At 38.4% G+C, this 57,671-nt stretch carries 56 protein-coding genes and 1 tRNA gene (2 of these 57 cut by a window edge); 27 read left to right on the plus strand and 30 right to left on the minus strand.

What is annotated here, in order from left to right; genetic code table 11:
• Together pyk and PQG52_RS04875 are read right to left on the minus strand one after the other, a co-directional pair.
• Nucleotides 1–370 carry the beginning of a pyruvate kinase gene (gene pyk / locus PQG52_RS04870; RefSeq protein ID WP_271828241.1) on the minus strand. It extends 1,076 nt beyond the left edge of the window, so 370 of the gene's 1,446 nt are visible here — the first part of the coding sequence; it begins with the start codon at nt 368–370; the stop codon falls past the left edge of the window.
• A gap of 90 nt (nt 371–460) precedes the next feature.
• Nucleotides 461–1,288, minus strand: a complete 828-nt coding sequence (locus PQG52_RS04875) for an SH3 domain-containing protein (protein WP_271828242.1) — start codon at nt 1,286–1,288, stop codon at nt 461–463.
• Between the two features lie 227 nt (nt 1,289–1,515).
• Between PQG52_RS04875 and PQG52_RS04880 the strand changes: the two genes are divergently transcribed.
• Complete coding sequence (locus tag PQG52_RS04880; RefSeq protein WP_271828244.1) at nt 1,516–2,079, plus strand: DUF2939 domain-containing protein; 564 nt, start codon at nt 1,516–1,518, stop codon at nt 2,077–2,079.
• Between the two features lie 3 nt (nt 2,080–2,082).
• Here PQG52_RS04880 and PQG52_RS04885 read toward each other — a convergent pair whose 3' ends face one another.
• The 6 genes from PQG52_RS04885 to zapE all read right to left on the minus strand — a co-directional run bounded on the left by PQG52_RS04885 (nt 2,083) and on the right by zapE (nt 10,742).
• The gene (locus PQG52_RS04885) at nt 2,083–2,310 is read right to left on the minus strand and encodes a DUF3126 family protein (protein WP_271789598.1); all 228 of its coding nucleotides are present in this window, start codon (nt 2,308–2,310) and stop codon (nt 2,083–2,085) included.
• A gap of 286 nt (nt 2,311–2,596) precedes the next feature.
• Nucleotides 2,597–3,589: a L,D-transpeptidase gene (locus PQG52_RS04890; protein ID WP_271828245.1), complete on the minus strand. Its 993-nt coding sequence runs from the start codon at nt 3,587–3,589 to the stop codon at nt 2,597–2,599.
• 88 nt (nt 3,590–3,677) lie between these two features.
• The gene (gene lpdA, locus PQG52_RS04895) at nt 3,678–5,375 is read right to left on the minus strand and encodes a dihydrolipoyl dehydrogenase (protein ID WP_271828246.1); all 1,698 of its coding nucleotides are present in this window, start codon (nt 5,373–5,375) and stop codon (nt 3,678–3,680) included.
• Between the two features lie 52 nt (nt 5,376–5,427).
• Nucleotides 5,428–6,630, minus strand: a complete 1,203-nt coding sequence (gene odhB / locus PQG52_RS04900; protein WP_271828247.1) for a 2-oxoglutarate dehydrogenase complex dihydrolipoyllysine-residue succinyltransferase — start codon at nt 6,628–6,630, stop codon at nt 5,428–5,430.
• 48 nt (nt 6,631–6,678) lie between these two features.
• Nucleotides 6,679–9,555 carry a 2-oxoglutarate dehydrogenase E1 component gene (locus tag PQG52_RS04905; protein ID WP_271828248.1) on the minus strand — a complete coding sequence of 959 codons (2,877 nt, stop codon included), beginning with the start codon at nt 9,553–9,555 and terminating at the stop codon, nt 6,679–6,681.
• A gap of 68 nt (nt 9,556–9,623) precedes the next feature.
• Complete coding sequence (gene zapE, locus PQG52_RS04910) at nt 9,624–10,742, minus strand: cell division protein ZapE (protein ID WP_271828249.1); 1,119 nt, start codon at nt 10,740–10,742, stop codon at nt 9,624–9,626.
• 210 nt (nt 10,743–10,952) lie between these two features.
• On the opposite strand from zapE, the gene PQG52_RS04915 reads away from it, so the two are divergent.
• Nucleotides 10,953–11,975, plus strand: coding sequence for an aspartate-semialdehyde dehydrogenase (locus PQG52_RS04915; protein ID WP_271828250.1), 1,023 nt, complete (start codon nt 10,953–10,955; stop codon nt 11,973–11,975).
• A gap of 62 nt (nt 11,976–12,037) precedes the next feature.
• Here PQG52_RS04915 and PQG52_RS04920 read toward each other — a convergent pair whose 3' ends face one another.
• Together PQG52_RS04920 and PQG52_RS04925 are read right to left on the minus strand one after the other, a co-directional pair.
• Nucleotides 12,038–12,349, minus strand: coding sequence for a hypothetical protein (locus PQG52_RS04920; protein WP_271828251.1), 312 nt, complete (start codon nt 12,347–12,349; stop codon nt 12,038–12,040).
• Nucleotides 12,350–12,388: 39 nt separating this feature from the next.
• Nucleotides 12,389–12,973 (minus strand): hypothetical protein, encoded by a 585-nt coding sequence (locus PQG52_RS04925; protein WP_271828252.1) that lies wholly within the window; start codon nt 12,971–12,973, stop codon nt 12,389–12,391.
• A gap of 266 nt (nt 12,974–13,239) precedes the next feature.
• Here PQG52_RS04925 and sdhC point away from each other — a divergent pair, with 266 nt between their 5' ends.
• The 5 genes from sdhC to PQG52_RS04950 all read left to right on the plus strand — a co-directional run bounded on the left by sdhC (nt 13,240) and on the right by PQG52_RS04950 (nt 17,523).
• Nucleotides 13,240–13,692, plus strand: a complete 453-nt coding sequence (gene sdhC, locus PQG52_RS04930; RefSeq protein WP_271789607.1) for a succinate dehydrogenase, cytochrome b556 subunit — start codon at nt 13,240–13,242, stop codon at nt 13,690–13,692.
• A 75-nt stretch (nt 13,693–13,767) separates the two neighbouring features.
• Complete coding sequence (sdhD, locus tag PQG52_RS04935; protein ID WP_271828253.1) at nt 13,768–14,178, plus strand: succinate dehydrogenase, hydrophobic membrane anchor protein; 411 nt, start codon at nt 13,768–13,770, stop codon at nt 14,176–14,178.
• 33 nt (nt 14,179–14,211) lie between these two features.
• A complete protein-coding gene (gene sdhA, locus PQG52_RS04940) occupies nt 14,212–16,023 on the plus strand; it encodes a succinate dehydrogenase flavoprotein subunit (protein WP_271828254.1) in 1,812 nt (603 codons plus the stop codon).
• A 21-nt stretch (nt 16,024–16,044) separates the two neighbouring features.
• Complete coding sequence (locus tag PQG52_RS04945) at nt 16,045–16,827, plus strand: succinate dehydrogenase iron-sulfur subunit (RefSeq protein ID WP_271789609.1); 783 nt, start codon at nt 16,045–16,047, stop codon at nt 16,825–16,827.
• A gap of 18 nt (nt 16,828–16,845) precedes the next feature.
• Nucleotides 16,846–17,523, plus strand: a complete 678-nt coding sequence (locus PQG52_RS04950; protein ID WP_271828255.1) for a fused DSP-PTPase phosphatase/NAD kinase-like protein — start codon at nt 16,846–16,848, stop codon at nt 17,521–17,523.
• Nucleotides 17,524–17,537: 14 nt separating this feature from the next.
• On the opposite strand, the gene PQG52_RS04955 is transcribed toward PQG52_RS04950, so the two are convergent.
• Nucleotides 17,538–18,065, minus strand: a complete 528-nt coding sequence (locus PQG52_RS04955) for a helix-turn-helix domain-containing protein (RefSeq protein ID WP_271828256.1) — start codon at nt 18,063–18,065, stop codon at nt 17,538–17,540.
• 483 nt (nt 18,066–18,548) lie between these two features.
• Here PQG52_RS04955 and PQG52_RS04960 point away from each other — a divergent pair, with 483 nt between their 5' ends.
• The gene (locus PQG52_RS04960) at nt 18,549–19,337 is read left to right on the plus strand and encodes an NAD kinase (protein WP_271789612.1); all 789 of its coding nucleotides are present in this window, start codon (nt 18,549–18,551) and stop codon (nt 19,335–19,337) included.
• Nucleotides 19,338–19,342: 5 nt separating this feature from the next.
• Here the strand turns inward: PQG52_RS04960 and PQG52_RS04965 are convergent, their stop codons facing one another.
• From PQG52_RS04965 to PQG52_RS04975, 3 genes are all read right to left on the minus strand, one after another.
• Nucleotides 19,343–20,053, minus strand: a complete 711-nt coding sequence (locus tag PQG52_RS04965) for a response regulator transcription factor (protein ID WP_271828257.1) — start codon at nt 20,051–20,053, stop codon at nt 19,343–19,345.
• A gap of 142 nt (nt 20,054–20,195) precedes the next feature.
• Nucleotides 20,196–20,627, minus strand: a complete 432-nt coding sequence (locus PQG52_RS04970; protein ID WP_271789614.1) for a hypothetical protein — start codon at nt 20,625–20,627, stop codon at nt 20,196–20,198.
• Nucleotides 20,628–20,661: 34 nt separating this feature from the next.
• Nucleotides 20,662–20,943, minus strand: coding sequence for a hypothetical protein (locus PQG52_RS04975; protein ID WP_271828258.1), 282 nt, complete (start codon nt 20,941–20,943; stop codon nt 20,662–20,664).
• A 364-nt stretch (nt 20,944–21,307) separates the two neighbouring features.
• Here PQG52_RS04975 and PQG52_RS04980 point away from each other — a divergent pair, with 364 nt between their 5' ends.
• The 4 genes from PQG52_RS04980 to PQG52_RS04995 all read left to right on the plus strand — a co-directional run bounded on the left by PQG52_RS04980 (nt 21,308) and on the right by PQG52_RS04995 (nt 25,160).
• Entirely contained in the window at nt 21,308–22,144 is an 837-nt protein-coding gene (locus tag PQG52_RS04980) for an extracellular solute-binding protein (RefSeq protein ID WP_271828259.1), read from the plus strand.
• A gap of 353 nt (nt 22,145–22,497) precedes the next feature.
• Nucleotides 22,498–22,692 (plus strand): DUF1656 domain-containing protein, encoded by a 195-nt coding sequence (locus PQG52_RS04985; protein ID WP_271789617.1) that lies wholly within the window; start codon nt 22,498–22,500, stop codon nt 22,690–22,692.
• Between the two features lie 36 nt (nt 22,693–22,728).
• On the plus strand, nt 22,729–23,640 hold the full coding sequence (locus PQG52_RS04990) for an efflux RND transporter periplasmic adaptor subunit (protein ID WP_271789618.1): 912 nt from the start codon (nt 22,729–22,731) through the stop codon (nt 23,638–23,640).
• An 11-nt stretch (nt 23,641–23,651) separates the two neighbouring features.
• Nucleotides 23,652–25,160 (plus strand): efflux transporter outer membrane subunit, encoded by a 1,509-nt coding sequence (locus tag PQG52_RS04995; RefSeq protein ID WP_271828260.1) that lies wholly within the window; start codon nt 23,652–23,654, stop codon nt 25,158–25,160.
• A gap of 14 nt (nt 25,161–25,174) precedes the next feature.
• On the opposite strand, the gene PQG52_RS05000 is transcribed toward PQG52_RS04995, so the two are convergent.
• Complete coding sequence (locus tag PQG52_RS05000) at nt 25,175–25,390, minus strand: hypothetical protein (RefSeq protein ID WP_271828261.1); 216 nt, start codon at nt 25,388–25,390, stop codon at nt 25,175–25,177.
• 156 nt (nt 25,391–25,546) lie between these two features.
• Here PQG52_RS05000 and PQG52_RS05005 point away from each other — a divergent pair, with 156 nt between their 5' ends.
• From PQG52_RS05005 to PQG52_RS05030, 6 genes are all read left to right on the plus strand, one after another.
• Nucleotides 25,547–26,065 carry a TerD family protein gene (locus PQG52_RS05005; protein ID WP_271828262.1) on the plus strand — a complete coding sequence of 173 codons (519 nt, stop codon included), beginning with the start codon at nt 25,547–25,549 and terminating at the stop codon, nt 26,063–26,065.
• 76 nt (nt 26,066–26,141) lie between these two features.
• A complete protein-coding gene (locus tag PQG52_RS05010) occupies nt 26,142–26,585 on the plus strand; it encodes a tellurite resistance TerB family protein (protein ID WP_271828263.1) in 444 nt (147 codons plus the stop codon).
• A gap of 15 nt (nt 26,586–26,600) precedes the next feature.
• Entirely contained in the window at nt 26,601–27,767 is a 1,167-nt protein-coding gene (locus PQG52_RS05015; protein ID WP_271828264.1) for a TerD family protein, read from the plus strand.
• A gap of 36 nt (nt 27,768–27,803) precedes the next feature.
• Complete coding sequence (locus PQG52_RS05020) at nt 27,804–28,841, plus strand: DUF475 domain-containing protein (RefSeq protein ID WP_271828265.1); 1,038 nt, start codon at nt 27,804–27,806, stop codon at nt 28,839–28,841.
• A 31-nt stretch (nt 28,842–28,872) separates the two neighbouring features.
• The gene (locus PQG52_RS05025; RefSeq protein WP_271828266.1) at nt 28,873–29,448 is read left to right on the plus strand and encodes a TerD family protein; all 576 of its coding nucleotides are present in this window, start codon (nt 28,873–28,875) and stop codon (nt 29,446–29,448) included.
• A gap of 78 nt (nt 29,449–29,526) precedes the next feature.
• Nucleotides 29,527–30,102, plus strand: a complete 576-nt coding sequence (locus PQG52_RS05030; protein ID WP_271828267.1) for a TerD family protein — start codon at nt 29,527–29,529, stop codon at nt 30,100–30,102.
• A gap of 209 nt (nt 30,103–30,311) precedes the next feature.
• On the opposite strand, the gene PQG52_RS05035 is transcribed toward PQG52_RS05030, so the two are convergent.
• The 4 genes from PQG52_RS05035 to xseA all read right to left on the minus strand — a co-directional run bounded on the left by PQG52_RS05035 (nt 30,312) and on the right by xseA (nt 33,905).
• A complete protein-coding gene (locus tag PQG52_RS05035; RefSeq protein ID WP_271828269.1) occupies nt 30,312–31,625 on the minus strand; it encodes a GTP pyrophosphokinase in 1,314 nt (437 codons plus the stop codon).
• 132 nt (nt 31,626–31,757) lie between these two features.
• A tRNA-Leu gene (locus tag PQG52_RS05040) sits at nt 31,758–31,843 on the minus strand.
• 145 nt (nt 31,844–31,988) lie between these two features.
• On the minus strand, nt 31,989–32,450 hold the full coding sequence (locus tag PQG52_RS05045; protein ID WP_271828270.1) for a YcgN family cysteine cluster protein: 462 nt from the start codon (nt 32,448–32,450) through the stop codon (nt 31,989–31,991).
• A 9-nt stretch (nt 32,451–32,459) separates the two neighbouring features.
• A complete protein-coding gene (gene xseA / locus PQG52_RS05050) occupies nt 32,460–33,905 on the minus strand; it encodes an exodeoxyribonuclease VII large subunit (protein ID WP_408869541.1) in 1,446 nt (481 codons plus the stop codon).
• A gap of 62 nt (nt 33,906–33,967) precedes the next feature.
• Between xseA and purD the strand changes: the two genes are divergently transcribed.
• Together purD and PQG52_RS05060 are read left to right on the plus strand one after the other, a co-directional pair.
• A complete protein-coding gene (gene purD, locus PQG52_RS05055) occupies nt 33,968–35,242 on the plus strand; it encodes a phosphoribosylamine--glycine ligase (RefSeq protein WP_271828272.1) in 1,275 nt (424 codons plus the stop codon).
• 156 nt (nt 35,243–35,398) lie between these two features.
• Nucleotides 35,399–35,644 (plus strand): hypothetical protein, encoded by a 246-nt coding sequence (locus tag PQG52_RS05060; protein ID WP_271828273.1) that lies wholly within the window; start codon nt 35,399–35,401, stop codon nt 35,642–35,644.
• Nucleotides 35,645–36,012: 368 nt separating this feature from the next.
• Here PQG52_RS05060 and PQG52_RS05065 read toward each other — a convergent pair whose 3' ends face one another.
• The 4 genes from PQG52_RS05065 to truB all read right to left on the minus strand — a co-directional run bounded on the left by PQG52_RS05065 (nt 36,013) and on the right by truB (nt 41,186).
• Nucleotides 36,013–37,431 (minus strand): NAD(P)H-dependent flavin oxidoreductase, encoded by a 1,419-nt coding sequence (locus tag PQG52_RS05065; RefSeq protein WP_271828274.1) that lies wholly within the window; start codon nt 37,429–37,431, stop codon nt 36,013–36,015.
• A 127-nt stretch (nt 37,432–37,558) separates the two neighbouring features.
• Nucleotides 37,559–39,727 carry a polyribonucleotide nucleotidyltransferase gene (pnp, locus tag PQG52_RS05070; RefSeq protein ID WP_271828275.1) on the minus strand — a complete coding sequence of 723 codons (2,169 nt, stop codon included), beginning with the start codon at nt 39,725–39,727 and terminating at the stop codon, nt 37,559–37,561.
• Nucleotides 39,728–39,972: 245 nt separating this feature from the next.
• Nucleotides 39,973–40,242, minus strand: a complete 270-nt coding sequence (gene rpsO, locus PQG52_RS05075; RefSeq protein WP_034339510.1) for a 30S ribosomal protein S15 — start codon at nt 40,240–40,242, stop codon at nt 39,973–39,975.
• 23 nt (nt 40,243–40,265) lie between these two features.
• Nucleotides 40,266–41,186, minus strand: coding sequence for a tRNA pseudouridine(55) synthase TruB (gene truB, locus PQG52_RS05080; RefSeq protein ID WP_271828276.1), 921 nt, complete (start codon nt 41,184–41,186; stop codon nt 40,266–40,268).
• Nucleotides 41,187–41,407: 221 nt separating this feature from the next.
• Here truB and PQG52_RS05085 point away from each other — a divergent pair, with 221 nt between their 5' ends.
• From PQG52_RS05085 to PQG52_RS05100, 4 genes are read left to right on the plus strand one after another with little or no spacing between them, the layout of a single operon-like run.
• Entirely contained in the window at nt 41,408–42,559 is a 1,152-nt protein-coding gene (locus tag PQG52_RS05085; protein WP_271828277.1) for an MlaE family ABC transporter permease, read from the plus strand.
• Nucleotides 42,560–42,561: 2 nt separating this feature from the next.
• Nucleotides 42,562–43,338, plus strand: a complete 777-nt coding sequence (locus PQG52_RS05090) for an ABC transporter ATP-binding protein (protein ID WP_271828279.1) — start codon at nt 42,562–42,564, stop codon at nt 43,336–43,338.
• A gap of 14 nt (nt 43,339–43,352) precedes the next feature.
• Nucleotides 43,353–44,303, plus strand: a complete 951-nt coding sequence (locus PQG52_RS05095; RefSeq protein ID WP_271828281.1) for an MlaD family protein — start codon at nt 43,353–43,355, stop codon at nt 44,301–44,303.
• Nucleotides 44,300–44,896: a PqiC family protein gene (locus PQG52_RS05100; protein ID WP_271828282.1), complete on the plus strand. Its 597-nt coding sequence runs from the start codon at nt 44,300–44,302 to the stop codon at nt 44,894–44,896. Before PQG52_RS05095 ends, PQG52_RS05100 begins: the two co-directional genes overlap by 4 nt.
• Before the next feature lies 1 nt (nt 44,897).
• Here PQG52_RS05100 and rbfA read toward each other — a convergent pair whose 3' ends face one another.
• From rbfA to PQG52_RS05130, 6 genes are all read right to left on the minus strand, one after another.
• The gene (gene rbfA, locus PQG52_RS05105) at nt 44,898–45,323 is read right to left on the minus strand and encodes a 30S ribosome-binding factor RbfA (protein ID WP_271828283.1); all 426 of its coding nucleotides are present in this window, start codon (nt 45,321–45,323) and stop codon (nt 44,898–44,900) included.
• The gene (gene infB / locus PQG52_RS05110; RefSeq protein ID WP_271828285.1) at nt 45,323–48,193 is read right to left on the minus strand and encodes a translation initiation factor IF-2; all 2,871 of its coding nucleotides are present in this window, start codon (nt 48,191–48,193) and stop codon (nt 45,323–45,325) included. Before infB ends, rbfA begins: the two co-directional genes overlap by 1 nt.
• A gap of 54 nt (nt 48,194–48,247) precedes the next feature.
• Entirely contained in the window at nt 48,248–48,829 is a 582-nt protein-coding gene (locus tag PQG52_RS05115) for an RNA-binding protein (protein WP_271789640.1), read from the minus strand.
• Between the two features lie 70 nt (nt 48,830–48,899).
• A complete protein-coding gene (gene nusA, locus PQG52_RS05120; RefSeq protein WP_271828286.1) occupies nt 48,900–50,432 on the minus strand; it encodes a transcription termination factor NusA in 1,533 nt (510 codons plus the stop codon).
• Nucleotides 50,433–50,441: 9 nt separating this feature from the next.
• A complete protein-coding gene (rimP, locus tag PQG52_RS05125; RefSeq protein WP_271828614.1) occupies nt 50,442–50,984 on the minus strand; it encodes a ribosome maturation factor RimP in 543 nt (180 codons plus the stop codon).
• 216 nt (nt 50,985–51,200) lie between these two features.
• The gene (locus tag PQG52_RS05130) at nt 51,201–52,301 is read right to left on the minus strand and encodes a glycerol dehydrogenase (RefSeq protein WP_271828287.1); all 1,101 of its coding nucleotides are present in this window, start codon (nt 52,299–52,301) and stop codon (nt 51,201–51,203) included.
• A 441-nt stretch (nt 52,302–52,742) separates the two neighbouring features.
• Between PQG52_RS05130 and pflB the strand changes: the two genes are divergently transcribed.
• From pflB to PQG52_RS05145, 3 genes are all read left to right on the plus strand, one after another.
• Nucleotides 52,743–55,025, plus strand: a complete 2,283-nt coding sequence (gene pflB / locus PQG52_RS05135) for a formate C-acetyltransferase (protein ID WP_271828288.1) — start codon at nt 52,743–52,745, stop codon at nt 55,023–55,025.
• Between the two features lie 92 nt (nt 55,026–55,117).
• On the plus strand, nt 55,118–55,867 hold the full coding sequence (gene pflA, locus PQG52_RS05140) for a pyruvate formate lyase 1-activating protein (protein WP_271828289.1): 750 nt from the start codon (nt 55,118–55,120) through the stop codon (nt 55,865–55,867).
• 151 nt (nt 55,868–56,018) lie between these two features.
• Entirely contained in the window at nt 56,019–56,495 is a 477-nt protein-coding gene (locus PQG52_RS05145) for a hypothetical protein (protein WP_271789645.1), read from the plus strand.
• Between the two features lie 63 nt (nt 56,496–56,558).
• Here the strand turns inward: PQG52_RS05145 and acnA are convergent, their stop codons facing one another.
• Nucleotides 56,559–57,671, minus strand: partial view of an aconitate hydratase AcnA gene (gene acnA, locus PQG52_RS05150; protein WP_271828290.1) — the end only. 1,575 nt of this gene lie beyond the right edge of the window; the window shows 1,113 of its 2,688 coding nt (coding positions 1,576–2,688); the start codon falls outside the window, past its right edge; its stop codon occupies nt 56,559–56,561.

Genomic DNA, 57,671 nt, shown 5'->3' on the forward strand with positions numbered 1-57,671 from the left:
CACTGTTAATAATCTCTGGGTGAGGTAAGCAAACACGCTCTTCATTACCTAAAGTTTTATCTAAATCCATGCGAAATGATGCACCAGTTTTTAAGATAACTTTACCGTCTGCAAAATTACCAACGCGTAATTTTGGCCCTTGGATATCGGCAAGAACACCGATCACTTTACCTGTTTCTTTTTCAAGTTCACGAATAATATGATATCGTGCTGCTTGTTCTTCGTGGGTTCCATGGGAAAAATTCAAGCGAAAAACATCAACGCCAGCAAAAAATAATGTCTGAATCATTTCTTTGGTAGAGGATGCTGGCCCCAAAGTAGAAACAATTTTGGTACGACGACCTCTTAATAAACTAGCTTTGTCTTCCATAATATGTAATTCCTTTATATTCTAAATGAATAAATCAAAGTTATTTCGTTTGTAACAATAAACATCGATAAAAATTGATTCTAAAATGCCTTAATGGCCTTCAATGACTTCTTGAGGTGTTGTTCCCCAAAAGCTATTTCGTGGTATCCAACCATTATATCCCTTAATTGCAATATTACACCATTCTGATCCTGCAGGACATGATTTAATACTGCCCACAACGCCTGGCTTTAAGACGGCAATCGCTGTAGCACTATCTTTTGGTTCCGATCTCACAATAATACTATTTTTACCTGGCTGGACTGATTGCGCATCCGCAATATAACCAACAATACGGCTGTCCATATGCTCACTTTTCTTTTTATCTTTATCCTTGCTTTGATCGGCCACTTCTTGGCCTACAGACAAAGGCTCGCCAGTTATGATAAAAGAACGACCGCCAGATAAAATAGCTTGTTGAATCCAACCTTTTTGACCATCAGCATCTTCTACTAAACGCCAAATGTCGAATTCTCGTGTGACTTTGACGGGCATATTGCGACGATGATATGTCCAACTAATTGGATAACGTGCCCCTGGTCCAGCGCGCATGTTGACTTCATCAGCCCTTAACGACAAAAAATAAGGCAAAGGTTTACCAGATACAGCCCCTTTTTCCCCATTATCAGTAGCAGAAGGGAGAATTTGTCCCGTTCCACTGACAGCAGGTAAAGCGCCATTCTGCGGTGCTAATGGTTGTGTAGGGATAGGAGCAGGAGCAGTTGCACTGGGCGGATATTGTTTTTCTTGTGACCCTTGTGCATATCCAGAAATAGGAAAAAAGACACCACCAGCCAACAAAGTTAATATAAAAGCGGTAGTCGTTTTGTATTTTGTCCAACGATAAGGTATAGACAATTCAGAAAAACAATAGTTCATATGATCCTATCTTTCAAAGATATACATTTTTATTTTAAAATTTAAATAAATAATTTATAGCTCCTTATATTAGTAATATAAAATGCAGCTAATGTTAATATGACTTCTAAAGATTCTTTATAGCAATTATATTCCCCACTATCTATTGAAAATATATGCTATTCAGATTGTTATATATTCATATAACCAAATCGCCATCTGATTATTTTATCGCAAAGGAATATTAAATGTTTGTTTCATTTTTGAGAAAATGGAAGTTAATTTTTATACTTCTTTTTTTAGGCGGCCTTTATATTATATACCCATACACGACATTATGGTCCATTTACAAAGCAATTCAGACCCATAATACGCCACAATTAATAACATATTTGGACTGGCAATCCATTAAAACAAATTTACAATCAGATTTAACAAAATCGATTCAAAATGCTCCTACATCCCAAGACGATCTGCCAGATTTTGGAAATTCATTTGCGACAACGGCTATTTCAAATGCGGTCGATTTAAATCTAACACCAGATAATCTTGCTAAATTTATCAATCATATCAAACAGGATAATTCAATCGAAAACTCTTCTACCATTAGAACATTATTACGCTCTTTTATGTCCACTCATATTCATTTTATATCCCCATTTTCATTACAAGCTGACATTTTAATTCCAGGGCAAGAAAAAAATTATATTAAAATGACATTGCATTTGCAAAATTGGAAATGGAAAGTAACTTCTTTTAAATTTTCAGAAGAACTTACTTTCCAACTTTTCCAACAATCTGACTTGAAATAAATTTTATTCCAAATCTTCTTCTAAAATCGTTAACGAAATTGCATAAGAAACCTCGCCTTCATCTTCATCACGGTAAATCGTCCCAATAGATTCTGATGTTTTACCCTTTTGAACACATAATTCAACGGGTTGTCCAACACGTTTAGGTAGAACAATCTTCAGGCAAGAGCTTTCCAATTTTTTTTGTAAATATTTCTCTAATGCTTCAGCTTCTTTCGTTTGTATAGGCATATTATATTCTCCTCTAAATCATTGCTACTGATAAATGTAGCTTATACAAAACAATCTTTTGCCAAGTCTATACCATTAAATTGTTATTTATTAACCAAACAATTTTGAAAAAGACCTATTATTTCTAATCTCATTACAATAGATTAATAATTATTTTATTTAGATCTGTATTGTTTATTTTCAATACTATTATTTAATAATTTTGAAATAGAATTTAGATAATGATTGTTTGTTAAATATAACCATCCGTATTAACAATCCTCTTTATCACCCTATTCCAGTAATATTAACTTCGTTGAGAATCTTCAAAATGAGAAGAATCAACGACAACTAGTTTATCCCCAGCCAATGGCGTAAATCGGATTTTTTTAGATAAAACGGAACTGAACCTTTTATCTTTTTGAGCAGCTTGGGTGTATAAAGCATCGATAATACCATTATGATCGATAAACTCGTTCATTTTTGTTGCAAGCCTTACACATCCTTCTGATGCTGGTTTACCCAGACGTTGCTCTAAATAGTCAGGATCTGTCGCATGCATTTCCAAGCGAATTTGTCCTTTTTCTCGGTTTGGCAACCAACCTTTCTCTGCCCATTGCCATCCAAAATCCCAAACGCGCATTCCTTTAATACCATTCCCGCGAATGCCATTTTTATTTTTGGTTCCTAATGCTCGATAACCAATACGTTCGACAGTATTATAAAAAACACCTGTTGGGGTAATATAGTATAATTTACGCCCAGTATTCCCCGTTGAAACCTTTCCTCCCCCCAATGCCTTCCACTCCCCTTGCCCTTTCGGGAATGCCAGTATAAAGCATAATTCTTGAACTTTGGGATTACGATCAACAACAATTAATAACTGTGCTCTTTTCACAGGGGGACCTTTGCGATCCATTTCATCTTGAGCCAGTTGAACCCATTTTTTATTTCGTTCCGCAGAATAAGTCAGTGCATTTGGAACCGTTTTCTTTAACAATACTGTCAATCTTGCTGCCTCTTGATATGCTTCTTCTTGTGTCAAAGAAGGCAGAGGCGGCAAACCATGTAACTCATGCTCTTTTTTAAATAAAGACGTCTCTGCCAAATTATAAAAATGCACGTAAGAACGATCTGCATGAGGGTCAGGAATCGGGGTATATGATGGTAAACCACTCGTATCCTCTAACCCCTTAATATCGTCTCTTATATCAAATGAAGTAGGAACTGCTTGAGATTGTATTTGTGTCAATACGGCCAGAACGCCAATCACACTGACAGCAATACGGTTGAGCTTCATTCCTACTACTCCTCATTACACAGGGTTAATTAATGTAAAATCACACTGTAATCGAATGCCTAAACAAAGGAAACAAGATTCATGTTGATTACATGTGAATTGATCTTTTCTGTGTTCCCAAAGCCGCCTCTTTGATCGATTCTGTCAGAGTCGGATGGGCATGGCAAGTCAATGCAATATCTTCGGCAGAAGCCCCAAAATTCATTGCTAATACAGCTTCAGCAATCATTTCACTACAATGAGGCCCTATTAAATGCACCCCTAAAACTTTGTTAGTTCTTTTATCCGCTAGAATCTTCACAAAACCCTCGGTTTGATTCATAGCTCTTGCCCGACCATTGGCACTAAATGGGAATTTGCCAACTGTATATTCGATCGATTCAGCCTTTAGCGTTTCTTCTGTTTTACCAACCATTGCAATTTCTGGCTTTGTATAAACCACTCCAGGAATTAACCCGTAATCAATATGAGGCTTTTGTCCTGCTAGATACTCGGCAACAGCAACCCCTTCTTCTTCAGCTTTATGGGCTAACATAGGACCTGCAATCACATCTCCAATCGCATAAATGCCAGGGATACTGGTTTGGAATTGTTCGTTTGTTTTAATTCGCCCTTTTTCATTTAAAACAACGCCAATATTTTCTAAACCCAACCCTTGTGTAACAGGACGACGACCCACAGAAACCAATACAACATCCGCAGATAAGATCTCTGTGTGGTCTCCAGCAACATTGCTAATTGTTACTTGAGATTCTGAACTGTTTTTCTCTAATTTTTCAACTTTATGCGCAAGTTTTAGCTGAATACCTTGTTTTTCCAGTATTTTAGCAAAATTCAAAGAGACCTCTTTATCAAAGCCCGGTAGTAAGCGATCAAAATATTCAACAATAGTGACTTTGGCTCCTAAACGATGCCAAACACTCCCTAATTCAACACCGATCACCCCACCACCAATGACAACCATATGCTCTGGCACCTTTTCAAGAGACAAAGCACCAGTAGAGGTCACCACTTGCTTTTCATCAATCTCTACATTAGGCAAAGAAACACTCTCACTACCTGTTGCAATCACGATAGAACGTGTTGTAACAACTTCACCATCGATTGAAACTTGACCTGGCGCAGGAATGGTTGCCGTCCCTTTTAACCAAGTGATTTTATTTTTCTTTAAAAGAAACTCGATTCCCGAGACATTGGCATTAATCACAGAGTCTTTATGTGCCTGCATTGCAGCCAAGTCTAATTGCACATCTTTAACCAATACCCCCAAGCTCTTAAATCTTTTTTGAGCAGCTTCATATTGCTCTGAAGCATATAATAATGCTTTGGACGGGATACAGCCGACATTAAGGCAAGTCCCCCCTAATGTTTTTCTTTTTTCAACACACGCAACTTTCATGCCCAGCTGAGCCGCACGAATAGCCGCAACATATCCACCTGGACCCGCACCAATAACAACCAAATCATATTCAGCATCATTAGACACAGATGTATCTTTTTTCTCTTCAACAACAGGTGGCTGAACATTATTATTTGATGTGCCACTCTCAGCAGCACCAATAGTAACTAACAAAGCACCAACCGAAACCTCGTCCCCAACAGAAACTTGATGCTGTCCAACAACTCCTGAAATAGGGGCTGGAACTTCAACATTGACCTTATCTGTTTCCAGTTCAATAATTGCCTCATCAGCACTTACCGCCTCTCCTGGTTGTTTTAACCATTTAGAAACAACAGCAGAAGTAATACTTTCGCCTAGAACAGGAACTACGATTTCCACAGCCATAAGGATAATCCTTCTTTATTTATAACAAGAGCAGCATCAAGTCAGTTAAAAATTAAACGCCTAATAATAAGCGTTCTGGATGTTCAATTCTATCTTTAATATGAACCAAGAAGCTAACTGCTTCTTTGCCATCAACAATACGATGATCGTAAGATAATGCCAGATACATCATTGGACGAATAACAACCTGACCATTTTCGGCGATGGGGCGTTCTTTGATAGCATGCATCCCCAAAATACCCGATTGCGGCATATTTAAAATTGGTGTAGACATCAAAGAACCATAAATTCCACCGTTGGTAATAGAAAAAGTTCCACCTGACAAATCATCTATCTTTAATTGATTATTCTTAGCTTTTTTAGCAAAACCAATAATACTTCCCTCAATCTCAGCAAAGCTCATTTGATCCGCATCGCGTAAAACTGGAACGACCAATCCATTTGGACCACCCACGGCAATCCCCATATTCACAAAATGACGATAAATAACGTCTTCGCCATCAATTTGCGCATTAATTGCTGGAAATTCTTGTAAAGCAGAAACAGTTGCTTTGACGAAAAAAGACATAAACCCTAAGCGTGCATCTTCGTATTTTTTATTAAATGCATCTTTATATTCACTACGCAATTTCATCACTGCCGACATATCAACTTCATTAAAAGTGGTTAGCATGGCAGCAGTTTCTTGGGCATCTTTTAAACGTCGTGCAATCGTACGACGCAAGCGAGTCATTTTGACACGTTCTTCACGAGGATCATCTTGACGTGCTGGCACAGAAGCTGTTGGTTTAGAGCTTACACCCGTCACAAAATTCACAACATCTTCACGTGTAATACGACCCTCTTTTCCTGAGCCTTGACCGATTTGAGACGCAGAAATTTGTTTTTCATCCATCATTTTACGCGCTGCTGGCATAGGTTGATGAGGTTCAGGAGTTGAAGAAACAGGTGCAGCAGCTTTAATCGCTTCTTCTGCCTTTGGTGCTTTTGCAACGGGTGCTGATGCAGCCTTTGCGCCACCTTCTTCAATTGTTGCCAATATCGCACCGACCTCAACCTCGTCCCCTTCATTGACGAAATGATTTCCCAAAGCACCTGCTTGAGAAGCTGCGACTTCGACACTGACCTTATCAGTTTCCAGCTCAACAATCGCTTCATCCATTTCTACATATTCACCAGGTTGCTTTAACCATTTTGCAATCGTTGCAACGGAAATACTTTCTCCAAGTTGTGGTACTTTTATTTCTACTGACATAATGACTACTTTCTTACTCTTTCTCTCTCTATTTTTATCGTAACAAATTTAAGCTTTTTTATGACCTAGCGCCTGATCCACCAAATCTTCTTGCTCTGATTTATATACAGAAGATAAGCCTGAGGCTGGGCTGGCAGCAGCCAAACGCCCTGCATATTGCACAAATGGGTTTGAATGTTTTATTTCTCGCAAACATTTTTCAATTTTACGATCAACAAAATTCCACGCCCCCATATTCTCTGGCTCCTCTTGACACCAAATGATCTCTACGTTTGGATATTGTGATAATATCGTTGATAATTCTTGCGCTGGAAATGGATAAAGTTGCTCCATACGAACCAAAGCGACTTGCTCTGATTGTAATTCACACCGCAACTCAAGACGACGTGCCCATAAATCATAATAAACTTTACCCGAGCATAATACGATACGTTTGATTTTCTCTTTGATAACAGCAGAATCAACCTCATCAATCACAGGAAGGAATTTTGTTCCATCAATAAATGCAGATAAAGGAGACTGTGCCAATTTATGTCTCAATAAAGATTTAGGAGACATAATAACCAAAGGCTGGCGATAATTACGCTTTAACTGACGGCGTAACGCATGAAAATAATTGGCTGGTGTTGTTAAGTTACAAACCTGCATATTCTCATCAGCACAAAGTTGTAAAAAACGTTCCAATCTTGCTGAAGAATGTTCTGCGCCTTGTCCTTCCTGAGAATGAGGTAACAACATAACCAGACCAGACATTTGCAACCATTTACTTTCGCCTGCGCTGATAAATTGATCGATAATAATCTGAGCCCCATTTGCAAAATCACCAAACTGAGCTTCCCATAAAACTAAAGCGTTTGGATTTGTGCAACTATACCCATATTCAAATCCAAGCACTGCAAACTCAGATAAAAATGAATTATAAATATCAATTTTTGCCTGTTCTGGCTGAATATGATTTAACAAAACATAAGGTTGTTGTGTTTTTTGATCAAATAAAACAGCATTACGATGACTGAATGTGCCTCTTTGACAATCTTGACCTGACAAGCGAACAGGATGATTTTCTAATAATAAACTGCCAAAAGCCAAAGCCTCACCCGTTGCCCAATCAATATTCTCACCTGATGAAAACATTTGTGCCTTTGCTTCCAATTGGCGGGTTAGCTTAGGATGACAATTAAACCCATCAGCATAAGACGATAATGCTTTGCCAACTTTCTGAGCTACATCCATCGAAATAGCTGTCATTGCTTCTTGGCGCCCTTGTCCTCTGAGCTTCATTTGATGCCAATCCGCATTAACCCACTCCATCGTATTCATACGATAATCTTGAGAAGCATTATAGCTAGCTTGCAAATATTCTTGGAATGTATTCCAATGAGCTTCACTCTCACCAGAAGTAATTACACCCTTATTAGCAAGTTTATCAGCGTAAATTTTGTAGATCGTATCATGCTTACGAATCACATTATACATTAGGGGTTGCGTAAATGCAGGTTCATCCGTCTCATTATGACCATTACGGCGATAACAAACCAAATCAACCACAATATCCGTTGCAAACTGTTCTCTAAATTCTACAGCAAGCTGCATCACTTTAACAACAGCCTCTGGGTCATCCCCATTCACATGAACAATCGGTGCCCGTGCAACTTTGGCGACATCGGTGCCATAATATCCAGAAAACGCTAAATCTGGTGATGTTGTAAAACCAATTTGATTATTGGTGACAATATGAATGGTTCCGCCCGTTTCATACGCAGGCAATTGTGACATTGCTAGAATTTCATAAACCACACCTTGTCCAGCAAACGCTGCATCCCCATGCAAAAGAACAGCCAAATGTTTCTGACCATCCCGATCTTGCTCTGCACGAACCTGTCCTTCGACAACAGCACCCACCGCTTCTAAGTGAGAAGGATTAAAAGCCATCGACAGTTCAACAGGTTTCCCTTCAACTTCGACTTGCTTGCGATATCCAAGGTGATATTTCACATCCGCAGCACCAGGAATTCCATCTGGTTTATAAGAGCCACCCGCAAATTCGTGAAATAAAGCAACAAAGGGCTTACCAACAACATTTGTTAAAACATTTAATCGCCCACGATGCGCCATTCCCATGCTGATCGATTTTACGTCATATTGTGTCACAGCATGTCTAATCACAGCATGTAGTGCTGGAATAGTGACTTCGCCCCCATCAAGACCAAAACGTTTTACACCAACATATCGTTTTGAACAAAACGCTTCGAACCCAACGGCTTCTGTTAATTGTTGTAAAAGTCGTTTTTTATCATCATTTTGCAAACTGACAGTGTTTAAATTTTCTATTTTTTGCATCAGCCATTGGCGTTGCTTATTGTCTTGTAGATACATATATTCCCAAGCAATAGAACGACAATAGACTTTATGAAGCCCTGCAATGATCTCTCGTATTGAATGTATTTCTTGTGGCAAAAACGAAGCGACATTTTTTCCAATAAAAATAGGACGGTCGATATCTTGCGCCGTAAATCCATAGGTTTCTGGATCCAGCTCTGCAACCAAAATTCTGTGGCTCAGTTGTAAAGGGTCAAGTTGCGCATATTGATGACCCAAAGTTCGATAAGCATTAATTAACTGTATAGCCCGAATACTGTCATTTGCAGCACTATAAAGTTGTTCTTTGGAAATCTTATCTCCTTTAGAAGGGGACGGTGTTTTTTCGTCCGTCTCGATAACAATATCTGTTAAAGGGCGCGGAGCCCAAGATGCTCCTCTAGCATCTTTAACAACAATATGTTGTGCATCATTTAATGCTGTAAATAATTCTGAAAATGAAGAGTCAACACTCTCTGGGTTTTCGACCCATTGTGCATATAAATCAGCAAGATAGGCACTATTTGATCCGCTGAACACACTTGCAATATGATCATTTATCGCCATCTTATATTTCTTCCTTACCTTTTGTTTTAAGTAATTGCTGTATCTCTTAAATATTAAAACATCATTATTTATATAATGCGCTTTGCATTGCCCCAGTTTTGCCCTTGCATTTCATTTAAACGTGAAATTGTACGTTCAAAGAAAGCTCTTCTATCTTCTTTACGATAGATTTCCTCAAACTCTGCTGCTGCCGAAGCATATAACTTGACGTTTTGTTCATATAATACATCTATTAACATCGTAAAACGTTCGATTACATTCACATTATCAGGATTAAATCGTGGAATATCGTCTAAAATGATTGTTTTAAACCTTTGTGCTAATGCCAAATAATCCCCGACACCTAAATTAACATCACAAAGGTCTGCAAATGAAAAACGCGTAACATCGCCTGCTGCACAAGGAATACGCAAGGATCTTCCCATAACTGTTAATGCTTCTTCTTTAATAGGCTGTCCTTCAGATTCACGTAAAAAGATATGATCTAAACGCTCTTTACTTTCTGCATTACAAGGAACCAACCAGCGTTTTTCATCCTCTGGACGGCCCAAACGATAATCCTGAGCAGCATTTAACTCAACCTCTTGCATTTGCTGCGATAATATCTTGATGAACGGTTTAAATGCATCCGCCCCAGGTCTATTCTGAAAAAGACTTGAGATATTAACATTTGAAGTCGCCACAACCACAACACCCAATGCAAAGAGCTGTTCAAATAAACGCCCTAATAAAACTGCATCCGCAATATCGTTCACTTGAAATTCATCAAAACAAAGTAGCCATGCTTTTTGAGCCAACTCTTTGGCTAAATCAGGAATAGGGTCTCCTCCTTTACCTGATTGCTGTTTTAAAACATGAAATCTTTTATACGTTTCTTGCATAAAAATATGAAAATGCGTTCTGATTTTATGTTGCACGGGAACCTGTTCATAAAACAGATCCATCAACATTGACTTTCCCCGTCCAACGGAACCCACTAAGTACAATCCACGTGGAGGCTGTTCTGGTTTTTTCCATAAACTTTTTAAAGTGCCAAACATACCACCAGTAGAATGCACAACAGGTTGATAGTTTTCTAATGATCTACATAGTTGGTCCAATAACAAAACGATCTTTTGTTGCGCATCATCTTGTTTTAAGGTTCCCGCCTTTACTCTTGCCTGATAAACATTACTGGGCAAATTCATATTTAACTCTTCTAACCAATCCTAAAAGATTACTATAATTTTATATCTTCTTTTTTAAAGACATAAATTAAAATTCATAGTTATTTTTGTCCATCTCGTGCAATCGTGATCTCTTTTAATAGTTTTTTATTTTCGTGCGTTTACATCCAAAAATAAACAGGTAAACTATAGTTTTTAAGATTTACGAACCTATTCAAGGATATAAGAACTATGGGCTATCGCGTAGCAGTTATGGGCGCAACAGGGGCTGTTGGCAGAGAAATTTTAAAAATTCTTGCTGAACGGGATTTTCCAATTAAAGATATCGCAGCATTAGCATCTCCACGCTCTGCTGGTAAAGAAATTTCTTTTGGTGAAAAAAAAGTTCTGAAAATTCAAAATCTTGAAACATTTGACTTTAACGGATGGGATTTTGTATTGGCCTCTGCCGGAGCATCTGTTTCTGCAATTTATGCACCCAAAGCCGCTGAAGCAGGATGTATCGTGGTGGATAATACCTCTTATTTCCGTATGGAACCCGATGTTCCATTGGTCGTACCAGAGGTTAATCCAGACGCTCTTAAAAAAGCAAAACGTAACATCATTGCGAATCCTAATTGTTCCACCATTCAAATGGTTGTCGCCTTAAAGCCATTGCATGAACTTTTTAAAATTAAAAGAGTCGTTGTTTCAACGTATCAAGCAACGGGTGGGGCTGGTAAAAAAGGCATGGACGAACTCTTTACCCAAACCAAATCTTCTTTAATTGGCGAAAGCATTACACGGGGCAATTTTACTAAACAAATTGCTTTTAACTGTATTCCTCATATTGATAAATTTATGGATGACGGATTTACCAAAGAAGAATGGAAAATGACTGTTGAAACCAGAAAAATCCTAGATCCAGATATTGCTGTGGTTGCGACTTGTGTTCGGGTTCCCGTTTTCATTGGGCATGGTGAAGCCATCACAATTGAATGCGAACGTCCTGTTGATTTAGAAAAAGCTCGTAAAGCATTACGTAACGCAGATGGTGTAATTTTATATGATGAACGCCAAGATGAAGGCTATGTTACCCAAATCGAAGCTGCTGGTGAAGATGCTTCTTATGTTTCCAGATTACGTATTGATCCAACGGTTCCAAATGGATTGGCATTTTGGTGCGTATCCGACAATTTACGCAAAGGTGCTGCATTAAACACTGTGCAAATTGCTGAGTCTATGGTTGAACAGAATTTGGTTTCCCAGAAGTAATTCTGATTACCAAACGAGATATAAAATATAAGGCGAGAGAATTCTCTCGCTTTTTTTATTAGTTACCATACATCTTGATAAGCACCATAACTGGCAAATATTTTTGTAATAATGCAATAGCTTCCCTGTATAGGAATATGCACCATAGATACATTCATATCATAGATAACATTCGTATTGGATTGCTTTTCTAAGACCAGCTTTTCAATGGCCAATAAAGCATCTTCATCAGATTGCTGTTTAGCATCAGTCTCGTACTTAAACACATTTGTAATTGCCTTCATCAAACCAACTGCCTGAGATGTTTCATAGGTATAGTGAATAATCCCATAATGATTAATAGCCCTATCTGGTTTCCCTGTATAAAAATCCACTCTTCTGTTTCCAAATTATTAAAAGATTCTTTTATATATTTAATGATATTTCTGCTTTAAATATTTCTTTACATCTGCCGCAGTTTTATACTTGTATTTCATATAACAATCATCATCACCATCGGGATTAATATCGCTTTTACAATTATTTCCACCCTCAAACCCTGATAAATTACCATCATCTGAAATAATCCGATCAAGTGACAATATTCCTTCCTTATTTCTGGTATAAGCATGTGTTTGATAGAAATCACCATCCATACCAACCCCAGGATGTTTAGAATCCCAAATAACCATAACAAAAATATATTTTTTATTTTGAATATTGCCAAAAAAGACAGATTTTATTTCTGGACATCCTCCATCCTCTTCATACAGATCAATCTTTTCTTTCTGTTGTAAGCTATTTTGATTTTTTTCTAAAAAGAAAGAAATTGGATGACATGTTTGAACAACCGCGTTCTCGTCGTCATCCTCTCTGGTAAAATATATTTTTCCATTCGGATATAAAGCTGTTTTAAAAGGCCCTTGTATTATTTTCTCTGGCATAGCTTTCGCAAAACCAATGGTGTTATACACTACGCCGATTAAAACAATAAACCCTGTCAATATTTTTTGTTTCATTTAACCCACCATCATTTTTTATACAATCAATACGCTTCATCATAAGCCATTTAAACCGATTTACATCGCTATACAACTAATTCATTTACAAAAATCATGAGTAACATGTTATAGATGCGTTAAATACACAAAAACTATTATATTTTTTACTCAAATAACCCATTTCTCCTAATAAATTGACTAGACCTATTGAATAACGGGGTATAGGTTATGACCTAAGTAATTTACTTGGCACTATGCCGAAAATGATACATTAGGAAATAATTATGTCGGATATACGCGAAACTTTTTATGTCGGCCATACCAGTGATGGTTCTCTTAAAAAACGACCTATGTCACCACATTTGCAAGTTTATAAACCTATCCCTTCGATGTCCTTATCTATTTTAAATCGTATTACTGGGGCGGCGTTATCTTTTGGATCAGCCATCATGGTTGCTTGGCTTGCATCAGCAGCAAAAGGTCCAAAATCGTTTAAAAAAGTTCAAAAAGTAACAGGCAGTTTCCCTGGACAGCTTGTTTTATTTGGTTTTTCTGCTTCATTCTTTCTTCATTTTATTCGCGGGATACGTCATTTAGTTTGGGATAGCACCGCAAAACGCTTGGAAAAAGAAGAAATAAATCAAGATAGTAAGATCGATATGATCAGTATCTCTGCCCTAACCCTTGGTTTATGGACAATTATTATTGGCAAAAAACTAGGTAAAAAGAAAAAATAATAAATTCTGAATTATATAATGAATAATCACCGATAATTTTGTAATTTATCATCAAGCTCTCAGGAGAAACTACAAGTGACAACCCCTTTAGATCACCCTACTATTTTACGTTCTAACCTTGGTCGTATGCGTCAATTAGGTGCTGGTCATCATATCGTTGAACATTGGAAAGCCGAACGACTAACCGCTATTGGCACTGCACCTTTATCTATTTGGTTTATCGTTCAAATGCTGAGACTGGGTGACGCAGACCACAAAGATATCGTGCAATGGGCTGGAAAACCAGTCAATACCGTCTTATTACTCTCTTTGATGATTCTAACCTTTCATCATATGCAAATGGGATTACAAGTCATTACCAGCGATTATTCTCGTGGTAAAAACAAAACAATCCTTGATTTAATCATCAAAGGCGGAACATTCTTTTTAGGGCTGCTATCTGTTATTTCCATTTTAAAAATTGCTCTCGCTCCAGCTAAAAAATAATCAAGAAATAAAAGAAACAGGATATATTAAATAATGAATACCATAACCTTACCTTCACAACGCAGTTATCGCATTGTCGATCATGCATATGATGTTATTGTTGTTGGCGCTGGTGGCTCTGGACTTCGTGCAACATTGGGTATGGGTGCCGCTGGCTTAAAAACGGCTTGTATCACCAAAGTCTTTCCAACACGCAGCCACACAACTGCAGCCCAAGGCGGTATTGCTGCATCTTTGGGAAATATGGCCGAAGATAAATGGCAATGGCATATGTATGATACCATTAAAGGTTCAGATTGGTTAGGCGACCAAGACGCTATTGAATATCTATGCCGTGAAGCCGTCCCTGCTGTTTATGAATTAGAACATATGGGCGTGCCATTTACTCGTACCGAAGATGGAAAAATCTATCAACGTCCATTTGGTGGACATATGAGTGATTTTGGTAAAGAACCTGTTCAACGTGCTTGTGCTGCTGCTGACAGAACGGGTCATGCTATTTTACATACTTTATATCAACAAAGCCTTAAGCATGACGTGGAATTCTTTATCGAATATTTTGCACTCGATTTGATTATGGATGACAAAGGTGCATGTAAAGGTGTTATGGCTTGGTGTCTTGATGATGGCACAATGCACCGCTTCCGTGCGAACTTAGTGGTTCTTGCAACTGGCGGATATGGTAGAGCATTCCAATCTTGTACTTCAGCCCACACATGTACGGGTGATGGCAATGCAATGGCCATGCGTGCTGGCATTCCAACCCAAGATATGGAATTCGTTCAATTCCATCCAACAGGTATTTTCCCAGCAGGGTGCTTGCTAACCGAAGGCTGTCGTGGTGAAGGTGGTTATTTAACTAACTCTGAAGGCGAACGGTTCATGGAACGTTATGCGCCTCATGCCAAAGACCTTGCTTCTCGTGACGTTGTTTCTCGTGCAATGATTGTTGAAATCAATGAAGGGCGCGGTTGTGGTCCAAACAAAGACCATATTATGTTACATCTAGAACATTTGGGTGCTGACATCTTACATGAACGCCTCCCTAGTATTGTTGAAACCTCCAGAGTCTTTGCTGGTGTTGATGTCACCAAAGACCCTGTTCCTGTATTACCAACCGTTCATTATAATATGGGTGGTATTCCAACCAATATTCATGCCGAAGTGATTCGTCCAACTAAAGAAAATCCTGATGCAACCGTTCCTGGCCTAATGGCTGTGGGTGAAGCAGCTTGTGTTTCTGTTCATGGTGCAAACCGTCTTGGAACCAACTCTTTGCTTGATTTGATCGTCTTTGGTCGTGCGGCTGCATTACGTGCGCAAGAAATCTTAAAACCACATGATGCCATTGCTCCATTACCAGCAGGTGCTGGCGAAGATGCCATTGCTCGTCTAGACAAATTAAGATACGCCAAAGGCAATATCAGAGTGGCACAAATGCGTGATTCATTACAACGCACAATGCAACGTCATGCTGCTGTTTTCCGTAATAATCAAAACCTTAAAGATGGTGTTACCAAGATCGAAAAACTTTGGCCAGAACTTGCTGATATTTCTGTTGCTGATGAATCTTTGATTTGGAATACAGATTTGATGGAAGCATTAGAATTCGAAAACCTTCTTGCAAATGCAACGGTTTCTATGGTCAGTGCTGAGGCACGCAAGGAAAGCCGTGGCGCACATGCGCATGATGATTATCCAGAACGTGATGATAAAGATTGGTTAAAACATACAGTTTCTTTCCTTAATGACAAAGGTGAAGTGTCTTTGGATTATCGTCCAGTGCACATGAATACATTGACAGATGAAATTCAAACTTTCCCACCAAAAAAACGCGTATATTAAGAGAAAGAAAAGGTTAAAATTATGGTTGAATTTAGATTACCTCAAAATAGCCGCGTCGGAGTTGGGAAAACATTTCATGCCGCTCCTGATGCAAAAAATGTAAAACGGTTTAAAATCTATCGTTGGAGTCCCGATGATAACCGTAACCCTGTCATTGATACTTATGAAATTGATTTAGATAAAATTGGTCCAATGGTTTTGGATGCTTTGATCTATATCAAGAATGAAATTGACCCTACCCTTTCTTTCCGTCGTTCTTGTCGTGAAGGGGTGTGCGGTTCATGTGCGATGAATATTGATGGACATAATACGCTGGCATGTTTGAAATATATTAAAGATATTAATTCAGATGTGCCGATTTATCCATTACCGCATATGCCTGTCGTCAAAGATTTGATTCCTGACCTCAGCGGGCCATATGCGCAACTACGTGAAGTAGAACCTTGGTTAAAATCAGATACGCCCCCTCCTCCTGACAAAGAACGCTTACAAAGTGTCGAAGAGCGTAAAAAGCTAGACGGTCTTTACGAATGTATCCTTTGTTTTTGCTGTTCAACCTCCTGCCCATCTTATTGGTGGAATGGAGATAAATATCTTGGTCCAGCAGTTTTACTTGCTGCAATGCGTTGGGTTTCAGATAGTCGTGACGAGTCTGCGGGAGAACGTTTGGGCGAACTTGAAGATTCAATGCGTTTATATGCATGTCGTACGATTATGAACTGTACTCAAACATGTCCAAAAGGATTAAATCCTGCCAAAGCAATTGCTGAGCTAAAACATTTACAGGTTGAACGTAAAATGTAAATCAGGTAGTGATGGATCATGAGCAAGAAAATATCTTTTGATCCATCACTCTCCCGTCCATCTGACCGTTATAAGGCATGGATAGATAGCCTATTTATTGACCACTCCATATTTAGATTAGTGTGGACTAATTTTCACATCGTTATTCACCACAAAGTTTATCGCTGTAATCATCCTACACCAGGACGTTTGCGTAAAATTGTTCAAAAATATCAGATTAAAACAATTATCAATTTGCGTGGAAAACGCGATTGTGGATCTGATGCTCTTTCTCGACATGCAGCAAAAGAATTAGGGATTACCTTATACGACTTACCATTTGAAAGTCGTGGAGCCCCTCATAAAGATCGTATTTTAAACCTTGCACAATTATATCCTACCTTTGATTTTCCAATCTTAATTCATTGTAAATCAGGTGCCGATCGGGCAGGACTTGTTTCTGCATTGATTAAATTATTCGAAAATCACACCCTAGAAGATGCTATGGGAGAGCTATCTTGGAAGTTTGGGCATTTCAAGCAAGCTAAAACAGGCATACTTGACCAATTCTTTATCTATTACTTTCAGCAAACAAAAGGAAAAGTAGATTTCTTGAAATGGGTACAGCAAGAGTATCATGAAGATATTTTAAGAAAAGAGTTCCGACATAAAAAACTATTCTCTTTTATAACCGACAAAATCTTACATCGGGAATAAATAATATTTCTGTTTTATTTGCTGCTTTCACTCATTGCGCAAATTAAATGCAGCAATTTTTGGCGAACTTCCGGATCTAGAATTGCGTAATAAGCTTTTAACAAGTTCGTCGTTTCTTTACTGGTCATCAAATCAAAAATATCATCACTTATAGTCGCTAAGGACGCCTGTGCTATGTTATCTTCATCCAACACTGCATGAACATCTCGTGCTTGAACTGCAGAAGTGGTTTTTGAATTTGCTAAAGATACATTTTCCTCTATGTAAAAAGGGTTTAAATGTTCGTCAAAAAAGAAATTAATAGGTACTTGTAAAATTTCTGCAATATCAAAAAGTCTAGATGCGCCAACACGGTTACTTCCTTTTTCATATTTTTGCACTTGTTGAAAAGAAAGTCCCAACGCCAATGCAAGCTTCTCTTGAGAGTATCCTAATAACCTTCTTCTTAAACGAATACGGCTTCCTACTCTTTGATCTATACCAACTGATTCAGAATTATTCTCTTTTGAATCTATTTCCAAAGGTTTTTGATTGGTCGTCATAAAATACTTACTCTGTAAATGAAAAATATTACTAAAAAAATATTTTTTTATTAAAATTAAATATCAACCGCAACAATACCTAGCAGCATAAAAAAATAAATTCAAGTATAGGAATTGTTATTTAATGTAATAAATCGAAAAAAGATAAAATTCATACTTGTGTAAGTTTTACTTACTTCTCAATACTAGAAAATTAAAACTATAAGTTGCATTTCTATTTAAAACGATACATATATATACTTATCACATATTATCAATTATACAATAGAGCGCAGTATAAAATAATGATTAAATATAAACTTTATCCAACAACAATCATATCATTTGTATTCTATTCTTTCAAAAAAAGGACTAAATTAGTCTAATCATCTATGATTATTTTTAAATTCAAGTAAGATGAAATATATATATTTCGCAGAATCGTTTTTTCAATCTGCTCTTATATATAAATATTTAAGTATACTCTAAATTATTGGGAATATTATGTGGCCACCAACGAATCCTCCACAAAAATTACATTTTGTTTCTATACCAAGCTCGAAAGCTACCCAATATAAAAAGAACCTTATTGATAAATATGGTAATTCTGACATCAATGAAGCTGAGGTTATCATCTGTATTGGTGGTGATGGTTTTATGTTGGAAACATTACATAACTATTTGAACTATCATATTCCAATTTACAGCATTAATTTTGGCTCTGTTGGTTTTCTAACGAATCCGAAGGTAACATTGGAAAAAGATCTCCCTTCTATTTTACATCAAGCACAACCCACATACCTTCATCCTTTATCAATGACTGCATATACTGCAGATGGTAAAACGCACACCGCCTTGGCGTTTAATGATATTTTTCTATATCGACAAACAAGACAAGCTGCAAAAATCCAAATTATCACGAATGATGAAATCAGACTATCAGAGCTGATCTGTGACGGCATTATTGTTTCAACACCAGCAGGATCAACAGCTTATAATCTATCAGCTCACGGCCCCATTGTTCCGCTTAATTCTGGATTGTTACCATTAACACCCATTTGCCCATTTCGCCCACGCAGATGGAAAGGCGCCCTATTACCCTCTAGCACTTCTATTCAATTCTTAACGATTGAAGAGCAAAAGCGCCCGATCGCAGCAGTAGCTGATTTTACTGAAATAAGAGATGTAACCAAAGTTTTTGTAAAAGAAAATAAAACAATCAAATCTGAAATTCTATTTAACCCAGGACATGAGTTATCAGAAAGAATCGTAACGGAGCAGTTTACAGCCTAACGCAATTACATTGCATGCTCGCGCTCTGTCGCAAGGGGGCTCGGTTGACGAAAAATATAACCTTGTCCCCACATCGTTGAAATCAAATCCCCAGCGCCAGCTTTTTGCAATTTTTTTCTTAACTTACATACAAAAACATCGATAATTTTCATGTCTGGCTCATCACTACTACCGGCATATAAATCATTTAAGATTGTGATTTTACTGATTAAAACGTCTCGCCTTAATACTAACATCTCTAAGATAGCATATTCTTTACCTGTTAGATTTACAGGTTTTCCATTTACAAACACCTCGCGTGTTTCTAAATTAATTTTTAATTGCCCAACTTGAATAACGCGATCTGCAATAACCTTATTAGATCGTCTCAAAACAGCCTTACACCGTGCTAATAATTCTGGCATTGCAAAAGGGATCATCACGTAATCATCTATACCAGCTTGGAATGCTTGTATTTTCATATCAACGTCATCTTTTTTTGAAACGATAATAATTGGCAACTGCTCGTTAATTGACCTTAATAATTTGATCGTGGAGAAGAATTGTTTATCTAGCTGATCCAATTCAACAATAATCATATCATAATCATAGAACTGAGACGCTGATAATATTTGTGGATCATAGCCAACACGATCAATTGAGAATCCTGTCGCTTTCAACTCCTGATAAAACTCATGTTCAGAAAAAAACGTTTCACCCATAAGAAGAACATGCATAATATCTACTCCAGATAGTTCATAGTTATATAACTACCATAAGTTGAAAATAAAAAAAATTATAACTTAATATCAATAACAATAAAATATTATTGATGGTTAACTTAAAATCACAGTCAACCATCAATATTGTATGTAGTAATCAATTTCTTTTAAATATTTTTTTTATAAACTGCCAAAAAAAACCACGCAAATAGCTACCCAAAGGTCCACTTAGCGTACCAATTAACGCAGTAATAGCCAATGAATTTCGTAATTCCTTTAGATTGTAATTACGAATGATTTTTGCTTCGATTTCCTCTGTGCTGACCCTTTGTTTAAATGCACATAAAAATAACAACAGCATACAAACAATATCAAACACCAGAATAATCAATGCTGTTCCCAAAGCCCCTGTCTGCAAAATATTCCAGCACAACGCAGCTAAAACAGCATGAATTGAAATCAAAGTAAATAAACCAAAAAGAGCACCAACCAAGCATAAAACAACTTGTTTGGTAATCCTGACTGATTTTTTCTTAAGAAGCATAACCTCAGCATCAACTGCGGCCTTACCATACTCAGCAATCTTCATGAGTTTTTAAATCACTTTCTATATTATGATAAAATTAACGAATAACTCTACCTAATAAATACCCAATGACGACAGATAGAACAATAGCAATTAAAGGTTTAGATTGCACTTTATCAGAAACCTGTTTCATTTGATGATCGGTTATTTCTTTTGTATTATGAACAACCTGATCTGCTTTATCCGCAGCTTGCACGATTGCTGGCGTTACACGATCGTTTAACAAATCTTCGACTTGTTTTTTTAAAGATACGATTTCATCTTGGGCATTTTTTTGAAGTTCTGCAGCCTTTTTCTTATCTTTTTTTCTAAAAAACATTTCCGTTTTCCTTAATAAAATTGTTTCCAGCCAAAGTTAATCACTCAATTTACAATATGTTAACCCTCTAATATAAAATATCATATATTTAAAATACAATTATTTATACATAAAAAATAAATGTTTTTTTTATTTTTAATAACTATTATTTTACCCAGAGAATAATTATGTTGCTTTTTAACATATAAACCATTTTACATCTTAAACTAAACAATTTATAGTAAAATAAGTTACTTTAATGCAATGTTTAATAATTTATATGTATTCACCTAAATTTATCTTCTTATTTTTTTTATTTTTAATAATTTTTATTCCGTCCTTCTGCTTTGCCCATCCTAAAGAGAACAAAATAAATATTGGTATATTGAACGGCTATCAACTTTATTTAAAGAAATATTCACAAAAATACCGTATAATAACATGGGATGGCCATCTTTCTACGCTACAAAAAGCCCTATCTCAAAATAAAAGCCCCGTTGATATTTTATTATTAAACGAAAAAATAGCTGAACAAGCATGCAATCTTGGCTTACTGATTGCGTTTCCTGAGGATTTACTGTCATCAAATGACAAACAATGTAATTTTCAAACGATTACAGATCACATTACATTGGTATGGGACACTGACAAAGTTCATTTTAACCCCACTTGGAAAGATTTCTGGAATATTACACAATACCCAGGAAAGAGAGGATTACAAAAAGATGCATTTAGCGCATTATCAATTGCATTACTTGCTGACGATGTTCCTTTTGATGAAGTAACAGAGGTTTTATCTACACCCGCTGGAATCTTACGGGCTTTTAAAAAGCTAAACCAACTTCGGCCTTATATTGTTTGGTGGACAACACCTAATGAAGCCAATTTTTTATTACATAAAAATCAAGTGTTAATGACAAGTGGCTCGATCCTCAGTATCAGTGCATTTCAAAAACAATATCCATTATCACATTTCCAATACCAATATAAAAATACAATTGAAAACCCAATTGTGTTTAGTATTCCTGCAACCATTCCCACACAACGAATCAAATTAATTAACTCTTTGCTACAACATCCCTTTCTTCTTTCTTTTCCATCCGCTGATCCCAAACAAATAATGCAAGAAACAATCGTCAAAGAAGAAACCAATTCTTTTCAACAACCAACTGTCTCCTTAGATGACATTTTTGATGAGTGGCTAGTTTTAACCAAACAATAAACAAATTATGAACAAAATATTGAAAACTTCTTGACTGCAATCACACAAAGACTTATTCGCATTAAGTATATTTAAATAACGGAACATATATCTGTTACCAAAAATTTCGAAAATAGATATATATTAAAATGACTCGATGATGCTTCTTTTTGATCTTATATACATAATAAAACAAAGTTTTTTTTATCTTTACTGAAAAAGATGAAAATAATATATAAATTATTGTGTATATTTTCTTTTAATATACACTTATTTTACTTTCTCCTCGTATTTAGCATAAATAGATTGTCTCTATTTTTTCTGTCTATTTACACTTTGAAAACTGATAACAATACCCTGTTAGTTACAATAAAATGATCGCGGAATTTAATTTTTTTGGCATCTTTATTGCCCCCTTTGTTGTATATACATTACTTGCCTTGATCGTTACGACGATTATACGTTCTATTTTATGGCGAACAGGATTAATAAAAATGTTTTGGCACCTTGCTTTGTTTGAAGTAGCCTTATATTTTTGTGTTTTATGTTTACTTATTCTTTACCTATAACCCCCTTTATTTCCACATAAGTTTTGACCCTGCACCATGTTCTCTCTTAGCAATATTATTCGTATTAGTTTAACACTCATTGTTGTTATCGTTGCCATTATTCTGGGGGTAACGTTATGGGATACCTATATGATCGCGCCGTGGACGCGCGATGGTAGAGTTCGCGTTTACGTCGTTAAAATTGCCCCCGAAGTTTCCGGAACTGTGGTGCAAATTCCTGTCAAAGACAATCAATATGTTCGTAAGGGCGAACCTTTATTTATTATTGATCCTGCAAGGTTCAGAATTGCTATTCAACAAGCCCAAGCAAGTTTAGAAAATGCTGAAGCCAATTTGACACTACAGCGTCGTAATGCCCTGCGCCGAAAGGGATTAGAGGGCATTGTATCTACAGAAGAAAAAGAAGATTATAACACCAAAGTTGCCACCGCTCAGGCCAGCGTCGATAGTGCCAAAGCAGCACTAGACGAAGCTAAATTGAATATGCAACGATCCATTTTATATTCTCCTGTTAATGGTTATGTAACTAACCTGAACTTACGTGTTGGGGATTATGTCAGCACGGGGCAATCTTATTTATCCGTTATCGATGCTGACTCCTTTTGGGTGTATGGATATTTCGAAGAAACAAAAATGTGGGGTATTCATGTTGGCGATGTCGCGCGCATTAAATTAATGGGATACAAACAAATATTACCTGGACACGTCGTGAGTATTGCACGGGGTATTAATGATGCCAATGCGGACGCGGATGCATTTGGGTTACAAAATGTCAATCCTATCTTTACTTGGGTCAGACTAGCCCAACGTATCCCCGTTCGAATCCATATTGACCACGTTCCTGACACCATCCATCTATCTGCTGGGATGACAGCAACTGTCAGTATTGGCCCAGAAACCAAAGGGCGCAGAGGTCTCTTAGCTTCATGGCTGCAAAACCACCTATAAGGAACAATTTCATGTATAAACATTTTCTTCGTTATACAACACCGATTGTTCTGCTATGCGGATTAGCATCCTGTACCGTCGGTCCTGATTTCCATCGAGATCATATGAAAATACCAGATCAATGGACAGAGAAAGTTTGGAAAAAACCTGCCACTGCCGAGCAAATTGCTCAAGCTACCAATGATATGAAACGCTGGTGGGAACAGTTTAATGATCCGTTGTTAAATCACTTAGTTGAAGAAGCTATTAACAACAATTATGACCTCAAAGTAGCTGGTCAGCGTATCCTATCCGCACAGGCGATAAGAGATAAAAATGCGTCTAATTGGTACCCTCAATTAGATGGCTCCGCAGGATATGGATATCAAACCACGTCTTATACAACGTCACAAACCATTGCACAGAATGGAAATGCAAATAATGCTGCTATTCGTCGTTATGGCGCAACGCTCAGTTGGCAAATTGATGCGTTTGGTCAAATTCGACGCATGGTTCAATCTCAAGAAGAAGCTGTTAAATATTCTATTGAAGAACGACGTTCCGTATTGCTGACCATGTTATCGCAATTGGCCAATAACTATGTGACATTACGAAATATGCAGCTGCGTCTCAGAATTGCTGACGAAAACGTTGCTATTGCTCAGTATGTTTTTAACTTAACCCAAAAGCAATATTTAGAAGGTACAGGCACAACCCTTAGCACTGCACAAGCGCAAGCAGAATTGGAAACGCAACGCGCGGCAAGAGAGCCAATTAAAACAAATATTACACAAATTACCCATGCAATCGACGTCCTTATTGGTCAAGTGCCAGGCACCACCGAAAATTTGTTAAAAGAAGAAAAACCACAACCTGATTTACCAATATACCCCCCTTCTATTCCTTCTATCGCACTGGCCAATCGACCTGATGTGCGAATGGCAGAACGCCAATATGCCATGGCAACCGCAAATATTGGCATTGCCGTCGCCGAGCTATATCCTCAATTCACAATTGATCTCAGCGCAATGCCAACGACTTCCTTTACAAGCCAAATGGCCAATATTGCCAGCTTGGTATCCAGCAGCTTTATCAATATGTCTATTCCTGGATTACATGGTGGCCGTCTAAGCGCACAAGTCAAAGGCGCAGAAGCCGATGCCGAGGCAGCCCGACTACAATATCGCCAAACTATTCTGAATGCGTTGAAAGAAATAGAAGATATTATTGCTGCTTGGGGAGACGACGCCGAGCATGTTGAACTGTTACATAAATCAAAACTCAGCAGTCAATTAGCTTTACAACGCGCTCAAAAACTCTATAAAGCAGGATTAACGGGATATTTAGATGTTTTAACCGCACAAAGAACAGCAACCACAGCAAATAATGCGGAAGCTGTTGCTATCTTAGATCGTTTTCAAGATGCGGTTAATCTATTCACCGCTTTGGGTGCAGGATGGCAAGGGGTCGATATTACCAAAACCGAACTTCCTGTGACCTTGGAACAGCAAAATGTCTGGGCCAAAGCAATGAAACAATAAATCGTAACAAACGATTAATCATTTTCATGCCCCATCACTGCAATGCGATAGCTTGACCAAGCAATTAAGATAACTCCTATAACCGCAAGGATCGTAGGAATTACCAGAGAATATCCTGCAACATAAATATGCATCGCTATATAAACAAGATTAGTAAAGGCTAAAATAATACCGACTATCCATGCAATAACGGCATGAGTTAAATTTTTTAATAAAAAGTAATCTTCCATTTAAATCTCTCTCAATTTGTATTATTAATATACCCCAAATGTTCTAAAATAAATAAAATATCATTGAATTACTTGAAATTAGTCGACTGCGAGTGCCGATATAGCCTGTTTAAACCATCTATTATTAACGAGAGTTACCTCTTGAAAGGGTTATAAATGATAATCAAAGGACAACGATTTGATTTATTGAACCGCAAACAAGTTGTTGACTTAGAAGTTGAAAAGCCTGAAAACATCCCTGAAGGCATTCTACAAATTATGGTTATCCCATTTGAATTTTCCAATAAAGTTCCGAAAAACTGGATGCCAACAGATGCGATCACAGGCGTATCGATTACAAAACTTGCAATTAATCGTTTTAGAGTAATTGTAGATATGGTCGCTATCCCTTCTTTTATTCATACGTTAACCACGATCATTCATGCGGAAAAAACAGGTATGATGAGGGTCAATATCCAAAATGTCGGAAATATTTTTTTTCGTGTTAATAATGCGTTATTTGACTTAAAAGAATACGCCAATGGCAGAGCCATTGTTGCATTTTGTATGTATCGGCGTGATTTAACATGGCGGTTTCGTGCAATAGGTGAAACCTATCAAAATGGCTTAGAAGATATATACCAACAATATGATATTCCTGTTCATTTAGCACCTCATCAACGCAAAGACATATGAAAAAAATTATATATTTATCTTTTAAAAATGAATAATATTTATTGTTATATCGTAAAATTAGTTAAGGAGAATAATAATGGGATTTTTTGACGACTTAAAAAACCGCCTTTCAGGGTTAACAGAAGAATTTAAAAAATTTAAAAATAAAGATATTTTAAATTCAGTCATGGCTGCATGTGCCTATATTGCTGCTGCAGACGGTCATATTGACCCAGAAGAAAAACGCAAGATGATTGGCCTAGTTAAGAACAGTCCCCTCATCAGCGTTTATGGTGCAGATAATGCCATTAAAGTCTTTACTGAACATGCAGACCGTTTTGACTTTGACTTTGAAATTGGAAAAACAGAGGCATTACGTATCATCAGCAAACATCGTGGAAATAGTGAAATTGCCCGTCTGATTATTCGTGCCGCAATCATGATTGGCAATTCTGATGGTAATTTTGATAATAACGAAAAAACAGCCGTCAGAACCATTATTAATGAATTAGGCGAGAACCCTTCTGACTTCGACCTGTGAAAGGAAGAAACGATCATGCAACTATCTCGTGGTCAAAAATTACCGGTCAGAGAGTTGATCCCAAACGGTTCAGTTTTTATTACAATTGACTATTATCCAACAGATATAGATATTGCTGCGTTTAGTTTAGATAAAGACCGCAAGATTAAAGATGATCGTTATACGATTCTATTTAGTAATCAACAAAGTCCCGATAACAGCATTACGCTTAACCTGCAAACGGGCAAAGCGATCTTTACAATTGATATTGATCGTTTACCCACCACAATAGAACGCATTATTTTTACAGCGACGCACGATACTCATGCTATTGGTAAGGCAAAAAAACTGGATGTATCTGTGGGGCAACAAGCGGCAATTTATAATGCCAAAGAGGGTTTAACCACAGAAAAAGCAGTCATGATGATTGAATTATATCGATATCATGATACTTGGCGACTAGGTGCAATTGGACAAGGTTTTGATGGTGGGCTTGCAGCGTTAATCACTCATTTTGGTGGGGAAATTGCTTCTCCTACATCAACCTCTACATCGCCACCCTCGCCTTCTTCATCACCTACGCCACCGGGTTTGAATCTGAACAAGATTACCTTAGAGCAAAAGCAATCAATCAGTTTAACTAAAACAACCCCTACATTCGGAGAGATAAAGGTCAACTTAAATTGGTCACGAGGATCCTCTGCAAGAAAAGGTTTCTTTGGCAAGATTAGCTCTAATAAAGCTATTGACTTAGATCTTGGTTGTTTATATGTCTTGAAAAATGGTGAAAAAAGCGTTGTTCAAGCGTTGGGAAAACGTTTTGGTGATCTCAACAAAAAGCCTTATATCAAACTCTTAGGAGATGATAGAACGGGCGATATTGATTCTGGCGAAACCTTGCTGATAAATGGCAAATTCTTCGACGAAATTGAAAGAATAGCAATTTTTGCCTATATTTATGATGGTGTTCCCAACTGGAATGAAACGAACGGTGTCGTTACCCTAAGTGTTCCCGATCAACCTCCTTTAGAAGTAAGAATGACCGAGGGGCATAACAATAGAACCATGTGTGGCATCGCATTAATTGATAACGTTAACGGGCAGATGAAAGTGAGCCGATTGGTGGAATACTTTAAAGATCATGAAGAATTCGCCAATAGTGTTCATATTTTCCTGAAATGGGTTGGCGCCCGCAAAGACTAATATTTTCTATCAATATTTAATAGTGGATTATTATTTATGAAATATTTTAAAGGCTCTTTTGTCTTTACAATTATTTGCCTTGGCTTAGCTGCCGCGCTTGGTTTTAATGCAACTGGCACAGTAACAGGCGCATTATCAACTGTCTTTATTTGTGCAATTTTAGGTGTGTTGGAAGTCTCCTTGTCTTTTGATAATGCTGTTGTAAATGCAACCGTTTTAAAAGACATGGATCCCTTGTGGCAGCGCCGCTTCTTAACATGGGGGATTTTAATTGCAGTCTTTGGAATGAGACTGGTTTTCCCGTTATTAATTGTCGGCATTGCTGCTCATCTTGACCCTATTTCTGCACTTGACCTGGCGATTAAACATCCAGATCAATATGCACAAATTTTATCAGGTGCTCATGTTGGAATTATGGGATTTGGTGGCTCATTCCTTGCATTAGTTGGATTAAAATTCTTTTTTGATGCCGAAAAAGATGTACATTGGATCTCTGTCATTGAAACGCAACTTGCTAAATTCTCTAAGCTAGAAGCCATTGAGATTGTTATTGTTCTATTAGCTCTATTTGGAATTTCTAAATTCTTAACTATCTCAGAAGCATTGACCTTTATTATTGCGGGTATTTTCGGGATTATTACCTTTATTGCTGTTGAAGCCATTGGCACATTACTAGATTCAGAAGATGCATCTACCACCGTTGCCAAAGCTGGCTTAGGTGCTTTTCTATATCTTGAAGTATTAGACGCTTCATTCAGCTTTGACGGCGTTATTGGTGCGTTTGCATTATCCACCAACTTATTCGTCATTGCACTAGGCTTAGGAATTGGCGCAATGTTTGTTCGTTCCTTAACGGTGATGTTGGTTGAACTGGATACACTTTCCAGTTATCGCTTCCTTGAGCATGGTGCGTTTTGGGCAATTCTTGCCTTATCAGGATTAATGTTCGTGAGTGTATGTAAAGAAGTCCCAGAAGTCGTGACTGGATTAATTGGTGCGGCCTTTATCCTGCTAGCACTTTATTCCTCAATACGATGGAATAAAAAACATCCAGAACAGGCATCACAAGATTAAATTGACTTGCAATCACTAAGGAGATTTATTTATGGCTATTACATTACAAAAAGGTGCTAATTTAAGCCTTACCAAAACTGATGCGACACTTGACTTGGCTCTGATTGGGCTTGGTTGGGATGCACGAGTTTCAGACGGCAAAGCATTTGATTTAGATGCTTCTGCGTTTTTATTAACGGCTAATGGTCGTGTTCGTAGTGATGATGATTTTTGTTTTTATAATCAAAAAAATATCGCTAACGGTGCTGTAGAACACCAAGGCGATAATCTTACTGGCGAAGGCGATGGGGATGATGAACAAATAAAAATTACCCTATCAAAATTACCTGCTGATATTGAAAAAGTTGCTATTGTCGTGACTATTCATGAATTCCAAGAACGTAAACAGAATTTTGGCATGATCTCCAATGCTTATGTACGCCTTGTAAATGACAAATCTGGTGCTGAAATTGTTCGTTTTGACCTTTCAGAAGATGCATCCACAGAAACAGCAATGATCTTTGCCGAAATCTATCGCAAAGACGGTGGATGGTCATTCAGAGCTGTTGGTCAAGGGTATAATGGCGGTTTAGGGCCATTGGCACGTAATTATGGCGTTAATGTTTAGTTTTTTAGTGAAATAAAACCATAAATAAAACATAATTGTTAAAATATAATCTATTATATTTTACGAAAGGACATATAGATGGCTATTTCATTACAAAAAGGTGGAAATATCAGCTTAACAAAAACTGATGCGTCTCTGGAGTTCGCATTGGTTGGGTTAGGATGGGACACCAGAACAACAGATGGCAAAGCATTTGATCTGGATGCTTCTGCATTTTTATTAGATAAAAATGGTCGTGTTCGCAATGATTCAGACTTTTGTTTTTATGGTCAGCTGAAAGTTGCTAATGGTGCCGTAGAACACCAAGGCGATAATTTAACAGGCGAAGGCGATGGGGATGATGAGCAAATCAGAATTACCCTTTCCAAAGTGCCTGCTGAAATTGAAAAGATCGCGATTGTTGTGACTATTTATGATTTTGAAGCACGGAAACAAAATTTTGGTATGGTTTCCAACGCGTTTGTTCGCCTTGTGAATGCACAATCTAAAACAGAGATCGTTCGTTTTGACCTTTCCGAAGATGCCTCTACGGAAACAGCAATGATCTTTGCTGAAGTTTATCGCAAAGATGGCGGATGGTCATTCAAAGCCATCGGTCAAGGCTATAGCGGTGGTCTGGGTGCTGTTGCCACTAATTTTGGTGTTAATATTTAATATATTGCTGCTATTATTTATCAGGAAAGCCTTATATTTTATATAAGGCTTTTTTTATTTTTGCCGTGATTCATTGTTTTAATACTCTAGAATATTCAACAAATTTCTTCATTCGAAGTAAAGTATCCGTCACTTTTCATATAGCAAATTAAATAAAAATGATCTCGTAGTAAGTAATATATTTGTTTTTTATATTAAGTAAGACCAAGCTATAATTTTTTTGGCAGCTCTAATTGACCAGAAAGCGCCCATTCCATTGCCTTTTTAGAGTCTGCATCATCTAATTTTTCTAAGATATCAAGTTCTGTTGCTACGCCATCAATTAAATCAGATAAACCATGAATAAAATAACTATGAATATATTCATCCGCTGTGATGATCCAACCCACAATAAATGAAAGAAAAGGTGGATATCCTAACCCTACTAACATCTCAGCTTTATCAGCTAAATCGTCACCTTGAACATTACGATAATGTGCTAAACAACGTATATAACGTTGTAATAAAAGTTTCTTTATTAATATTTTCCTTAACTCATCTTTAGCTTCTTCTTTATTATCGACATCTCTATACATCGTATATTCATAATATATTTCAAACTCTTCGATATTTCTTTCAAATATAAGATCTAATATTTGATCAGAAATAGGAAATCTAAAAATATCCCAATCTAGTTTTCTATATAATAACGCATTGAGTTTTTCTGGAGTATTCAATGAAATTATATTTAAAAACATAAATAAAAAGTCAACACCCTCCATTGAAGGCTCGACACTCTCATCAAGGTTATATAAATTTCCCAACGACCCCTGAAGAAAAGTTGCCAATTCATATTGATTAGTAAAAGGGTGCTCTTGATGAGTAACACGATTTTGAAAAGCTGACTGCAACTGCCTCAACAAAACCTCGCCCGTTAAAACCAACCCATTTAACCCATCTAATATCGATAATTCTTGGTCAGAAAGCGCTCCACTTGATGGCTTATAGGCTAAGTCATGATTCACTTCTGACCAAGCATGCATTAAGATTGATGCAACTTGTATTTCTACAATATGATTAAGAAAGTGTTTATTCTTATCTTCTAATGTTTCTGGATTAAGCATAATTCTGTAATGGTTGGCATGATAACCATTAAATATATTTCTTGTTTTATCCTGTATATTATCAGTCTCAGATTTAGGAAATAATCTTTCCTCAATAACAATAAAAACATCTTTCAATAAATTATCTATCAACTCGCGATCTTTTGGAAAATATAACGCAATCCGAACACCTGCAAGATCAACAATATCTTCACGAATATCTTGTTCACTTTGATACTTTTTTGTTTTGTGTCTTTGAGAAATTTTCTCTTTTAAACTCTTGGCTTTCTTGGCACGAAAGGTAACAATCGCTCTGATACCGCGTTCCTGAAGCATTTTTTCACATTGATCCGACACTGATTTCGCAAGATCATGATAAAAATTATATTCTCGCTTATAATGTTCAAGGAAAGTTTCAAGAATCATATTTTCTTGCGCCATCAGCAGCCCCAATTCTTATCCATATTATTTTTATAATGGAATATATACGAATAAACAGCAAATAAAAACGACCTGATCGGTTTACTGTATTTTTCAATTTTTAAAGGGGAAATATTTTAAAACAAACATCAATGGTGCGAACTGTGGGACTTGAACCCACACGTCCAATTGGACACAAGATTTTAAGTCTTGAGCGTCTACCATTCCGCCAAGCTCGCCTCTTGATGTTTGTGACATACTAATAGCATGAAGATTGAAAACGTCAAATAAATAATAACAAAATTCTTATTTTTTTTTGTAAAAATTAAAAAACTTAAATTTTTCAATATTTAAATCATTACCAACGACAATCATTTATAAATTTTACGATTCCTCGGCAGGCCAATCGACGATGTAATCCTCTAAATCCCCTGCATCACGCTCGCTGATAACCCGTCCCTTGACGGAAATCCCTGCTTGATAGACAGTATCAAAACTGCCAGAGCGTAAATAGTGCCATTCTGGCAGGTTTTTTCCTTCTGATACTAAACGATAAGCACAAGTGGGTGGTAACCAATCAATTTCCGCCACCATTTCTTTGGTTAATTGAATACAATCGGGAACACGTTTTAACCTGCGACAATAATCCGAACATTGCCCTGTCTGAGCATCTAATAATCGACAAGCAACATTGGTATAGGCAATTTCGTTGGTATCTTCATCACGTAATTTGTTTAGACAGCACCGACCACAACGATCACACAGCGCTTCCCATTGAGCTTCATCCATTTGCTCAAGCGTCAGTGTTTCCCAATAATTGTCGTTATTTTGTTGATCTTTAACCATCTATCCTCTTTACAAATCCAAAGTTTCTTGTCGTTTATCTTGTTCTTTTACCACTCGAACCATACGTTCACCATCATAAAAAGTAAGATTTAATTCTGCACCAGCACGCAGTCCTTTGGCTTGAGTCACCGTGTGACCCTGTTTATCCTTAACAAACACATAACCACGTGACAACACAGCTTTAGGAGACAATGATTCTAAACGAGAAGCCAATGACTCTAATTGTATTTTCTTTTCTCTATAGGTTGATTTCAACAACGATAACGGCAATGGTGGCAATGCTGCCTTTTGCTGTTGCCCATAATGCCGCCAAGAAGAAGTCATTTGCACTTTGTGCATGTTTACTGTGGATTTCAGTCGACTTAATAATCTAAACACATATTGATCGACAGGTTTAATTGCTGCCAGCTGATGTCGTCTTTTCATGACCAAAGAAGGCAAAGACAAATCCAACCGATAAGAACGATCATCGAGTCTCATACGACTTTGTGCAAGCAAACTTGGAATATCTGGTAATTTAGAAATGGCGCGATCTAATCGTAATCGATAGGCTTGATTGGTGTGAATCAATGCTTTGCTGAGCCGTGTCGTGTATTGCATTAGTCCTGCAATCATATCCGCCTTGGATGGCACTGCCATTTCAGCCGCAGCCGTTGGTGTTGGCGCTCTGCGATCCGACGCAAAATCAATCAGGGTTGTATCTGTTTCATGCCCAACAGCCGAAATTAACGGGATTTGCGAATTGGCTGCAGCTCTAACCACACGCTCATCGTTAAAAGCCATTAAATCTTCTAATGACCCACCGCCTCTCGCTACAATCAAAATATCAGGGCGAGGCAGTTTCGTATCATCGGAGAATTGATTAAACCCCTCGATCGCTTGAACAATTTGCTCTACAGCCCCATCCCCTTGCACTGCAACAGGCCAAATCAGGATGTCTCTTGGGAAACGGCGAGCAATTGTTGTTTTAATATCATGTAGCACTGCGCCTTTGGGTGAAGTGATCACCCCAATCGTTTGAGGCAATAAAGGAATTGAACGTTTTCTTTCCTGTGCGAAAAGTCCTTCTTCCTCTAGCTTTTTGCGCAGTTTCTCGATTCGGGCAAGCATTGCGCCCTCACCCGCATAATCAACATGATCGACAATCAACTGATAGGATGAACGCTCTCCATAAGAAGAGATTTTACCTGTGGCAACGATCTCAATCCCATTTTCCAGCTGCATCTTTAATTTTGCAGCCATAAAACGCCAAATAATCGCTGTTAGTTTCCCTTGTTCATCTTTCAAGGAAAAATAAATATGACCAGACGGATATTTCTTTAACTCAGTAATTTCCCCACGCACTTTTACACGTGAAAAATTCCCTTCTAAAATCCGTTTAATCGCTGTAGAGATATCCCCTACGGTAAATTCTGGTATATTATCCGTCATCAAATCAGAAAGTTGGTCATTCATAGACATAAAATATGATAAACCTTACGCAAGTAAAAGACATAGAAATAAGGAAGGAAATCACAATGCGAGTTTTACTGGTCGGTTCAGGAGGAAGAGAACACGCCATCGCTATGGCACTTGCCCGTTCCCCGAAACTTACCGAGCTATTTATCGCACCAGGAAACCCAGGTACTGCTCAATATGGTAAAAATATTGACATCAAAGTTGATAATATCACTGATCTTGTAAAATTTGCACAAGAAAATCATATTGATCTTGTGATCCCTGGTCCTGAACTTCCTTTGGTTAAAGGATTGACCGATGCTTGTAATGCTGTGGGTATTCCATGTGCTGGTCCAACACAAGAAGCCGCGCAACTGGAAGGCAGCAAAAGCTTTACCAAAATCGTTTGTGATGCTGCCAATATTCCAACCGCTCAATGGCAAGAATTTACTGAAATCGCCCCTGCAATTGAGTATTTAAAAACACAATCTTTTCCGATTGTGATTAAAGCAGATGGATTGGCTGCGGGGAAAGGCGTAATTATTGCTGCTGATTTCACAGAAGCAGAACAAACCATCAAAGATATGTTAGCAGGTTCAGCTTTTGGGCAGGCTGGACATAAAGTCGTTATTGAAGAATTTCTAACGGGTGAAGAAGTTTCTTTATTTGCTTTTTGTGACGGCAAGAACGCTGTTCTTATTGGTGCTGCACAAGACCATAAACGTATAGGTGACGGCGATACTGGACCAAATACAGGAGGAATGGGTGCGGTTTCCCCACCTCCTTTCTTCGACAAAGCAGCTCAAGAGCATGCTTTGGATTTGACCGTTCGTCCGATGCTCAAAGAAATGAGTAACAGAGGAACACCATTCCGTGGCGTGATCTTTGCTGGATTAATGTTAACCTCGAAAGGTCCTGCATTAATCGAGTATAATACGCGTTTTGGAGACCCTGAAGCAGAAGTTCTCTTACCACGTTTACAATCTGATTTATTAGAGATTTTGTTCAATCTCAGCCAAGGAAAGTTATCTCAATCAGAAATCACATTCTCAGATCAAGCTGGTATTTGCATTATCATGGCTGCCAAAGGCTATCCTGGCACTCCTACAACAGGTGGTGTGATTTCGAATATCAAAGCGGCTGAAGCTTTCCCAAATGTGAAAGTTTTCCACGCAGGCACAGCGATGAACCAAAATCAAGAGCTTTGTGCATCTGGTGGACGTGTGCTTTGCGTATCCGTATTGCATGATGATTTAGAAAAAGCACAAGAAATCGCCTATCAAGCTGTTCGTAAAATCGAATGGAAAGACGGCATTTGGCGTAATGATATCGGTAATCGTGCGTTGAGAAAATAAGCTTTTTTTGTTTTGTCTATAAGCTTAAACAATGGTTTATAGACATTTTTTTCAATCAGATTAAAAAAATTAATTATTAATTTGTAATGATTTATAATTATAATGTACAATAATCACTTGGTTTTACTCAATAAATTGCAAAAAGTGATAAACAATATGACATTTGATATAATAAAATCAGAAAAAGAAGGGCTAGATAGCAAAGAAGGTTACATAATTGTAAGATCTACAACAGTCTTTTTAAGAATGCTAGGAGAAAAGCCTCACTACGAGCTGATGACTGCAACAGCTGGTGAGGATAATGGCTCAATAACGGTATGCCAAAATCAAAAACAATTAATTGCATCTGCCCTACAACTTGCTCTTGAACTAAAATTAAAACCTCTTGTAAAATCTGATTAGAGCAGCAGAAAATATGTAATAATTTGCTCACTTACAATTGAAGATAATGATCAATTGATACAAACTGATGAAATACTCAAAAGATTTTTTGAAATCTATGATAACTTCAATATAGAATCTCGTGCTAAAGAGGAAATGAGAGAATTATATAATGATCTAGCAATAGATGACTCTGGTGAAGATGTATATTTAAGTGATGGCGTGCATCTAAGTCATGATGGCTCACTCCACTGACTTTCTTTATAAACAAATTATAATTTTACATTGTAAATTTATATATGCTACTTACTGAGAAAATCCAAACAATATCAATTGCTACAATTAAATATAAAAAAACCCTCTGAAATTTCAGAGGGTTTTTAAAAAAATTAATATCCTGTTAGAATACGATTAACTAACTCTTTGACCGTTGGGGTAAAGCCATTGGCGTAAAATGGATCATTACCAAAACGCCATGCTTGGGTACCGCTGAACATCAAATTATGATCAACGATCTCTTTTGCATGTTCACCAGAAGCATGTGCGATATCTTGCAATGTTCGTTGAATACAAAATGATCGAGGATCAGGGCGATTGCCTGTTGTATATTCTGGACCATGTTGTGACCAATTAGAAAAACGGCACATAGATAAACAACCCATACAATCCGCTTGATCTTTTAAGATCGATTTTGCCTGTTCAGGTGTGACAAATACATAAGTATTATCAGGGGTTAACATCATTTGAGTAAACCCTTGTTGCTCCCACCCAGTAATATGTTCGCGATCTTGAGAAGTGACGTAAATAACGCGCCCTCTTGCACCATATTCATATGGCACGGTCATATCGCCCTCAGGTTCTTTTGCAAACGTGACCTGACGCTCTGAACGTGCTTTTAAATCTAACAAAAAGCTGTTTTTTACTGCGGAAGAATAAAAACCAGTTGGAGAAAACTGATTAAGGTAGATATCTCCTTCCTTCAGGGTTCTCAACCGATCTTTCCATGCTTGTGGAATAGGACTTTCTTTCGTCAATAAGGGACGGGTTCCAAATTGAAATGCAATTGGCCCTAAATCAGGATTATCAAGCCAATCTTCCCATTCTGACAACCACCAAACACTGCCAGCCATAATAATGGGCACGTCATCCAACCCATATTGTCGCATGACATTGCGTAGCTCTAACACTCGTAGGAACGGATCTTGTGGAACCAATGGATTTTCACTGTTTGACAATCCATTATGCCCCCCTGCACGCCAAGGATCCTCATAAACAACGCCACCCAACCATTCAGGATGTTTTTTATAAGCCCTACGCCACAACGCATTAAACGCACGACCAGATGATACGATTGGATAGTAATATACGCCATGTCTGGATGCAATTTCAGATAATCTGAACGGCATCCCAGCACCACAAGTCACGCCATTAATCATGCCCGGGACCTGTTCAAGGACAGCACGTAAAACCTGTTCGCTGCCCCCCATTTCCCATAAAACATTTGCATGAATACGGGCTTCAGGACCAGCGATTTCTCGAGCAATTTTAACCTGTGCAATCCCGCCATCAATAGCATATTTAATCAGCTCTTCATGACGTTCACGACGGGTTTTAGCATGATAAATCTGAGGAATAATATCCCCTTTATCATCATAGCTATCTGCGTTTACAACTGAAATAGTACCAACACCACCAGCAGCAGACCAATATCCAGCAGAGACACCTGTTGAAATTGCAACGCCTTTGCCTCCTTCAATCAGTGGCAAAACCTCTTTACCGCCCATAAGGATTGGATTAACTGCCTTCATTACTACTCCAGCTCAACATACAATTATCGAAAACAAACACTTAAATAAAGTCTTTTACTCATATTTTTATTTTTTTCCAGTGAAAAAAGAAAAAAATTTCTCCTTCTTCCACCGAAATAACTAGTTTTTATGATCTTCTTTGTGGGCGATCAGTTCTGCTGCGACTTGGAGAAGGCGCACGTGGAGGAAGAGTTTCACTGATATCACCTCCCGTTTCCTGATCTACTTCACGCATAGATAACTTGATTTTACCACGATCATCAAAACCAACAACCTTGACTTTGACTATATCATCGACTTTTACAACGTCACCTGTACGTGCAACACGTCCTTCAGCAAGTTCTGAAATATGAACCAAACCATCACGAGCACCCATAAAGTTTACGAATGCACCAAAATCAGCGACTTTTACCACTTTACCGGAATAAATACGACCCACTTCTGGTTCAACAACAATCGCTTCGATACGCTCTCTTGCTTTTTGTTCTTGCTCACTAGATGTAACCGCGATTTTTACCGTACCATCATCATCAATATCGATCTTACATCCTGCATATTCAACGATTTCACGTATCGTTTTGCCACCAGCACCAATCAAATCTCTGATTTTTTCTTTTGGAATATTCATGATAATCACATGAGGTGCATTTTCAGAAATTTCAGAACGACTCTCGGTCAATGCTTTCGCCATTTCACCAAGGATATGCATACGACCATCTTTGGCCTGAGCCAAAGCCTGTTTCATAATTTCAGGCGTGATAGAAGTAATTTTAATATCCATTTGAAGGGCTGTAATCCCTTGCTCTGTTCCTGCAACTTTGAAATCCATATCCCCAAGATGATCTTCATCACCAAGGATATCAGTTAAAACAGCAACGCCTTTATCTTCTTTAATCAAGCCCATTGCAATCCCTGCAACAGGGCGTTCCATAGGAACACCCGCATCCATCAAAGACAAAGATGTACCACAAACCGTCGCCATAGAAGATGAACCGTTACTTTCTGTAATTTCAGAAACAACGCGCATCGTATATGGGAATTGTTCTTTGCTTGGCAACAAAGGATGAATCGCACGCCATGCCAACTTACCATGACCAATCTCACGACGACCTGGTGCACCCAAGCGACCACATTCGCCAACAGAATATGGAGGGAAATTATAATGCAACATAAAGTTAGAACGATGTTCGCCCTCTAATGCATCAACAATTTGTTCGTCTTGTGCAGTTCCAAGTGTTGTGACCACTAATGCCTGTGTTTCACCGCGGGTAAACAGCGCAGAACCATGTGTAGCTGGTAAAATACCAACTTCACCAATAATTGGACGAACGGTTGTTAAATCACGACCGTCAATACGAACACCAGTTTTTAAGACAGACGTACGAACAATATCAGCTTCAAGAGAATCAATCAAAGAAGGTGCTTTTTCTATATCTAACTCTTCTTCGGTGACTTTTTCTAAGATCTTAGCACGTGCTTCACCAAGAGCAGCATAACGTTTTTGCTTTTCTTTTTCTTTATATGCTTCGGCTAATATTTTGCGACCAACTTTATCAATACGAGTTTTTAATTTTTTCTCTTCAGCTGAAGGCTCAATTAAATTCCAAGGTTGGCGCGCTGCGTGTTCTGCCAAGGCAATAATCGCATCGATAACCACTTGCCCTGCTTGGTGACCGAAATTAACCGCACCCAACATAACTTCTTCGGTTAACTCTTTGGCTTCTGATTCGACCATCAAAACGCCCTCGGTTGTTCCAGCAACAACTAGATCCAACTCACTATCTTTAACTTCTGATAGCGTTGGATTCAAAATATATTCACCATCCTTATAACCTACGCGACATCCTGCGATTGGACCAAGAAATGGAATACCAGACAATGTTAATGCTGCTGAACACCCAATTAATGCAACAACAGCTGGATCATTTTCCAGATCATGGCTTAGAACGGTTGCAATAACTTGCACTTCATTCGTAAAATTTTCTGGAAACAATGGACGGATTGGACGATCAATTAAACGTGAGTTTAATGTTTCTGCTTCTGACGCACGACCTTCGCGTTTGAAGAACCCACCAGGAATTTTACCTACAGCAAACGCTTTTTCTTGGTAGTGCACGGTCAATGGAAAAAAATCTTGACCGGGTTTTACTTTTTTATCCCCAACGGCAGTACATAAAACAACCGTTCCACCATAAGTGATAACAACTGCACCATCAGCTTGGCGAGCAATTTTTCCTGTTTCGAGAATAAGAGGACGACCGCCCCATTCAATTTCTTTACGATAATATTTAAACATTAATTATGTCCTATTTTTAAGATAAGCCATAGGAAAAAATTCAAATCACTCTTACACCATAAAACTGCAAATGACAGCGTCTCGGACGGCATGGAACTTTGTTTTACTATTATCGTTAATCGCACCATGTGGCCTGAAACGCTGTAAACGGGATCTTAAACTTTTTCCTTTTTATCTATCTTTGATTTTTACAATTTTTAAAAATAGAGGTTGGTTTCATTTCGAAAGCCAACCTCTAATAATTACTAACGACGTAAGCCTAGACGTTTAATTAGGTTTTCATAACGGCCTTGGTCTTTATTACGCAAATAGCTTAATAAACGACGGCGTTGTCCAACTAATTTTAACAAACCGCGACGTGAATGAAAGTCTTTTGCATGTTCTTTCATATGTTCGGTTAAGTTAACAATTCTTTCTGTTAATAAAGCGACTTGAACCTCTGGAGAACCTGTATCGTTCTCTTTGGTTTGATATTCTTTCATTAACTCTGTACGACGTACTGCTGTAATCGACATCGTGTTATCCTTTTTCTAAAAAATTAAAATATACGAATTGGACGTAACCATTCAGAATCCAAACGGCATAATCCAACAAAACGCTTCCCATCCACAACACGGACAACTCCATCAGGAATGTCCAAATATTGTGAAACACGATCTGCAACTTGATCTCGTTCAAGAACGCGACCAAAGCTGAGCTCTGTGGCTTCATCTGATGTTAGGGCTAGAGCCGGGATGTCGTCCAGCGCAGTCTCGACAGGCAGAATCAGATCCAAAGAAGCCTCTCCTTTGTTGTCGTTTCCGACAATTTTGTCCAGTAAAAATGCATCTGTTACATCAAAAGGACCAACTTTTAAACGGCGCAACTCAGAAATATATCCGACAGATTTGCAAGCAACCGCTAAATCCCTGGCTAAAGAACGCATATAAACGCCTTTTCCAGAAACAACTTCAAATTTCGCACGATCTCGATCCAGACGCTCAATCATTCGAAAATAATCAATCCGAGCTGGACGTTTTTTTAACTCTGGCACTTCACCTTGACGCGCCAAATCGTACGAACGTTTACCATCGACTTTAATTGCTGAAAAAATCGGTGGAACTTGTAGAATCTCACCTTGAAATGCTTCGAGTGCATGATTGATTTCGTCATCGCTAGGTCTGACATCAGACTGCTCAAGCACTTCACCTTCGGCATCATCCGTTGTCCGAGACTCTCCAAAAGTCAATGTGAAATGATAGACTTTTTTCTTGTCTAATATATAAGGAATCGTTTTTGTTGCCTTACCAAAAGCAATAGGCAATAGCCCCGTTGCCAAAGGATCAAGAGTACCACTATGCCCAACTTTGCGCGCATCAAAAGCATATTTTACTTTATTCACAATAAAGGCTGATGTTTTTTCCAAAGGCTTGTCAATCAAAAGCCATCCATCAACGATTTGTCCACGCCTATTGCGCATAGATACAACAACTCTCCTAATCTCTTGATTCAATTATCAAGAGCATTTTCACTTTTAATTCATTACCACGCTAAGGGTTAAAATAAAACGATATATTCTATACAAAGCAAGAATTTTATAATATGGTAATGGCCAATCAGAACGAACGTAATTCAAAATTGTGTTTATTCTATGATAAACATAGATTTAATAACGAGATTATAGATTGATAAGGTTATCACTTGAAGGTCAATAAAAAATCAAGTTTGCCGCCTCAACCACCAGAATGGACGTTAAAGTTCGAAAATAATAAACCAATACTTATTTTAAATGGGGATTGGCTGGCAAAAAACAATAATATACCACAATTACCAGTGGATATTTTTAAGCACTGCTCCACAGACATATCTGTTCACATCAACACAGATCGATTGGGATCATGGGATAGTGGATTTGTAGTTTTTTTGTGGGATGTTAAAAATCTTGCAACTATTAATGGAATTTCTATTGATAAAGACGACTTGCCTGTTGCTGCACAACAGTTGGTTGGTCTTCTCAATGATAAAAAACCTGAACCAACTTTACCGCCTAAATATCAGTTCCGCCCTTTATACGATCTTGGGGAATGGACAATTAACTCTTTAAATAGTCTAGGGGTAACGTTTCAACTTTTTATTTTCGCTTTAAAGGGTGTTTTTAAATTCTTAATGGGGCGCTCTTATATGCGCCTTAACGATTTGCTTAGAGATATTAGAGCTGCTGGTCCTTCTGCTTTGATTATTATCAGCGTCGTTAACTTCCTCATGGGTTCCATTCTCGCCTTTGTGGGTGCTGTCCAATTGCGTAAATTTTCAGCCGATGCATATGTAGCAAACCTTGTAGGGATTGCCACAGTCAGAGAACTGGCCGCCGTGATGACAGCTATTGTCATTTCGGGCCGCACAGGTGGTGCTTATGCTGCTCGTATTGCAACCATGCAAGGGAATGAAGAAATCGATGCGTTAAAGGTATTCGGTATTCCCGTGACAGAATATTTGATTTTGCCTTCTATGTTATCGTTAGTCATCACAATGCCAATCATGTATTTATATGCATGTTTGATGAGCATTTTCGGCGGGTTAATCGTTTCTATTTTAATGTTAAAAGTCTCTGTCATTGGCTTTTTATACCAAACATTTGGAGCCGTTCCTTTTAATCAATTTATCTTTGGAGGAACGAAAACCGTCGCTTTTGCAATGTTCATCGGGGTCAGCAGCTGTTACATCGGAATGAAATCTGGACGCAGTGCCGCAGATGTCGGTGTTGCTGCAACGAAAGCCGTTGTGGCGGGTATTGTTGGGGTAATTGCTTTGGATGCTGTTTTTGCAGTTCTGGCCGACATTATTGGTATATAATCATGAATGTGACATCTCCTCAAAATACCTTATTATCCATTGAAAATTTAACCGTTGGCTATGGTGAACGCATTATTCAACAAGATATTAATTTCACCGTAAAAAAGGGCAGCATATTCGCACTAATGGGTGGTAGCGGGTGTGGTAAAAGTACACTCTTAAAATCCATGATCGGTCTGTTACCGCCTAAAAACGGTGATTTTTTAGTCAAAGGCGAAAATTACTGGAAAGCAAACAAAAATCATCGTGTTGAAATTGCCCGTAATTTTGGGGTTCTATTCCAAAGTGCTGCTTTATGGAGCTCAATGACCGTCGGTGAAAATATCGCTCTGCCATTACAACTATTTACAAATCTCTCTGCGTCTATGATACAACGCTTGGTCGAAATGAAACTGGGTCTTGTAGGAATGAGCCACGCCATTAATTTATATCCTTCCGAGCTTAGTGGAGGGATGAAAAAACGGTGTGGTTTAGCCAGAGCTCTGGCGTTGGATCCAGAAATATTGTTTTTTGACGAGCCTTCTGCTGGACTAGACCCTATTACTTCAAAACGGTTGGATGATTTGATTTTAAATCTGCGCGATGGATTGGGGACGACAATCATTATTGTCAGTCATGAATTACCTAGTCTATTCACCATTGCAGACGATGGCATATTCCTTGATGCAGAAACAAAAAGACCGATTGCTCATGGCTCTCCCAGAGCGTTACGAGATAATCCACCTTGCGCATTAGTCAATGACTTCATGCATCGCCAAACCGTTCAAAATCCGAAATAGAAAGACTATCCATTATGACAATCACTAAACAAACATCTATTGGAGCATTTGTTCTAGGAGGGATCATCCTTGCATTGGCGGCTATTATCCTTTTTGGAAATTTCAACCTATTTTCCTCTAAAAGACAGGCAATTGTTGTATTTCCCGGTTCTGTAACCGGTTTATCAATTGGTGCGCCAGTTAATTTTAGAGGGGTTCAAGTCGGAACGGTTAATTCTATTACGTTACAATTTGATCCAAAAGATCACAAAGCTTATATCCCTGTTGTCGTGAGTATCGACCCAAAAAAAATTCGTCTTGATGCACATTATAAAAATTATAAAGATTTTATGGATACTATGATCGCAAACGGGTTACGTGCCGAAATTAGTACCGAAAGTTTCGTAACAGGATCTTCAAATATATTTTTGGATTTTTATCCAAATGATAAACCTACTTTTCATCCTCAGTTCATTAATGGATTAATTGAAATTCCATCCCACCCATCGACTATTCAACAAATCAAATCAGAATTAATGAATTTGCAATTAGAAAAACTGTCCAAAGATTTGAATGAGACTATTCTTAAGGTTGGACAACTTGCTGACACATTAAATGAACAAGTCCCAACTTTATTAAGAAATGTTACAAAGACGTCTGAAAGCAGCAATAAACTTATTTCAAATGTTGATCACAAGTTGGATAATTTATTTACAAACTTAAATAAATTGCTAATTGACGGAGACCAGCAAATTAAAACCAAAGGTGCTGAAATCCATCAGGTTCTAACCTCTACCAATAAAACCCTCAATGCAGCATCCGATGTCTTACAAAATCTTAAATCCATGACTTCTGTACGTTCAACAACACGAAACAACCTTGAAATTATTTTACAAAATCTTGCCGATGCTGCTACGTCTTTACGAGGTTTTTCAACTCAAATCGAACGTAATCCTAAAATCTTACTGACAGGACGTCGCCAATGAATAAGATAATTACCTATTGTTCCCTCAGTGCTCTCGCTTTCTTTGCGGGATGCGCTGCGCCTTCTCTACAATATTATACATTAACGGAAGGCAACCCCGCACCAAAATCAGCGCAAACATTTACCCCTACAAATACCTCTATCATCTATATTGCGCGAGTCACTGTCCCTGATTATCTTAATACAACTGATATTACGACACGCAATGGCACAGCGTTAACTCATAGTGTCAATGGTCGACTAAGCAGTATTTTGTCTGTGGGTGCTACAGGATTAATCACAAATCTTCTAACAGACAAAAATCCTAATTTATGGATTACAGACGAAGCGCCGGTCAGTCCACCTGCCTATCAAGTAAGGATTAATATCAGACGATTTGACCTACAAGCAGAAGCAAATAAAACTGGAACTTTGAACCTTGAGGCCTCATGGTCAATCATTCCACAAAACGACAAAGCCCCTGTACAAAAACAAAGATCGAGCTTCGTTGTTCAGGGATCAATACAAACCGATAATGATATTGTGAAATTAGAACAAAATGCGTTAACGCAGCTGACAAATAATATTAATACAACTATTCAACAGCTACGTTAATTTATTCATCTTCTTTATCTAAATCTCTTAAAACTTCTGGGCTATGCAGCAATACATCAATTTTAGCGGCATAGTCCAAACCTGTATCGGCATGAAACCGTAATTCAGGCAAGAATTTAAGACGTAATTTTTGACTTAATTGAGAACGAAGATACGGTGCTGCTCTTTTTAAAGCAGGTAATAAATCCTCAACATTATCTTGTCCTAAACGAACAACATAAATAATAGCATTGCGAAGATCAGGAGTCATTCTGACTTCGGTCACTGTTAAGCGTTTATCACGTAACTCAGGATCACGAAATTCTGTACGAGCAAAGACGTCTGCAAGCACGTGTCTTACTTCTTCTGCTACACGTAATTGTCTTTGGGATGGGCCCTTGGGCATATTGCCCAAGGAACTCTTTCCTGTAAATAAAGGCTTATTCATTACGCTTCAATAGTTTCCATTTCGTAACACTCAACAACATCGCCTTCGCGGAGATCGTTAAATCCTGCGAAAGAAAGTCCGCATTCATATTCATGTGTGACTTCTTTAACATCGTCTTTAAAGCGTTTTAATTGGCTTAAGTTACCTGCATGAATAACCACGTTATCGCGTAACAAACGTACACCACATCCACGTCGAACAACGCCTTGTGTGACATAACAACCCGCAATCTTAATCGTTTTACCAATAGTGAATACTTTACGGATTTCCGCATAACCCAAGAATTTTTCGCGTTGTTTAGGAGCAATACGTCCTTTGATCATTTTTTCAACATCATCAATCACTTGATAGATAATTGAATAATAATTAATTCCAACGCCCTCTTGCTGAGCTAATTCTCTGGCCTGAACAGTTGCACGCACATTAAAGGCAACGATAATCGCATTTGATGCTTTTGCTAACTGAATATCGCTTTCTGTAATCTGACCAACAGTAGCAGAAATTACATTAACCTTAATTTCTTCATGCTCAAGCTTCAGAACAGTTGCTTGGATCGCTTCAGCTGAACCTTGAACATCTGCCTTAATCAAAACAGCAACTTCTTTTTGTTCACCAGCCTGAATACGTTCAAGCATTTGATCCAAAGTACCGCGAGCAGCCAAACGAACAGCAGCTTGCTTTTCACGAACTTTACGTTGTCTGAACTCAGAGATTTCTCTGGCTTTGCTTTCACTATCAACGACAATGAAAGGCTCGCCCGCACGAGGCACACCGGTTAACCCAAGCAATTCAACAGGAGCAGATGGACCAGCATGTTTCATATTCACGCTTTTATCATCTAGCATCGCACGAACGCGACCCCACTCAGCACCAGCAACAATCACGTCCCCTTTGTTCAAGGTTCCTTTTTGCACTAATAGCGTTGCAACAGGTCCACGTCCTTTGTCCAAACGACTTTCAATCACTGCACCTTCGGCAATACGATTTGGATTTGCTTTTAACTCTTGAAATTCAGCCAATAAAATAATTGCTTCTTCAAGCTTATCTAAACCAATGCGTTTTTTAGCAGAAACTTCAACATCCTGGGTATCACCACCCATTTGCTCAACGACAATTTCATATTGCAGTAATTCTTGTCGAACGCGATCTGTATTAGCACCTGGAAGATCACATTTATTAATCGCAACAATAATCGGAACCCCAGCAGCCTTAGCATGTTTAATCGCTTCGATGGTTTGAGGCATTACCCCATCATCAGCAGCAACAACCAACACCACGATATCAGTCACAGATGCACCACGAGAACGCATCGCCGTGAAAGCTTCGTGACCTGGAGTATCCAAGAATGTAATTCTAGCACCAGAAGGCAGTTTTACTTGATAAGCACCGATATGTTGAGTAATTCCACCCGCTTCACCTCTGGCTGTATCTGTCGTACGTAACGCATCTAGTAAAGAGGTTTTACCATGATCGACATGTCCCATCACAGTCACAACAGGTGGTCGAGAAAGTAGGTTTTCTGTTGTATCTTCGATACCTTCAATACCCAATTCAACATCACTATCGGCAACACGATGAACACGATGGCCAAATTCTTCAATCACTAATTCAGCGGTATCTGCGTCTAGTGATTGATTAACCGTGGCCATAACGCCCATTTTCATCAAGGCTTTAATTACGTCGCCTTGACGTGCCGCCATACGGTTGGCTAACTCTTGCACAGTAATAGTTTCAGGTAGTGTCACATCACGTACGACTTTAACTTGGTCTGCACGTAATCTTTCAAGCTCAGCTTGGCGACGTTCACGTTCTCTTTGACGACGAACTGAAGCTAATGAACGAACCTTGTCGTCTTCACCTTCAATCGCTGCCTGAATATCAATTTTTCCAGAGCGACGATTATCACCACTTTTTCCACGACCGCTACTAACTTTACGACCTGCGCCTGCGCCTGCGCTACCAGCACCGCCACGACGAGAACCACCTTTACGACTATCCCCATCGTCACCATCAGAATCGTCGTGAGATGGAGTACGCGTGCGAACAAAGTCATTACTTTTCTTAATAACTTTATCGTCTTTATCAGTTTTCCGCCCAGCAAAACCCGCATTTTTGTCATTTTCCATACCAGCAGGCGCAGAATTACTCTTAGATGCAGGTCTACTTGGCATCACTGCACGTTTTGCCAAAGGTTCAACAGGTTTTGGCGTTGGTGCCAATGTAATTTCACCAGGAATTGGTGTATGCGAAACCTTTGTTTTACGCACAGGTAAAGATTGATCAACATTCTTTCTGGCACCAGTCGCCGCTTTAGGTGCAGAAGATTGTTTTTTAACAACTTCTTTTTCAGTGTTACCTTTATCAGCTTTTGCTTGCTCTGCAGCAGCCTCAGCTTCTAAACGAGCTGCTTGCTCGGCTTCTTTTGCTGCTAATGCAGCGGCAGCCTCTTGCTGCACTTTTTCTTCTTCACGGCGCTTTGCTTCTTCTGCTGCGGATAGAATTGCAATCTTTTCTTGCTCTCTACGTTCCGCTTCTTTGCGCTGCAAATCAAGACGTTGTTCTTCTAGCACGCGTTGACGTGTTGCCAACTCTGAAGCTGTCAAAGCACGTTTCCCAGTCGACGATCCAGCTGTTTTCTTTGCTGTTGGTTTACGCGCAACCCCAGTTGAAGCCCCCGTTGCTTTTTCACTATTTCCAGAAGCACCGCGTTTCTTGCGAACTTCTACTTGCACGACTTTTGTACGCCCATGGCTAAAGCTTTGTCTTATCGACCCAGCATCGACTGTACGTCCTGCATCTTGTCTTACTGGCGAACGTAAAGATAGACGTTTTTTGCCTTGCCCTTGTTCTTGATCGTTGCCTTCGCTCATATACCTGCCTATTCTTTATCCATTCGCCGGATTTAACCCGTCGAACCCAATACCTTAATTGATAAACCCTGCCAAACGTTTACTGTCGTTCAAAAGACGACCCGTAAACGGACCTGTGTGAATTGCCGCATGAACCACATAATCACGACCAAAGAATTTTCCTAATTCTTCACCCGTAAAAATTGCTACAACTGGCAAATTTTTTGCCCCAGAAAGTAAACGATTTTTCTCGTCTTCACTACCATCTGTGGCTTGTATGATTAACCCAACATTATTTTGAGAAATCTTTTCCCTTACTTTTACAAAACCATATGTAATCTGTCCAGCACGTCTTGCAAGACCCAAGCCATCTTTTATCCTAAATTTTAAACCATCAACGATCATTGATAATAAATTATCTGGGACTTTTACTTGGCATTGTGCTGCTTTGGAAAACATACGACGTTGTATTGCTGTTTGTAGCACATTTTGATTGGCTTGCAACCACATTCCTCGCCCAGGAAGACGCTCTGTTAAATCGGGAACCACCATTTCATCAGGGGATACAACAAAACGAATCAAATCTTCTGGACGACCTTTCTCTCTTGTGACCAAACAACAACGTTGTTCCTTTGGTGCTTCAGATTTCTTCATCATTACCGCAGTTTACCAAGAATTAAAAGAGGTTTCATCAAAACAGCTACAAATATTACGTAAATTGGCTTAATTACCCTTCATTTTCCTGAGACTCTTCAGCTTCTTCATCTTCAAACCAATGCTCACGCGCACTCATAATGATTGCGTTTGCGGTTTCTTCATCCAAAGAATCTGCACCCAAGATATCAATCAGTTCATCACTTGCAAGATCAGCCAAATCGTCAAGCGTTTTAACGCCTTTCTCACCTAATAATATCAACATTTGTGGTGTGAAGCAATCAAGTTCAACAATATCATCCGTTACACCAAGCTCTTGACGTTTTTTATCCAAGGAATCTTGTTGTTTTACTAGAAATTCTTCAGCTCGTTGAACAAGCTCTTGTGCAACATTTTCATCGAAACCATCAATCTCGGCAATTTCTTCGGGCGCTGCAAAAGCAAGTTCATCAATATTGTGGAATCCTTCGGTAACCAGTAGGCCTGCAATCACATCATCAACATCTAACTCATTCACAAGAGCCGTTGTTCTGGTTTTGAACTCTTCTTGTCTACGTTCTGATTCTTCTGTTTCCGTCAGAATATCAATATCCCAGCGTGTTAATTGACTTGCAAGACGCACATTTTGACCACGACGACCGATCGCTAAACTCAGTTGATCGTCAGGGACAACTACCTCTACACGACCAGCTTCTTCATCCATCACCACTTTGGTGACTTCAGCTGGAGCAAGCGCATTGACCACAAAAGTCGCCGCTTGACCACTCCAAGGTACGATATCAATCTTTTCACCTTGTAATTCTTGCACGACTGCTTGAACACGAGACCCTCTGACCCCCACACAAGCACCCACAGGGTCAATCGTAGTATCTTTTGAGGTCACAGCCATTTTCGCACGAGAGCCAGGATCTCTGGCAACCGCTTTAATCTCGATAATCCCATCATAAATTTCAGGCACTTCTTGAGCAAATAACTTTGCTAAAAATGCTGGGTGAGAACGAGATAAGAAAATTTGTGGCCCACGAGGTTCTTTGCGAACGTCATAAATATAGGCACGAACCCGTTCAGAGTTGCGGAAATTTTCGCGAGGAATCAATTCGTCACGGCGCAATAATGCTTCTGAACTACCGATTTCAACCAATAAATTACCATATTCTGTACGCTTAATGGTTCCGTTAACAATTTCGCCTACGCGATCTTTGAAATCTTCGTATTGACGGTTACGTTCAAACTCACGAACGCGTTGCACAATGACTTGCTTCGCCGTTTGAGCTGCGATTCGTCCAAAATCAATCGGAGGCAACGGATCAATAATATGTTCACCAATTTTAATATTGGGTTGAATTTTGATCGCAATTGCATACGGAATCTGAGAATCTTCGTGTTCGACCTCTTCGACAACTTCTGTCCAACGGGAAAGGCGAACCTCTCCTGTTTTACGATCAATCACAGCACGAATATCTTTTTCATGACCATATTTAGCGCGACCAGCCTTTTGAATGGCCTGTTCCATGGCCTCAAGCACTTCATCTCGACTAATCGCTTTTTCACGAGCGACCGCATCCGCAACTAATAATAACTCAGGACGAGAAACAGACGTATCCATTGAAACCTCTCAATGTGTTTTATAACGATTATGTTTACCAGGTCGTTTTGACTGGTCTTTTTTTGCATCTTCTTCGACAGCATCTTGCGAATTGTCAGATACATCACCACTAGAACTCAACATATGCTGACAAGCATCAATCAACGCATCTGTTAAGACCAATTTCGCTTTGCGAATTTCTGAAAATGGCAATGCCACTTCCAACCCATCATCCAAACGCATCCGAGCATACTCATCATCTGCCCCTAGGACAATACCAGAAAAGCGTCTTCTGCTCTCAATCGGAATCATGGTTTCAGCTTTTGCCAAATGCCCAGAAAAACGATTCCAATCTTTTGGACGAACCAAAGGACGATCAATCCCAGCAGAGGAGACCTCTAATGTCCATGCGCCATCGATAGGATCGCTGACGTCTAAAATAGCGCTTACAGCATGGCTGATCTGTTCGCAATCTTCGACATTAATCAAAGATCCATCGGCACGATCGACCATAATTTGCAAGGTCAATGCGACCTTACCTAAGATCATAATTCTTACAACTTCGTATCCCATATCGATCAATGTTGGTTCGATCAATGCAGCAATACGGTGTTCAAGACGGTTATCTGAAAATTCTAATGAATCCAAAACAAAAAAGGCGGCCGACTAAGGCCACCCCCCACAATAAGGAAGATAATTTTTTATCAATTTACTTGAAACTACTCTGGTTTACAAGCATTAACTTTTTTAACAACGATCTTCGTGACATTATTATCGTATATAAAACAATTATTTATAGCGTTCAGCCAAATTATTCGCTGCAATAATAGCATCATAAAGCATCGCTGACGTGACTTTCTTAGGCATATTCGTCATCGTATCATGCTTATCACAAGCAACTTCGGCTACTTTACGCCATTCTTGTTCTACAAACTTGGTTAGTCCCATATCTTGTAAGGTCAAAGGTAACCCGACCACTTTCATAATTCGAATAACTTCTTCAAATTCATGTTTGGGGGCATTTTCTAAAACCAACTGTGTTAACAGTCCAAAAGCTACTTTTTCACCATGTTGTGCTTTGTGTAAATCGGGCACCATAGACATTCCATTATTCACCGCATGTGCAGCTGCTAATCCGCCTGATTCCGCACCGACGCCGCTTAGATAAATCGTGGCCTCTATGACTTGTTCCAAAGCAGGAGTCACGATTTTATCGCGCACCGCATCCATGGCGCATTCTACATTTTCTTGCAATACTTGATAGCATAAATGTGCCAATCCTAATCCTGTTCGAGAAGGTCTTTTTAGCACAAGATTAACACCATCCACAGCATAGCAAGCTCTGGCCTCGAAATAAGTCGCCAACGCATCCCCTACGCCAGCAGAAAAAAACCGAGCCGGGGCTTGCGCAATAATAGAAGTATCTGCAATCACAACATCCGGATTTTGTGGTAAATATAAATAACGATCAAATGCCCCACCTTCTTTATAAACAACCGTTAATGCTGTGCAAGGCGCATCCGTAGAGGCAATCGTTGGAAAGATAATCACGGGGATTTTTTTATAAAAAGCAACAGCTTTGGCTGTATCAAGCGTTTTTCCACCACCAATCCCCACAATAATATTTGCCGATGCGCCATCGATGATACTGATAATTCTCTTAATTTCTGCATCAGTGCATTCACGGTTAAATTTTTCAGTTTTTCCTTTAAATCCTGCCATATGCAGATAAGGCAACGTCTCTTGATTAACACGCTCTATGATAAACTCATCACAAAGCAACAATGCATTAGTTCCAAAATCTTTAATATATTCATGCAGCTCTTTTAATATTCCACTACCGATAATAAATTTCTTAGGAGACGTAACCGTACGAGGAAGATTGAGCATGATTCTTTCCTTACTCAGACTTAATATTTGCGAACTAAAATATTAATGTAACAAATTCTGTAATTATTGATAAACCTTTAACTTTATTTATTAATTATACCATTTAACTCTTGAAAAAAAACAATATTAACCTTAAGCTAATAATCACAATAACGTGAATTTAGTGACGTTATAGCATATAGAGTTAAAATCTATGAAGAGATTGGCGAAATATGAAATTTTCTTTAACGCCTCCTCGCTTTTATTAAGAGGCTATGCCAATCTTTGCCGTTTTATTCAGCTTTGCGTGTTCAATATTGTTTCAGCCGTAAGCTCTATTTTTATTTTACGACGAATATTTCTAAATTTTATTCAAAAATATATCAAACAAAGGATTTGCCTATCATTTCATATTAAAAATGAAAACGATTTTCTCTTACTAAACTATCCATGGAGATGAATATGTCTAACCTCACTGAAAAACAAGCCCTGGCCTGGAAAGGTTTTAAAGGTCACTCTTGGCAAGCTAAAGTCGAAGTTCGCGACTTTATCCAAGATAACTACACTCCTTATGAAGGAGATGAAACCTTTTTAGCTTCTGCTACCGAAGCAACGGATACATTATGGGCTGACGTTATGGAGGGAATTAAAATCGAAAATGCCACCAAGGCACCTCTGGATTTTGACACTGAAATTATCTCAACCATTACCTCTCATGACGCCGGATATATTGACCAATCCTTAGAGAAAATCGTTGGTTTGCAAACAGATAAACCTTTGAAACGTGCGATCATGCCAAATGGTGGTATTCGTATGATCGAGAGTTCTTGTAAAGCCTATGATAAAACATTGGATCCTGAAGTTTTAGACATCTTTACCAAATATCGTAAGACCCATAATCAAGGCGTTTTTGATGTCTATACCCCTGAAACCATGGCTTGCCGTAAATCCGGTGTCATTACAGGGTTACCTGATGCGTATGGTCGTGGTCGTATCATCGGGGATTATCGCCGTGTAGCCCTGTATGGTATTGATTTTTTAATGGTTGATAAACGCCAGCAATTTGATTCCTTACAAGAAAATTTAGAGGCAGGTAAAAACTTAGAAGAAACTATTCGTTTACGTGAAGAAATTACAGAGCAATATCGTGCCTTAAATGATATGAAAACCATGGCAGCATCCTATGGTTACGACATCTCAGCCCCAGCCACCAACGCACAAGAAGCCATTCAATGGACATATTTTGCTTATTTGGCAGCTGTTAAATCCCAAAACGGGGCGGCAATGTCTTTGGGACGTACATCAACATTTTTGGACATTTATATTCAACGTGACCTAGACAATGGTGTTATTACTGAGGAGCAAGCTCAAGAGTTTATCGATCACTTTGTGATGAAATTGCGAATGGTTCGTTTCCTTCGCACTCCAGAATATGATGAACTCTTTTCTGGTGATCCAATTTGGGCAACAGAATCTGTGGGCGGTATGGGGCTTGACGGACGCACATTAGTTACAAAGAACTCTTTCCGTTTTCTAAATACACTTTACACAATGGGACCTTCACCAGAACCAAACATTACCATTTTATGGTCTGAAAAGCTGCCTAAAGGCTTTAAAGAATTTAGCAGTAAAGTTTCCATTGATACTTCATCATTACAATATGAAAATGATGATTTGATGCGTCCAGATTTCAACAGTGATGATTATGCCACTGCATGTTGTGTCAGCCCAATGGTCGTGGGTAAACAAATGCAGTTCTTTGGTGCTCGTGCAAACCTTGCCAAAACATTACTTTATGTCATTAATGGCGGTGTTGATGAAAAATCAAAAGCTCAAGTTGGTCCTAAAACCGTGCCAATAATGGATGAAGTGCTTGACTTTGATAAAGTTATGGCTGGTATGGATAATTTCATGGATTGGTTGGCAAAACAATATGTCACAGCCCTGAATTGTATTCATTATATGCATGATAAATATAGCTATGAAGCTGCATTAATGGCGTTACATGATCGTGATGTTATTCGCACAATGGCTTGTGGTATCGCTGGACTTTCCGTTGCAGCAGATTCTTTATCAGCAATCAAATACGCCAAAGTTCACCCTGTTCGTGATGAAAATGGGGTTGCTGTCGATTTTGAAATTGAGGGTGAGTATCCGCAATTCGGCAATAATGATAATCGTGTAGATGATATTGCATGTGATCTTGTTGAACGCTTTATGAAGAAGATTAGTAAACTTCCCATGTATCGTGGTGCCGTACCAACACAATCTGTCCTAACCATTACATCAAATGTCGTTTATGGTAAAAAAACAGGGAATACTCCTGATGGTCGTCGTGCTGGAGCTCCATTTGGACCAGGCGCAAATCCGATGCATGGCAGGGATAAAAAAGGCGCTGTTGCTTCTTTGACTTCTGTCGCTAAACTGCCTTATGCCTATGCAAAAGATGGCATTTCTTATACATTTTCAATTATTCCGAATGCCTTGGGTAAAGACGACACTGTGCGCAAAGCCAACCTTGCAGGCATGATGGATGGATATTTCCATCATAATGACAACCGTGAAGGTGGGCAGCATTTGAACGTCAATGTGTTTAACAAAGAAACCTTGGTCGATGCACAACAACATCCTGAAAAATATCCGAGCTTAACAATCCGCGTTTCTGGATATGCGGTACGATTTAACTCGTTAACCACTGAACAGCAAAATGATGTGATTAATCGTACATTCACAGCTTCTATGTAAAGATTAAACAATCCTTTTACTCTATAACGAACGAATACTAACGAAAGACCCTTTATAGGGTCTTTCTTACAACTATAAATGAAAGCATAAATATGTCAGCAGAGCTTATTACAGGACGTATTCATTCCGTTGAATCTTTTGGTACTGTTGATGGCGATGGAATTCGATTTATTGTCTTTGTTCAAGGCTGTTTAATGCAATGTTTATACTGCCATAATCCCGATGCTTTAGATATTAAAGGAGGGAAAATTGTCACCGTTCCAGAATTGATGAAAGAAATCGTAACTTATAAATCTTTCCTACAACCGAATGGCGGTGGTGTTACTGCTTCTGGTGGAGAAGCTGTTTTACAAGCAAAATTCGTAACGAAATTATTTAAAGCAGCACACCAAGAACAACTGACAACTTGCCTTGATACAAATGGTTATGTCCGTGACTATAACCAAGATATTATTGACTTAGTCAATGAATCTGATCTGGTCATGCTTGATCTAAAACAAATCAATAATGATATTCACAGAAAACTAACGGGAATTTCTAATCAACACGCCAAGAGATTTGCTGAGTATCTTCATCAACAAAATAAGCGCACATGGATACGATATGTGGTTGTTCCTGGTTGGACAGACGATAATGAATCTGCACATTTATTGGGACAATTTACCAAAGAGATGGATAATGTTGAACGTATTGAAATGTTGCCTTTCCATCAAATGGGCGCAAACAAATGGAAAACTCTAGAAAAAGAATATAAATTGGAAGGCGTTGAACCCCCATCTGCTGAAACTTTAAAACGGTTACAATCTATTCTGGCAAGTTATGGGCATAAGGTTATTTATTAATTCTTGACGATCGCCACGAATAATAAATACATCTTGATTGTTTATCAGCAACTATAATAATTAAATAATAATTATTTTTATTAAAAAATTTCATAAGTATTATATGTCTGTATATATTCAGTGAACAATCATAAATATAACAGGATTTTTCATGAAGAAAATATTAATTGTGGCAGGTTTAATGGCTTTACCCATATGTGCTTCTGCTGCAAACACAAAAAAACCTTTAGCTTTTGATACAATAGAAGCTGCATCAAAACGGTTTTCCCCACCTTTATGTCAAGGAGATATAGGAGGTCTGATCAATGCAATATCAGATTGCTATGAAAACACAGATAGAACGTCGCCTGATATTCAACAATGTATTCTTGCTGATATCGCCATTACAAGTCAGATTATGTTAGAGCAAGAAAAAAGAGCTGCTTTGGGGAAACCAGATATTAGTCAAGAATATCCTTTTGTGTCTTGGCCAACTTTCCAAAAACGCTTTAACTATTACGTAAAGCCACAATTCCCCAATAAGGGACTGAAACAAATTCTTACTTATTATAAACAAGATGCTGCTATTTTCTTAGTTCAACTGACAAACTCTTGTAAAAAAGAAGGCAATACTGATTCTGCCGACTAATAATCTCCATACACAAAAGGAGGCTTTTAAAGCCTCCCTTTTCATGATCTATAACAGCAAATCTTATTCAGCCATAAGACGAAGAACATAAGGCAAAATACCACCATGACGGTAATATTCAACTTCCTCTTGGGTATCCACACGACAAATCAATTGAACATCTTGAGTTGACCCATCAGCACGATGAATACGCATTGTCATCTTTTGACGTGGTTGTAATGTTTCCACACCAAGAATATCAATTTGCTCATCCCCTTTAAGGTTTAACGTTTTGCGCGTTGTTCCTTCTTCAAATAATAATGGAAGCACACCCATTCCTACAAGGTTAGAACGGTGAATACGCTCAAAGCTTTCTGCAACAACAGCTTTCACACCCAAAAGATTGGTGCCTTTGGCTGCCCAGTCACGAGAAGAACCCATTCCGTATTCTTTACCACCGAAGACAACTAATGGTGTGTTTTCTTGCATATATTGCATCGCAACATCGTAAATCGCACCTTCTTTGCCATCTGGATAATGTTTACTGTAGCCACCTTCAACACCTGGAACCATCTCGTTACGAATGCGGATATTAGCGAAGGTTCCACGCATCATGACTTCATGGTTACCACGACGAGAACCATAAGAGTTAAAGTCTTCGACTTTCACACCATGATCGGTCAAATATCTTCCTGCTGGGGAATCTTTACGAATAGAGCCTGCTGGAGAAATATGGTCGGTTGTCACGTTATCAGCCAAGATTGCTAATACTCTGGCCCCTTTGATATCAGGACGTGTTGCTGGTGCTTGTTGACCCATGCCATCAAAATATGGTGGATTGCGGACATAAGTTGATTTTTCATCCCAACTATAGGTTTGCGACCCAGTTGCAACGGACAAAGCTTGCCATTCTTTAGGCCCTTTTTCAACGCCATCATATCCTTTAAGGAATTCAGCTTTGGTAATCGAAGAAGCCATGGCATCAGAGATTTCTTTGGCTGATGGCCAAATATCTTTCAAATAGATTTCTTTACCATCTTTGGAAACGCCAATTGGATCTTTGGTAATATCTTTACGCAATGTTCCCAAAATTGCATAAGCAACCACCAACGGAGGGCTGGCAAGATAATTCGCACGAACGTTTGGAGAAATACGACCTTCAAAATTGCGGTTACCAGATAGAACGGCCGTGGCTAC

Source organism: Commensalibacter communis, assembly GCF_947179105.1.
GTDB lineage: Bacteria > Pseudomonadota > Alphaproteobacteria > Acetobacterales > Acetobacteraceae > Commensalibacter > Commensalibacter communis.

Bases quoted from the DNA above. Each gene is read 5' to 3' on its own strand.
- PQG52_RS04875 (WP_271828242.1), bottom strand. From the start codon at position 1,288: ATGAACTATTGTTTTTCTGAATTGTCTATACCTTATCGTTGGACAAAA.
- PQG52_RS04880 (WP_271828244.1), top strand. From the start codon at position 1,516: ATGTTTGTTTCATTTTTGAGAAAATGGAAGTTAATTTTTATACTTCTT.
- PQG52_RS04885 (WP_271789598.1), bottom strand. From the start codon at position 2,310: ATGCCTATACAAACGAAAGAAGCTGAAGCATTAGAGAAATATTTACAA.
- PQG52_RS04890 (WP_271828245.1), bottom strand. From the start codon at position 3,589: ATGAAGCTCAACCGTATTGCTGTCAGTGTGATTGGCGTTCTGGCCGTA.
- lpdA (WP_271828246.1), bottom strand. From the start codon at position 5,375: ATGGCTGTGGAAATCGTAGTTCCTGTTCTAGGCGAAAGTATTACTTCT.
- odhB (WP_271828247.1), bottom strand. From the start codon at position 6,630: ATGTCAGTAGAAATAAAAGTACCACAACTTGGAGAAAGTATTTCCGTT.
- PQG52_RS04905 (WP_271828248.1), bottom strand. From the start codon at position 9,555: ATGGCGATAAATGATCATATTGCAAGTGTGTTCAGCGGATCAAATAGT.
- zapE (WP_271828249.1), bottom strand. From the start codon at position 10,742: ATGAATTTGCCCAGTAATGTTTATCAGGCAAGAGTAAAGGCGGGAACC.
- PQG52_RS04915 (WP_271828250.1), top strand. From the start codon at position 10,953: ATGGGCTATCGCGTAGCAGTTATGGGCGCAACAGGGGCTGTTGGCAGA.
- PQG52_RS04925 (WP_271828252.1), bottom strand. From the start codon at position 12,973: ATGAAACAAAAAATATTGACAGGGTTTATTGTTTTAATCGGCGTAGTG.
- sdhC (WP_271789607.1), top strand. From the start codon at position 13,240: ATGTCGGATATACGCGAAACTTTTTATGTCGGCCATACCAGTGATGGT.
- sdhA (WP_271828254.1), top strand. From the start codon at position 14,212: ATGAATACCATAACCTTACCTTCACAACGCAGTTATCGCATTGTCGAT.
- PQG52_RS04945 (WP_271789609.1), top strand. From the start codon at position 16,045: ATGGTTGAATTTAGATTACCTCAAAATAGCCGCGTCGGAGTTGGGAAA.
- PQG52_RS04950 (WP_271828255.1), top strand. From the start codon at position 16,846: ATGAGCAAGAAAATATCTTTTGATCCATCACTCTCCCGTCCATCTGAC.
- PQG52_RS04955 (WP_271828256.1), bottom strand. From the start codon at position 18,065: ATGACGACCAATCAAAAACCTTTGGAAATAGATTCAAAAGAGAATAAT.
- PQG52_RS04960 (WP_271789612.1), top strand. From the start codon at position 18,549: ATGTGGCCACCAACGAATCCTCCACAAAAATTACATTTTGTTTCTATA.
- PQG52_RS04965 (WP_271828257.1), bottom strand. From the start codon at position 20,053: ATGCATGTTCTTCTTATGGGTGAAACGTTTTTTTCTGAACATGAGTTT.
- PQG52_RS04970 (WP_271789614.1), bottom strand. From the start codon at position 20,627: ATGAAGATTGCTGAGTATGGTAAGGCCGCAGTTGATGCTGAGGTTATG.
- PQG52_RS04975 (WP_271828258.1), bottom strand. From the start codon at position 20,943: ATGTTTTTTAGAAAAAAAGATAAGAAAAAGGCTGCAGAACTTCAAAAA.
- PQG52_RS04985 (WP_271789617.1), top strand. From the start codon at position 22,498: ATGATCGCGGAATTTAATTTTTTTGGCATCTTTATTGCCCCCTTTGTT.
- PQG52_RS04990 (WP_271789618.1), top strand. From the start codon at position 22,729: ATGTTCTCTCTTAGCAATATTATTCGTATTAGTTTAACACTCATTGTT.
- PQG52_RS04995 (WP_271828260.1), top strand. From the start codon at position 23,652: ATGTATAAACATTTTCTTCGTTATACAACACCGATTGTTCTGCTATGC.
- PQG52_RS05000 (WP_271828261.1), bottom strand. From the start codon at position 25,390: ATGGAAGATTACTTTTTATTAAAAAATTTAACTCATGCCGTTATTGCA.
- PQG52_RS05005 (WP_271828262.1), top strand. From the start codon at position 25,547: ATGATAATCAAAGGACAACGATTTGATTTATTGAACCGCAAACAAGTT.
- PQG52_RS05010 (WP_271828263.1), top strand. From the start codon at position 26,142: ATGGGATTTTTTGACGACTTAAAAAACCGCCTTTCAGGGTTAACAGAA.
- PQG52_RS05015 (WP_271828264.1), top strand. From the start codon at position 26,601: ATGCAACTATCTCGTGGTCAAAAATTACCGGTCAGAGAGTTGATCCCA.
- PQG52_RS05020 (WP_271828265.1), top strand. From the start codon at position 27,804: ATGAAATATTTTAAAGGCTCTTTTGTCTTTACAATTATTTGCCTTGGC.
- PQG52_RS05025 (WP_271828266.1), top strand. From the start codon at position 28,873: ATGGCTATTACATTACAAAAAGGTGCTAATTTAAGCCTTACCAAAACT.
- PQG52_RS05030 (WP_271828267.1), top strand. From the start codon at position 29,527: ATGGCTATTTCATTACAAAAAGGTGGAAATATCAGCTTAACAAAAACT.
- PQG52_RS05035 (WP_271828269.1), bottom strand. From the start codon at position 31,625: ATGGCGCAAGAAAATATGATTCTTGAAACTTTCCTTGAACATTATAAG.
- PQG52_RS05045 (WP_271828270.1), bottom strand. From the start codon at position 32,450: ATGGTTAAAGATCAACAAAATAACGACAATTATTGGGAAACACTGACG.
- xseA (WP_408869541.1), bottom strand. From the start codon at position 33,905: ATGAATGACCAACTTTCTGATTTGATGACGGATAATATACCAGAATTT.
- purD (WP_271828272.1), top strand. From the start codon at position 33,968: ATGCGAGTTTTACTGGTCGGTTCAGGAGGAAGAGAACACGCCATCGCT.
- PQG52_RS05060 (WP_271828273.1), top strand. From the start codon at position 35,399: ATGACATTTGATATAATAAAATCAGAAAAAGAAGGGCTAGATAGCAAA.
- PQG52_RS05065 (WP_271828274.1), bottom strand. From the start codon at position 37,431: ATGAAGGCAGTTAATCCAATCCTTATGGGCGGTAAAGAGGTTTTGCCA.
- pnp (WP_271828275.1), bottom strand. From the start codon at position 39,727: ATGTTTAAATATTATCGTAAAGAAATTGAATGGGGCGGTCGTCCTCTT.
- rpsO (WP_034339510.1), bottom strand. From the start codon at position 40,242: ATGTCGATTACAGCAGTACGTCGTACAGAGTTAATGAAAGAATATCAA.
- truB (WP_271828276.1), bottom strand. From the start codon at position 41,186: ATGCGCAATAGGCGTGGACAAATCGTTGATGGATGGCTTTTGATTGAC.
- PQG52_RS05090 (WP_271828279.1), top strand. From the start codon at position 42,562: ATGAATGTGACATCTCCTCAAAATACCTTATTATCCATTGAAAATTTA.
- PQG52_RS05095 (WP_271828281.1), top strand. From the start codon at position 43,353: ATGACAATCACTAAACAAACATCTATTGGAGCATTTGTTCTAGGAGGG.
- PQG52_RS05100 (WP_271828282.1), top strand. From the start codon at position 44,300: ATGAATAAGATAATTACCTATTGTTCCCTCAGTGCTCTCGCTTTCTTT.
- rbfA (WP_271828283.1), bottom strand. From the start codon at position 45,323: ATGAATAAGCCTTTATTTACAGGAAAGAGTTCCTTGGGCAATATGCCC.
- infB (WP_271828285.1), bottom strand. From the start codon at position 48,193: ATGAGCGAAGGCAACGATCAAGAACAAGGGCAAGGCAAAAAACGTCTA.
- PQG52_RS05115 (WP_271789640.1), bottom strand. From the start codon at position 48,829: ATGATGAAGAAATCTGAAGCACCAAAGGAACAACGTTGTTGTTTGGTC.
- nusA (WP_271828286.1), bottom strand. From the start codon at position 50,432: ATGGATACGTCTGTTTCTCGTCCTGAGTTATTATTAGTTGCGGATGCG.
- rimP (WP_271828614.1), bottom strand. From the start codon at position 50,984: ATGGGATACGAAGTTGTAAGAATTATGATCTTAGGTAAGGTCGCATTG.
- PQG52_RS05130 (WP_271828287.1), bottom strand. From the start codon at position 52,301: ATGCTCAATCTTCCTCGTACGGTTACGTCTCCTAAGAAATTTATTATC.
- pflB (WP_271828288.1), top strand. From the start codon at position 52,743: ATGTCTAACCTCACTGAAAAACAAGCCCTGGCCTGGAAAGGTTTTAAA.
- pflA (WP_271828289.1), top strand. From the start codon at position 55,118: ATGTCAGCAGAGCTTATTACAGGACGTATTCATTCCGTTGAATCTTTT.
- PQG52_RS05145 (WP_271789645.1), top strand. From the start codon at position 56,019: ATGAAGAAAATATTAATTGTGGCAGGTTTAATGGCTTTACCCATATGT.